Origin of the sequence: Providencia sp. M-27 (genome assembly GCF_011077905.1) — a bacterium.
GTDB lineage: Bacteria > Pseudomonadota > Gammaproteobacteria > Enterobacterales > Enterobacteriaceae > Providencia > Providencia huaxiensis.
This window is the reverse complement of sequence record NZ_JAALBT010000010.1, coordinates 115,343-160,573: the sequence shown is the minus strand read 5'-3', so window position 1 is coordinate 160,573 and position 45,231 is coordinate 115,343. Positions and strand designations below refer to the sequence as shown.

The window sequence follows — 45,231 nt, the reverse complement described above, 5'->3', positions numbered from 1 at the left end:
CGTGTTAGTCACTCTTCAAGACTTAAAATCAAATATTTTTTTGATAGTGTCCTGTGAGTGCCCACACAGATTGTCTGATAAATTGTTAAAGAGCGTTGCGACTAAATCTTTTGATTTTCGACTTCAAGGTCGTTGTCGCGAGGTGTCGTATATTACGTTTTTTATTTAGAAAGTCAAGCGTTTATTTTCAACTTTTTTCTTTCTCACCTCTGTTATCACTGGGTTATGAAGTTTTCTTCTAACCGGTTTGTCGTGACAACGGATGCGCATTATAGGGAGTCGAAAAATTCTCGCAAGTGTTTTTTTGATTTATTTCACCAAGCGATGATTTATTAAACAAAAAACACAAAATAACTACATTTTGTTGAAATTAAGACCTATAAACCATCAAATTCAGTTGCGAATTCGGCAACCTTTTCCCAGTTAGTATACTCAATCTCTGTTTTTGGGTCGGTTGGGCCATCTGTCATTTTCATAATTAGGCGGATCATCATTCTATCAAACCATTTATAACGCGGATAAAACAGCGCTCCGGCAAAAACAGACTTCAATGTTGGCTTCCAAGGACACGCTTCTAAAAACTTTCGCGTATATGCGTTAGTTTCAACCGTATTCTTACCTTCTTTCCTTGCCGTTAAATTTACAGCAAAAAAACCGGTCTTCATTGAATTCAATTGATTTTGATGGGAGGTCACAAAGCGTTGTAGTTTTTTATTGAAATGCCCGTAACGAATAGATGCCCCTACTAATACTTTATCGTAGCCTGATAAATTAAGCTGTTGGTCAGTATTTAAATCACGAATATCACATTCACGACCTAAGCCTCTCAGCTGTTCCGCCATTTTTAAAATAATTTTTTTTGTTTGCCCATCCGTACTGGAGTGTAAAAGTAAATAGCTCATTATTGTTCCTAGATTATTATCATTTCTATATAGATAGTCTTATATATAGATTGCATTCAATTATTCACGCCAGAAAGTTGGAGTCAGTAGCACTAATAAAGTAAACACTTCCAAACGCCCAAATAGCATCGTCACCACTAGAATCCATTTACCGGCTGGATTCATTGACGTAAAGTTATCTGCAACAGTCCCAAGACCTGGCCCCAAGTTATTGAGTGTGGTCGCTATTGCTGAGAATGCAGAAAACTCATCAACACCTGTTGCGATCAGCAATAATAAGCTGACGACAAAAACAAGTGCATAGGCAGAGAAGAACCCCCAGACCGCTTCGATGATCCTTTCAGGCAATGCACGCTGCCCCAGTTTGATTGTGTAGACCGCATTTGGGTGAACTAAGCGCTTTAATTCACGCGAGCCTTGCAAGAAAAGCAATAAGATACGAATAACTTTTAATCCGCCCCCTGTTGAACCTGCACATCCACCAACAAATGCAGCACATAATAGAAGCATTGGTAAGAAAAGAGGCCAACCAGAAAAACTGTCTGTCGTAAATCCTGCCGTTGTCGCCATTGACACAACTTGGAAGAATGCCTGATCAAGCGTTTGCCCGAAGCTGCCATAAACCGAATGGTACATAAGTATTAAAGTACAAATCACCACTAAGACAAATTGGAAGCTGATGAACATTCTAAATTCGGGATCGCGCCAATAAATCCCTAAACTACGTCCAGTTAGTACTGCAAAGTGTAAACCGAAGTTACAACCAGAGATAATCAGGAAAATACCTATGATAGTGTTAATCGCAGGACTATTGAAATAACCAATACTGGCATCATGAGTTGAAAACCCGCCAATAGCGATAGTCGAAAAGCTGTGGGAAATAGCATCAAAAACATCCATTCCTGCTATCCATAAAGCAACTGCACAAGCAATTGTGAGCAGTACATAGATTAGCCATAATGTTTTTGCCGTTTCTGCAATGCGAGGCCGCATTTTATTGTCTTTCAAAGGACCCGGCATTTCTGCGCGGTATAACTGCATTCCCCCAACACCCAAAAGCGGTAAGATTGCAACAGCGAGCACAATTATCCCCATCCCCCCAAGCCATTGAAGCATCTGCCGATAAAACAAAATAGCTTTGGGCAAGGAATCAAGCCCTGTCAGCGTTGTCGCACCAGTGGTAGTCAAGCCTGAAAACGATTCAAAAAAAGCATCTGTAACCGAAAGGTTAGGCCTTTCAGAAAAAATAAAAGGTAATGCCCCAACGCTTCCCAGCACTGTCCAAAATAAAACAACAATAAGGAAACCTTCTTTTGCTTTAAGTTCGTGCCGGCTATTGCGGGTTGGTAGCCACAGAAAAAGGCCAATTAGCAAAGCAGTAACAAAAGTCTGGCTAAAAGCTCGACCTGCACCATCACGATAAATTAGCGCAACAATACCAGGAATAACCATGGTAAAAGAAAAGATAATGACAAGCAGCCCGACTATGCGGGTTATTGCACGAAAATGCATTCGGCAGGTTCCTTGATAAAACTGTTTACTATTCCGATTCTGGCGTGAGCGCTAAGGCCCCACGACTTATATCGCGTAATTTATCATTGACCTCCTGCTCAAGAGTAGCAGGAATTGCAATTTGTAAAGAGACAGTTTCATTATAATCACTGTGCAAAACCGTGCCATTCACCTGAGCAAGGAGTTGTTCAATCGCATTAATCAACGAATAGTCACACACTAAATTAAAGATTTTTTGTGGTACTTTTGTCTTTGTCGGTAATATTCTTAATGCTTGCTGGACACCATTTCCATAGGCTTTAACGAGCCCACCCGTTCCCAGTTTTATCCCACCAAAATAACGCACAACAACACAGGTAACCTCCCCTAGGTTGCTACCTAATAGTTGCGCCATAATGGGTTTTCCTGCTGTTCCAGTTGGTTCTCCGTCATCAGAGAACCCCAACTTTTGTGAATCATCAGGCCGACCAGCGACAAATGCCCAGCAATGGTGCCGGGCATCTGGGTATTGAGCTTTAATTGATTGAATATAATCTTTTGCCGCGTCAATACCATCTGTATGAGCTAAATACGTAATAAATTGGCTTTTTTTGATCTCTTCTGTAAAAGAAATAGTTTCAGCCGGTATTAAATAAGGTTTCATTAACGTAAATGTAAGTCTCGAGTCATATTTTCAATACGATTTGCGTGGATCACGATATTGTCTTCAATACGGATCCCACCGTAAGGTTTGAAAAACTCAATTTTATCCCAATTAAAATACTGGCTAAACTCCCCATTTCGCCACTCAGATAATAGAGATTCGATGAAGTAGAGCCCAGGTTCAATAGTTAACACCATTTTAGGTTCTAAAACACGAGTACATCGTAAGAATGGATACATTTTAGGAGCCGCAAGATGTGTACCGCTGTCATCTTGCATAAAGCCAGCAGCATCATGAACTTGTAACCCAAGCGGGTGCCCTAAACCATGAGGCAAAAATGGCGTTGTTAAGCCACTTTCCACCATTGACTCTTCGCTAATACCTTTAATAATATCATGTTTAATCAGTATTTTAGCAATCCTATGATGCATATCTACATGATAGTCTGTATAGCGTACACCCGCCTTGATTGTATCAATTAAAGCGAGCTGTTCTGTATTGACATCCGCAACTAATTCAGCAAATTCATCCTTCCCTTTTGCCGCATAAGTTCTCGTAATATCAGCAGCATAACCGTTATATTCAGCTCCTGCATCAATAAGGAAGCTACGCAATTCATTCGGCACAGTTTGCTGTAGCTTAGTGTAATGCAATACCGCTGCGTTTTCGTTCAGCGCAACAATGTTACCATAAGGGACATTGGTATCTCGATGCCCAGTTGATTGTAAATAACTAATATTAATATCAAACTCACTCATACCTGCACGGAATGCTTCGAGAGCGGCAAGGTGCCCATTTACTGCCATTTTTTGCGCTTCACGCATGCAGTAAAGTTCATAATCGGTTTTATAAGAACGATGATAATGATAGTAATCTAAAACAGGTTTGGGATTGATATTATGTAGCGAAATCCCTAACGACTCAGCTTTTGCAGTTGCCGAACCAATATAAGCCACATTTTCTTTCGGTAGACTTGTTAGGAAGGTTTTAATGTCATCCGCATTTTTTAAATGAATTAATTCAATATCTTTAGTCCAAAAACTGTTCGGAAGTGGCTCAACACTATGCCAATAGTCAACAGGGGAATAAAACCATAGTTTAGGTTTATTTACGCCATCAACTAATAGCCATGAATGTGGAACATCGGTGACAGGTACCCACGCTTTAAAATGAGGGTTAACTTTAAACGGATAGTCGCTATCATCAAGAAAGATGCGTAGGGGTTCACCTGAATGAATCAATATGGCATCTAATTTGCTGCGCTGTAAAACTTGCTGAGTTCTGTTTTGTAACGTTTTAATATGTTCAGCGTAGAGTGCAGTCAGTTTTTCCATTTCCTTCAACCTTTCAGCATTAATTAGAAAAATTAAGCTTACCACGTTCTGTTATTAACGGATATGCGCTCTGTTGCAAACCTGCACTAATTAATTGATATATAGTTAATTTATCATTTAAAACATTAATTATTTCACTTAATTGCTGTGACCAATCTTCCATTTTTGTTATTAAAAGTTTGCAATTAATTAACATTCTAGTCACACTCAACTCATCTGGTCGTACCAGATAACACTACCACGTAGAGGAGAGCAGAATGCTTTATCAAAGTGACACTATCTATATTCAATGGTTGAAACAAGGGATTGCAGAACTGGTTTTTAACTCACCAGGGCCAATTAACAAATTGGATACCCACACCGTTGCTTCACTTGATGAAGCCGTGTCTGTTCTTGAGCAACAAACCGAGCTGCAAGGTGTAATTTTCCGCTCTGATAAATCCGCTTTTATTGTTGGTGCTGATATCAAAGAGTTTCTTTCACTCTTTGAAGCATCAAAAGAAACGCTAAGTGATTGGTTGCACTACGCTAACAGTATTTTTAATCGCATTGAAGACCTGCCTGTTCCAACGATTTGTGCCATTAATGGCTATGCATTAGGTGGTGGCTGTGAATGTGTTTTATCCACTGATTTTCGCATCGCTTCACCTGATGCTCGAATTGGGCTTCCTGAAACAAAACTTGGGATCATGCCTGGATTTGGTGGGTCTGTTCGTCTACCTCGATTAATTGGTTTAGATAGCGCATTAGAAATTATTACTGCAGGTAAAGATGTCGATGCCTCTCAAGCTTTAAAACTTGGCCTTATTGACGCGATTGTTAGTACAGAAGCTCTCGCACACTCAGCGCTGCAAGTTATTGAATCTGCAATCACCGGGGCCTTCAATTGGCAGAAGAAACGCCAACCTAAACTTAATCCTCTACAATTGAAACCTATTGAGCAAACGATGAGTTTCAATGTCGCTAAGGGGATGGTGTACAAGGTTGCTGGCAAACACTATCCAGCCCCTATGGCTGCTGTGAATACGATAGAAAAAGCAGCAAACTGCACTCGTGATGAGGCATTGAAGCATGAAACAGCTGCATTTGTTCCTCTAGCGCATAGTGATGTTGCACGTGCTTTAGTGAATATTTTTCTAAATGACCAACAAGTTAAATCAAACAGTAAAAAAGTCGCACAACATGTTGATATTCCAACACATGCTACAGTATTAGGTGCAGGGATTATGGGCGGTGGCATTGCTTATCAATCAGCCAGTAAAGGCGTGCCAGTCTTAATGAAGGATATTAATGTTAAGTCATTAGACTTAGGGATTGAAGAAGCGCAAAAGCTATTAAATAATCAGTTTGAGCGTGGAAAAATTACAGCTGCGAAAATGGCAGCAACCTTATCATCAATTCATCCCTCATTATCTTACAACGGGGTGGAAAATAGCCAAATCGTCGTAGAAGCCGTTGTTGAGAACCCGAAAGTCAAAGCTGCTGTATTATCTGAAGTTGAATCCTTAGTAACAACAGAAACCATACTGGCTTCAAATACTTCAACGATTCCAATTTCAACCCTCGCAAAATCACTAAAACGCCCAGAAAATTTCTGCGGCATGCACTTTTTTAACCCAGTGCATCGGATGCCATTAGTCGAAATTATCCGAGGAGAACAAACTTCTGATAACACGGTTGCTAAGGTTGTTGCCTACGCCAATAAAATGGGTAAAACCCCTATTGTTGTCAATGATTGCCCTGGCTTCTTTGTTAACCGAGTACTTTTTCCTTATTTTGCAGGCTTTAATTTGCTGCTACAAGATGGAGCTGACTTTAGAGAAATAGATCAAGTCATGGAAAAAGAGTTTGGCTGGCCAATGGGGCCAGCTTATCTCCTTGATGTCGTTGGTATTGATACCGCTTTTCATGCGGAACAAGTTATGGCCCAAGGTTTTCCTGAAAGGATGGGGAAAAACGGAAAAAATGCCATCGATGTAATGTATGAACAACAACGATTTGGCCAAAAGAATGGCCAAGGGTTTTATCAATATGAAAAAGATAAAAAAGGGAAACCGAAAAAAATTGATGACCCTCGGACTGATGAATTACTTGCTACTATTTGCCCAACAAAGCGCACTTTCACCAAAGAAGAAATTATTGCTCGAATGATGGCTCCCATGATTAACGAAGTTGTTCGTTGCTTAGAGGAAGGTATCATTCAAAGCCCTTCAGATGCAGATATTGCTTTAGTTTATGGTTTAGGTTTTCCACCATTTAGAGGGGGAGTGTTCTGCTATTTAGATACCTTAGGTAGCCAGTCTTACTTGAAAACGACGGAATCTTTGCAGCACTTAAGCCCGCTATATCACGCGCCTAGTGGCTTAAAAGAAAAAGCGGCTACCAATGCAAGATATTACCCACAGCCACCTGTCGTGGCGATTGATGTCAAAAAAGTTGCGAGAGGTTAATTTTATGGAAAATGTCGTCATTATTGATGGAATACGTACACCAATGGGCCGTTCAAAAGGTGGGGTATTTCGCCATGTTAGAGCTGAAGACCTTTCTGCACACCTCATGAATGCAATTTTTGAACGTAATCCAAACGCAAGTAAAAAAGAATTGGATGACATTATCTGGGGTTGTGTTCAGCAAACACTGGAACAAGGGTTTAATATTGCTAAAAATGCAGCATTGCTCACGGATATTCCTCATACAGTTCCAGCAGTTACAGTAAATCGCCTTTGTGGTTCATCAATGCAAGCAATACATGATGCGAGCAGGTTAATTATGACGGGTGATGCAAAATCTGTACTCATTGGTGGAGTGGAGCATATGGGCCACGTACCAATGACTCATGGTATAGATTTCAACCCTAAGCTGACTTTACACGTTGCTAAAGCCGCAGGCGCTATGGGTCTAACCGCTGAAATGCTTGCCAAAATGTATAAGATTAGCCGAGAAGAGCAAGATGCGTTTGCGTTACGGTCTCACCAACTTGCTGCCTTAGCGACGGAAAAAGGGAAGTTCAATAACGAAATCGTCCCAATTAGTGGCCATGATGCCACAGGTAACCTCATTTCAGTCAATTATGATGAAGTGATTCGTTTTGACGCAAATCTCCAAGGTTTAGCCGCTCTTCGCCCCGCTTTTGACCCTGTTAGTGGAACGGTAACCGCAGGTAATTCATCTGCTCTGTCTGATGGTGCTTCTGCGATGTTACTGACTAGCGAAAGTTATGCCACGCAGCAAGGAATTAAGCCACGAGCCAAAATACGCGCAATGGCCGTTGTTGGCTGTGACCCATCAATCATGGGATTTGGGCCTGTGCCAGCAAGTGAACTCGCTTTGAAACGCGCAGGACTAACTTTAAATGATATTGATATTATTGAATTAAACGAAGCTTTTGCGGCGCAATCTATTGCCTGTCTAAAAGGCTTGAAGCTATCAGAAAACCAATTAGATGATAAAGTAAATCTCAGCGGAGGGGCTATTGCACTTGGCCATCCGTTGGGGTGTTCAGGAGCAAGAATTTCAACAGCTTTGCTTAATCATTTAGAACAAAACGATAAACAATTTGGTTTAGCCACCATGTGCATCGGGTTCGGCCAAGGTATAGCCACAATTATTGAACGAGTTTAACAATTTAGTTTTAGTTTTAGTTTTAGTTTTCGCAAACATTGTATTTTGTCGATGTTCCCGCCTAGTCAGGGGCGGGTTTTTTTTGCCTTTTTTTGCCCAAATAACCACAACAAACTTAACCCTCATAGTTCGGGTTATCGGTAGGCGGCAAGCAAATGAGACCCTAGGAGCATACAAAAGTATGTAACTAGAGCGAATGAGTGAAGCCACCCCCCTACAATTTGAAATATGACGGGTTAAATGAATTCGTAAGCATCACCGAATAACTGCTCCGATTTAGCTCCGCGCTCATTACAAAACCGTTCTCTCGCTATTTTCGCCATTTCAAAACGACCTGCAATATAGATATCATGACTGGACAAATCGCCAAAATCTTCTAATACTGCGCTCAGGACTGTTCCTGTTCTACCTCGCCATAGTTCGTCTGGTTGCTCAACAACAGGGGTGATCTTTAAATTAGGATAGTTTTCACTGAGGGCCTGCAATTCACCAAGATCGTATAAGTGCTCCAATTGACGACCGCCCCAATAGAAAGTTATGTCACGATTTGGGTTTTCAGCTAACGCCGCAAGCAATACTGAGTGGGTATAGGAAAAACCTGTTCCACCTGCAATTAAAATCATTGCGTTACTGCTATTTTCCCGAAACCAAGCTTTACCGTGAGGAATGTCAATATTTATACGTTTCTGATCCAGAATTCGATCCATTACAGCCATTGCGTATAAATTAATCTCAGAAGCACCAATATGTAATTCGATAGTTTCTTTATTATTTGGAGTAGAAGCCATTGAAAATGGTCGTTTGTCACGCTCATCCATCACGACCATTAAATATTGGCCTGCTTTAAAATGAAAAGGACCATCTGGCAACAAAATCACCCGATAAACCGTATCCGTGATAGATTCAACAGATGTTACTTTACAGCTTAAAGTTGCCATGGTTTCCCTCTTATTTTTTATCAAAAATATTTAATTGTTCCCAAATATCATCAATGCGAGATTTAACGCTCTCTGTCATTACGATAGGACGCCCCCACTCACGATCTGTCTCACCAGGCCATTTATTGGTAGCATCAAGTCCCATTTTTGAACCTAACCCTGAGACAGGAGAAGCGAAGTCGAGATAATCTATTGGTGTGTTTTCCATCATCACTGTGTCACGGGCAGGGTCCATCCGAGTTGTAATTGCCCAGATAACATCTTTCCAGTCCCGTGCATTAATATCATCATCACAAACAATAACAAATTTAGTGTACATGAATTGGCGCAGGTATGACCAGACCCCCATCATGACCCTTTTGGTATGTCCTGCATATTGTTTTTTCATTGTCACAACGGCAAGACGATACGAGCACCCTTCTGGAGGAAGATAAAAATCAACAATTTCAGGGAATTGCTTTTGAAGAATAGGGACAAGGACCTCGTTTAACGCCTCCCCTAATACTGCAGGCTCATCGGGTGGCCTTCCTGTATAGGTTGAGTGATAAATTGCATCGCGACGCTGAGTCACATGAGTCACGGTAAATACAGGGAAATTATCGATTTCATTATAATAACCTGTATGATCACCATAAGGGCCTTCAGGGGCCATTTCGCCCGGCTCAATATACCCTTCTAAAATAATTTCAGCGCCAGCGGGAACTTCAAGGTCATTCGATATGCATTTAACAACCTCGGTTTTATTGCCACGCAATAACCCCGCAAAAGCATATTCAGATAATGTGTCAGGGACTGGTGTTACCGCACCTAAAATAGTTGCCGGATCTGCGCCAAGAGCGACTGCAACAGGAAATTTTTCGCCTGGATGAGCTTGGCACCACTCTTGAAAATCCAAAGCGCCACCGCGATGAGATAGCCAACGCATAATGACTTTATTTTTTCCAAGAACTTGCTGGCGATAAATACCTAAATTTTGCCTTTCTTTATGTGGGCCCTTAGTGACTGTCAACCCCCATGTGATTAAAGGTGCGGCATCTTCTGGCCAACAATGCATAACTGGAATTTTTGTCAGATCAACGTCTTCACCAGCCCAAATTTGTTCCTGACAAGGAGCAGAACTTAGCCGTTTTGCAGGCATGTTCAGCACTTGCTTGAATTTTGGTAGTTTATCGAAAAGGTCACGAAAGCCTTTCGGAGGATCGGGCTCTTTCAGAAAAGCGAGTAATTTGCCTACATCATGTAAAGCTTTTATGTCCTCTTGCCCCATTCCCATCGCAACGCGTTTAGTTGTGCCAAACAGGTTACACAAGACAGGCATGTTGTAGCCTTTGGGATTTTCAAATAATAGGGCCGGTCCCCCTGCTCTTAGTGTGCGATCTGCAATTTCGGTCATTTCCAAATAGGGATCGACTTCCATTGTAATACGTTTTAACTCGCCTTGTTTTTCAAGTTGCGAGATGAAATCTCTAAGGTCACGGTATTTCATTATCTTCTTTTACTGTTACAGAGGGAGTCTCATTATAAGACGTCCGGCCAAGGTTACAAGTTACAGCCTATCTCCTTAATCCTTCAAGTTACAGCGCTTTTCGTTGAAGTATAAGTGACTACTCTCAGCTAGCCGAGTCACATAGTTTATCTATGTGCCCCGCCAATCTTCCTTTATCACCTACCTGTAGCTCGAATTATTTGGAGTATAAAACACTTTAAAATCAATCTTTTTCTGGCTTAGTATACCATTTTACTGGCAATCAAAAGGGACTAATTTTTCTAATAGTAATGTATTAAATTGTTCTGAGAATGTTTTATTATGCTGAAATAGTTTAAAACCTTCATCTTTTCCGCTGAAATAATGAAGTTCATTACCTTTAATTTGTAACCCACTTCCCTCCCTGAGCGCAACAACAACTTCGTGCGGGTTAATCACACAAAACTCTTGTAATCGCTCATCACGAGTTTCTCCCATATGACCAGAGATGTGAGCATCAATATAGTGAGGATTAATTTGTAATGGAAATAGCCCCAGAGATGGCATAATTACGGCGTTACTAACAGGCATATCATTCGTAGTACGAATACTTGGCGTCGCTACATTACATCCCGCACTCCAGCCGATATATGGTACACCACGCTCACGAACCGCACGTTGAATAGCAACGATCAACCCATTCTCATGTAGGCATTTATTCAGCCACCAAGTATTACCACCACTGACAAGAATACATTCAGCCTGCTCAATCGCTTCTACAGGGCTAGAAAAGTGCTCAATTGTCGTAACTTTTATTCCCAACGCTTCCGAAAGTTGTTCAGCTCTTTCATCATGTGAACCTCGAAGAACCGCATAAGGAACCAAAACTGCTGACTTTATGTTCTTACGAGCAATCATTTCTTTGATTCGAGGTAAGGCGTAGCTAAGCCATACAGGGTTGCCTGGTAGCTTACCATTACTCAACAAAAAGATATCCATTATGTCTCCTACTGATTTAGTTTTTGCACTACAGTTATCATAAGAATATATTCGGTTAATATAGACCTAAGCATATCAATAATATGGTGCTGTTCTTCATTAGTCACATTGTTATGTCGTAATTTGTTATCATAAACATAGTTTTGTCAGATGGAATTCAAAAAAATGGAAAAATGGTATTTGCTTTATTGCAAACGCGGCCAAATTGAACGGGCTATGGAGCATTTAAACCGACAGAATGTTGTTTGTATGACGCCCATGACTGAAATGGAAAAGGTGGTTAGAGGGAAAAGGACGACAGTGCAAGAAGCCTTGTTTCCAAACTACTTATTTGTGAAATTTGATCATAATGAAATTCATACGACAACTATCCAATCAACAAGAGGGGTTAGCCATTTTATTCGTTTTGGCCAATTTCCGACGGAAGTCCCCGAAGAAATTATTGAGCTATTACAACAAACCCCCATTAGTTATTCCGTCGCACCAGATATACCAAAACATGGCGACCAAGTGACAATTACCGAAGGTATTTTCGCGGGAGTACAAGCTATTTTTGATGAGCCTAATGGAGAGTATCGTTCTATTCTCTTACTGAATATTTTAAATAAAAGTGTACCTAAAGTGGTTGATAATACGCAATTTAAAAAAAATACAGATTGAATGTTTCAAGCAATAAAAAGCCCTCTTTAGAGGGCTTTTTTGTCATTGTACATAACAAATAACAGCTATTTGATGCAAATCAGGACTCTTCTTTTTCTTCTTCCTCTGCCCCTTCTTGTCGATTTCTGCCTTTGCCAACATAGAAATTGGATAGCAAGACACCGAGTTCAAAAAGCAAATACATTGGAACAGCAAGTAAAGTTTGAGAGAGTACATCTGGCGGTGTTAAAAACATCCCAACAATAAATGCCCCGACTAAAATATAAGGACGTTTACGTTTCAGTGATTCCGGTGTAGTCACACCAGTCCAACACAGTAAAATAATTGCAATAGGTACTTCAAATGCTGCACCGAAAGCCATGAATAATGTCATGACAAAGCTAAGGTATTTACTGATATCAGGAATAAAGTTGACGCTATCCGGGGTCGTTTTAACAAAGAAACCAAATGCGAGCGGAAAAACAACGAAGTAGGCAAATGCCATTCCCAAATAAAACAAGAAGCTACTTGAAACAAGCAAAGGCAACATGAGTTTGCGTTCATGCTTGTATAAGGCGGGCGCAATAAAAGCCCAAATTTGATAGAGAATAACTGGGATCGATACAAAAACCGATACCATCATTGTCAATTTAATTGGGGTAAAGAATGTGGACGCCACATCCGTCGCACTCATTTGCGAACCTACTGGCAGCTTATCAATCAAAGGGGCTGCTACCAGCCGATAGATATCATTTGAAAAATAAGCAAGGGCAGCAAAAACAATTAAAACTGTAATTAAACAGTTTAGCAGCCGTTTGCGAAGTTCAATGAGGTGGCTAATAAGTGGTTGTGTATCATTTACAGCCATGTGTTATTTTTCACTTTCAGTTTGATTAGAGTTTTTTACGTTAGCTTCGAGTGATCCTACTGTTTTTACAGCTGTTGAATCTTCCGGTTTTTCATCCTCAACAACGGCAGCCATTTTCGCTGCATGTTCAGGGTTTGGATCAGACTCCTCAGGTTGCTGAGTATTATCTTTCGCTTCCTTTACAGCACTATCGTAACTGTCAGTGATCTCTTTTGCTTTGTTTAACTCTGTTTCAATATCATTGGTTGTCTCTTGGTAGCCGCTTTTAAGCGATTGTGCAGCTGTACGCAATTCTTCCATGGACTGCTTAAGTTCAGGAGAAAGTGCTTCTAAATTAGCCTTTTCTTCAACCTTTTTCAGCGTGTCCTGTAGTTCCTGCAATTTTAACTCTTGCGTTAACTCATTTTGTACATTTGCAGCCATAGAACGCATCGCACGGATCCACCCAGCGACAGTTCTCACTGCCACTGGTAATCGCTCAGGGCCTAATACAACGAGACCAATAACTGCAATAAGCAACAGTTCACTAAAACCTATGTCAAACACGGTTTAACCCTGCTCTTTATTTTTGCTCTCAACTGGGCTTTCTTTCTTCTCAGCAGCCTGTTGTTCCGTAATATTTTTAGGTGCGAAGTCAGCATCTTGCTTTTCTTGTTCTGCTTTTGCTTTTTCATCATCGCTCATCGCTTTTTTAAAGCCTTTGAGTGATTCACCTAAATCAGAACCTAAAGAACGTAATTTCTTGGTGCCGAAAATCAAAATAATAAGTAAAGCAATGATAATGAGTTGCCAAGGACTACCGAAAGCAGCCATTGCAAAAGTTGATTCCATTGTTAATACCTCTATATAGTTTTGGGATCAATGTTATGAGATCTATTATATACAACCAACACAAAATACGGAAATGTTCACAGCCTTATAAACTTGTCGCAAAACAAAGTTTACTTAATTTTCGTCTGTTTTACACCAACCAAACAGCCAAGACAAGGCGCCTGCGGCCATAAATACCACAGCTAGCTGCTTTAAGTCAGAAATAAAAAATAAGCTACCGCATAAGACAAATGTCGCCCCGATCCCTAGGAGGTATTGCGACTTACGCTGTTTATTACGCTGATTTTTCAATTGCTGTGTTAATTGGTCAATATTCGACTGTAAGTATTTATGCTGCCTCAAAGCACCATATATCAAATCAGGAATTTCAGGCATTTTTTCTGCCCAATAAGGCGCCTTTTCTTTTAATGCTTGAGTGATTGCAGGTATCCCTACTTGGCTATGAACCCAATCCTCAAGGAATGGTTTTGCTGTTTTCCATAGGTCAAGCTGAGGGTAAAGCTGCCGTCCTAGCCCTTCTACATACAGCAGTGTTTTTTGTAATAAGACTAACTGTGGCTGAACTTCCATGTTGAAACGGCGTGCTGTATTAAATAAATTTAATAATACTTGCCCAAATGAAATTTCAGCCAATGGTTTTTCAAAAATAGGTTCACATACAGTACGAATAGCAAACTCAAAGTCTTCCACATTTGTGTCTGAAGGAACCCAGCCCGAGTCAACGTGCAATTCTGCAACTTTGCGGTAATCACGATTAAAAAAAGCAATGAAGTTTTCTGCCAAATAGCGTTTATCTTCTTTGTTTAATGAACCGACTATTCCACAGTCTATCCCTATGTATTGAGGATCTTCTGGATGATCGTAACTAACAAAGATATTGCCTGGATGCATATCTGCATGGAAAAAACTGTCACGGAAAACCTGTGTGAAGAAGACTTTAACACCACGTTCTGCCAGCAGTTTCATATTGGTTCCCTGCGCTTTAAGCGCAGCAATATCAGAAACTGGGATCCCGTAGATACGTTCCATGACCATCACGTTTTCACGACAATAATCTGGATAGACCTCTGGCACATACAGCATGGCGCTGTTTTCAAAATTACGACGAAGCTGAATGGCATTTGCTGATTCACGGAGTAAATTCAGCTCATCAATCAATGTTTTTTCGTATTCACGCACGACTTCTTTTGGCCTTAATCGCCGCCCATCTGGCAACAAAGGAACCCAATTTGCAATGCGGTACATTAATTTAATGTCAGCTTTAATAATTGGCAAAATATCAGGGCGGATCACCTTGATGACAACATCTTTGCCATTTTCTTTTAATGTTGCGGTATGAACCTGAGCGATGGACGCAGACGCTAAAGCTTGCTCATCAAAATCATCAAACCACTGTTCTAGTGGCCCTTCGAGAGACTCTTCAATATAGCTTCGTGCCAGTTTGCCATCAAAACTCGCGACTTTGTCTTGCAATAACGAAAGTTGATCTGCGATTGCTGGAGGGAAAAGATCTCGACGAGTCGATAGCATTTGGCCAAATTTGATCCAAACGGGCCCAAGTTCTTGTAGGGCGAGACGAAGCCTTTCACCCAATGCTTTGTCTTTATGCTTATTTCTGATCCAAAAGAAACCTAAGCGACCAATTCTTAATGGTAACGTTAGTTTAATTTTGGGGATTAACTCATCTAATCCGTAAGAGAGAAAAACCCGAATAATGAAGTAAAGTCGTTTTATTTCACCGGGTGTCATTCTTCTCCTCCAACTGGCTTAACCGTTGTTCAAGCGCACTCAATGAATTTTCTATTTGCTCAACTCCATCACTAAAATGAGCTAGCTCAAGTTGGCTAGGAGCCATTTTCCATTCTTCAACTATTGCGTCTTTGATATACGTTTTTTGCCGTTTTACTAAATGAGATGCAAGGCACGCGCCTTTATTCAGTAGCTTACTAAGACCCTCGGCTGCAACATCACCAATATAAGGTGATAAATAGTGAGCAGGATTCCAAATTGCTAAATCAAGCAAAGAAGACCAGTGCTGCACAATTTGCATATCCCCTTCAATCACGATATCACCGCGATTGATAAGTTGAGCTAATTGCTGTTTGTCTTTCAATTTAACAAGCGTAAAGATGGATGTTTTAATGGTACAGTCCGCAGGCTCAACCCACTGGCTTAACACATCAACATGGTTTTCAGCAAAAACAAGTGTTAACGTTTTATTCAGTTCTTTAAGTTCAATCGCCATAACTTTACCAGCCAAACGCATTCTAGCAGGCTGTAGAACTTTTTCTTTAAACAACATGTGGTTAAGAGAGGTTTCCATCAATGCTGTTATCAAAGAATACAAAACTGTATTTTGATTTTCGGTATGTGTTGATGGTGCTTCCATCTTAGAATTTAAACCCTTTGTGCAATGCGACAATTCCACCTGTCATATTGGTGTACGACACTTGTTCAAAACCTGCATTTTCCATCATACCTTTTAGTGTTTCTTGGTTTGGATGCATGCGGATTGACTCAGCTAAATAACGATAGCTATCGGGATCATTAACGATCGCCTGACCAATACGAGGGAGTATATGGAATGAATAGGCGTCATAAGCTTTATTCAAAGGTTCAATAATTGGTTTTGAGAACTCTAATACCAATAAACGCCCACCTGGTTTTAGCACTCGGAACATAGAGCGTAGCGCTTTGTCTTTGTCGGTGACATTACGCAGACCAAAAGAGATAGTAATGCAGTCAAAATAGTTATCAGGGAATGGCAGCTCTTCCGCATTGGCTTGCACATAATTAACATTACCGACAATACCAAGGTCACGTAATTTCTCACGCCCCATTTTTAGCATTGAGTCATTAATGTCTGCGAGTATGACTTCGCCTTTTTCACCTACTAAACGTGAAAATTTAGCAGTTAAGTCACCTGTTCCACCTGCAAGGTCAAGTACTCGCTGATTACGACGTACTCCGCTCGCTTCAATGGTAAAACGCTTCCAAATACGATGGATACCAAATGACATTAAATCATTCATTAAGTCATATTTTGATGCTACTGAGTGAAAAACATTCGCTACTAGGCCAGCTTTATCTTCTTTGCCGACAGTACGGAAACCGAAATCAATGGTTTCTTTAGTTGGTTCAGTCATTTCTCTTATGCCTGCTTATCATTCAAACTTTTGTAGGAAGTGTAACAGTCTTTGAGCCAAAACCCTATCAGAAGTCTAAGATTCCGCACAATTAGGCGTATCAGACCGCTCAACTAATTGAGGCGCTATAGGTTGCTTAATTTCGACTCCGAGCTCTTTAAAACTTTCCGCTTGGCTAATTAAATTTCCACGTCCTTGAGCAAGGCGCTTCATTGCCGATAGGTAAGTATTATTCGCTTTATCAAGACTGGCGCCTAAAACTTGCATATCATCAACAAACAAACGCAGCTTGTCATACATTTTCGCTGCTCTGTTTGCTATCTCTTGAGCATTTTGCCCTTGGCGTTCATACCGCCATATATTATTAATCGTTCTTACTGCGACTAACAATGTTGAAGGACAAACTAACATAATATTCTGTTTAATTCCTTCATCAAGTAACTCGGGAGCCTCTTTCAAAGCAAGTAAATAAGCAGGCTCAATAGGGATAAACATTAAAACGTAATCCAATGAGCGAATTCCCGGTAACTGGTGGTAATCTTTACGACTCAACATACGCATATGATTGCGGATAGAAGCCACATGGTTTTTCAATGCTTGTTGCTGTTCATGTGGGTCTTCGCTATTGAAGTAATGTTCATAAGAAACTAGCGACATTTTGGCATCAACGACCACATCTTTACCTTCAGGAAGATGGATAATCACATCCGGTTGATAACGGCTATTATAACTTGTATTGATGCTAACTTGAGTTTCAAATTCACTTCCTTCACGTAAACCTGAGACTTCGAGAATTCTGGTAAGAATGGTTTCGCCCCAGTTCCCTTGAATTTTGTTATCCCCTTTCAGAGCTCGTGTCAGGTTAACCGCTTCTTTGGTCATTTGATTATTGAGCTGCTGTAATTGCCGAATTTCATAGGCTAAAGTGTGGCGCTCTTTGGCTTCTTCACCAAAACTTTGCTGAACTTGCTGACGAAACCCCTCTAATTGCTCACGAAAAGGTGACAACATCGCCAATAGGCTTTTCTGTTGTTGCTCTGATGCACGGCGCTCATTTTGTTCAAAAATACGATTTGCTAAGTTTTCGAATTGTGCTGTCAGCCGTTGTTCACTATTTTGTAAAATTCGCTGTTTTTCTTCGTTTGCTAGCTGGTTTTGCTCAAAACGGGTGATGACCTCGCGAAGTTCTGCTTCTTGTTCTCGGTTGATATCCCTTTGAGTACGCAGTTCTTGATCTAGCCTGTCATATTCTTCTTTCCATTGCGCAAGGTGAATATTTTTTTCGTCACTTGCTGCAAGTTGACGGTTGAGTTGCTGCAGTTCCTGATCTTTTTGCGCAATTTTTTGGGCAATAGAGAACCAAGTGGCTAAACCACCAACTAAAACGCCACTCAACGCCCCAATAACAGCATATAAAAGAGAGGTATCCACGGTTAAATCCTTACTTTACAAAGTCTAGTGTAAGGTAATGGGATACTGTATAAGTGTCCAGAGGTAATTTAGCTATCAAAGAAAATTTTGCGAAGCGCTTCGCAAGCTTAGCCAATCCAACTTGCGAACCACTTTAGGCCCAGTGCCCCTGGCGCTAAAATACCAAATGCCCAAATCATCGCAGAAGCGATATTGGCGAGTTGGAAATGCCGTTGTGGCATTGCGCAAATCCCAGCAACCAAGGGAACAATGGCTCGTAAAGGCCCAAAGAAGCGCCCAAAGAAAATGCCCCAGATACCCCAGCGGTCAAAGAAACGCTGCCCTTTATCAATCATTTGTGGGTTACGAGAAATCGGCCACATATGACGTACATTTTCTTTGTAATGATAACCAATCCAATAAGAGAGCCAGTCCCCAAAGAAAGCACCGAGTGCGGCCGCTAACCATATTGGCCAGAAAGCAATATTACTTTCGCCAATCAAAGCACCAAGTGCGAGTAAAATCACCGTGGCGGGTAACAAAAGTGATAAAAATGCCAGAGATTCCCCAAACGCCAAAAAGAAAATAATAGGAAGCGCCCATACTTCATGTTCGCGTGTAAAGTCCGTCACAATGGTGACAATTTCATGGAGTGTCACGGTCAGTTCCTTTCATAAGGGGATAATCAGAATACTGTAGCGAAAAAGTGGTAAATCAAAGTTAAACAAAGCAAAAACACCTTTGGAAAAACCGAGTTGTGGATACAGAAAAATGGATCATCCACAACTCATCTTACAGTTAGTGAAACTTAGTCCAAAAACTGACTTTGCAGTGCTTCTCGTTGTTGCCTTCCTAAGCCAAAATCTTTTTCTAGCCATTGGTCAACATTGCCATAATGGCTTTCAATGCTGTTTAGGGCCGTTCTCAAGAAGTCTTCACGTACTGAATAGACATACTCAAATTTTTTCACAATGCTTTCGTCCATCGTTTTTGCATGCTCTTCGAGTAAATGCTTGCGGTATGGCGCAAGTGTTTCATTAGTCAGTAAGTAATCTTCCATTACTGTGTCTAAATCTGCCCCTAACGCAAATAATACGAGTGCAGACCCGACCCCAGTACGGTCTTTTCCTACCGCACAGTGTTGCACGATCCCGCCTTTTTCTGGCTGCTTGAGTAAATTGACCAATTGGTGATAAGCAGAGTTGTTCAGCGGTAATAATTCATATAAACGAAACATGAAGGCTTGTGGATCAAACTGTTCCAATATTTCTGGTGTGAGTTTATCTAAATTCGCGGTGACTTCTTTAGCTAATGGATTTGCTGGAGCATGAACATAATGCGCTCCTTGCCAAATAACATCAGGCTTATCTAAGATTTCAGCTTCATCACGATAATCAATGATTTGGAAAAGATTTTGTGAACGTAAAACCGCTTCGTCTTCCTGTGTTAATCGGTCTAACGCACCGGAACGGAACAGGACTCCAGGCTTGATTTTTCCACCATTAGCGAGTTTTTTACCACCGAGATCGCGGAAGTTAATACCGCCTTTTAAAGGCAAAACAGAAGGATGAAGATAAGGTGTTGTTGACATAATAATTCCTTTTCGCCCTACAGCTTTTATTCCAGTTAACAACAAAACAAATGTAACCTGAATAATTTAAGGGCACATAATATTGATAATTGTTTTTATGACAATAACAGATCTAGCGAATAAGAGGATCAGAATATTTCCTGTAAATTAATTAACAATTGTAATATTTATAAAGGAAATAAAGAGAAATAAGGGATATATAAGAGGACTAAGCCCGCTTACTTTTTGTCCACAACCGAGTGAAAGCCAAGTAAGCGAGCCAGTAAATCACGGACTACAGTAAGCGGCGTGCAGCTTCAACCACAATACTTAATACGTTACCTTCCGTTTTCTTCAGTAACGCTTCATTTGGAATTTCTTGTTGGGTACGATTTACGATAACCCCCGCAACCATACCAGCACGTAACCCTTTACTGCTAGAACACATAGTCAGCAATGTGGCTGATTCCATTTCATAGTTCATTACGCCCATGTCTTGCCACTCTTTCATCGAACCTCTGAAATGACGCATTACACGGCCGGTATAGGTATCATAACGCTCTTGACCGGGGTAGAAGGTATCTGATGACGCGGTGACACCGACATGAACGGTTGCGCCCGCATCTTTCGCTGCGGCATAAAGCGCATTGGTACAGTTAAAATCAGCAACAGCAGGGTATTCTAATGGTGCAAAGTGTTGGCTAGCGCCATCTAAACGTACAGCCCCCGTTGTGACTAACACATCACCGACATTAATATCTTCTTGAATTGCACCTGTTGTACCAATACGTAAGAAAGTACGGATACCAAGTTGTGCCAGTTCTTCTACGGCAATCGATGTTGATGGACCACCAATACCCGTTGAGCAAACAATGACGGCTTTTCCGTCAAGTTCACCACGCCAAGAGGTATATTCACGTAATGACGCAAGGTGTACAGGGTTATCCATCAGACGTGCAATTTTTTCAACACGGTTAGGATCCCCAGGAACAATCGCTACGGTCGCACCCTGTAAGTCACTTTTCTTTAAACCTAAGTGGAAAACGTCGGACATTTCAAACTCCTTTACACAATGGCATCATTAAATCAGTCGATACTGATTAATCGTTATTTGTAATATAACGAGAAAATGATAAATTTTTAGTGATGAACATCACCTTTAATGAAAACAATAAAAGTTTGATTTCATTATTTAGTGATTTACATCACATATGTTCATTGATTTTATTTCTCTTTAACACCCATTGCCATCAGTATAGATGAAAGTTTGACATAACGACAAAAACGCCCCTGATTACTGGGCGCTTTGATTATTTGGCAGAACTAAAAATAGTAACGCTATACTAGAGAATTACATCAAGAACGAGGACTCCAACTAGACCTATCGCCCACGCAATGGTGGTCGGAATAGACCAAACAATGATTTGTTGTTTAACGTCCTTAATTCCCATCATTCTGTTCACCACCCAATACAGGCTATCGTTGAAGTAACCGAAGAACAGAGACCCCATGGTTGCCGCTTGCGCCGCGACCAATAAGTTAATATCAGGTATTTGGCTAATGATTGGAGCAGAAATAGATGCTGCGGTAATCATTGCTACTGTACCCGAGCCTTGAATCAAACGAACCAAGGTCGCAATAATAAACGGAATCAATACAGGTGTAATTGGCAGATTTGCTACATGTTCAGCAAGAATATTTCCTGTGCCACTATCACGCAGTACCGCACCTAATGCACCACCAGCCCCCGTAACAAGCAGAATAATACCGGCTGCTTGTAAGCCTTCTTCCATACGGTCGATGACTTCTTCTTTTGTTGCTTTGGGCATTAATGTGTAAACAGAGATCAACACACTAATTGATAATGCGATAATTGGTGCGCCTAAAAATTCAAACGTTTGGAAGTACCAATTGCTTTCCATGCCTTGGAAAGATTCTGTTTTTAGAATTAACCCATTGATTGCATTTATGAAAATCAACAAAATAGGTGTGATAATTGGTAAAAGCGATAAGAATAGGCTGGGTAATGGTTTATTCGCTTTTTCTTCCATATAACGAGCGTGAACTTCTTTCAGGTCTTCGCTGCCCGTTTCATCTGGCATAAATTCAGGGTACTTAGTCCCTAACCATTTTGCATACAAAACAATACCGATAACACAAGGAATAGCGAGGCTCATACCCGCGAGGATCATCGCGCCAACATCGACACCAAAAATCCCTGCAACGCCTAAAGGCCCCGGAGTCGGTGGAACAGTATGGTGTGTCACCACCAACCCACCAGCGAGTGCAACGCCTAGAGTCAGTATGCTACGTTTACCATTTTTGGCTAATGCTTTTGCCAATGGATATAAAATCACAAAAGCAGAGTCAACGAAGATAGGAATACTGACAATATAACCGGTAATTGCTAACGCCCATTCTTCGCGTTTTTTACCTAGCCATTTGATAAAGCTATAAGCTATCTGTTCAGCAGCGCCTGAAACTTCCAGCACCCTTCCCATCATTACCCCGAGTCCAATAACAATACCGATGCTACCGAGTGTTGACCCAAAGCCTTTTGTGATGACTGTCACCGTCTCTGCCGCGGTCAAACCACCGGATATACCCGCGATTGCCGCAGCAATTAGCATTGCTAATAACGCATGAACACGCGTTCGTAATACTAAAAAGATCAGGACAAATATGGCCACTGCGAGGCCAATAATAGGAATATAGGACATAGGCTATCTCCTACTTAGACGAACCGTGGTTGGTGATAAACGAACGGATCGCATCACCAAACGAGCCATCGGCACGGAAACCGAGACCCAATGCACGGCTGATATCAAATTTGCCCGGCCAGCTCGCCACAATACGGTTAATGGCTTCGTCAGGTTCAAAGCGAATCAGATCTACCGCTTCTTGGCCTGCAACATCACGTAACGCATCAATCATACCTTGGACGGTAACGGTGATACCTGGCAGGTTCACAGTGCGTGATTTACCGAATTTCTCAGCAGGGATACTCACTGCATGAATAAAGTTGTTAATCACAGTTTCAGGGCTCGATAACCATAGCGCGAGGTCAGGGGAGACAGGACAAACACTTTCAATCCCATTTAATGGCTCACGAATAATGCCACTTGCGAATGAAGAGGCCGCTTTATTTGGCACACCCGGACGAATACTAATGGTTGGCAAACGCATCACACGGCCATCAACAAAGCCTTTACGTGAATAGTCATTGACCATCAATTCACACATGGCTTTTTGAGCGCCATAGGACGACTGTGGGTTAACGACGCACAAGTCTGTGATGACATCAGGTAGCTCACCACCAAACACAGCGAGAGAGCTGGTGAACATAAATTTGATTGCAGGGTTCTTGGCACGAGCGACTTCCAATAATTGGCGAGTGGCTTCAAAGTTAACCTTCATTCCCAAGTCAAAATCACTTTCAGCGTGGCTACTTACGATAGCTGCAAGGTGGAAAACCACATCGGTTTGTGCATCAATCAGTTTATCAGCTGCCCCTGCTTGCGTTAAATCTAACGCAACACAACTGACTCTGGCATCTTCAACCGGTGATGTAGGGCATTGAATATCGGCTAAAACAAGGTGGTCAAATTTTAAACCCTGGCGATTTTTAAGCAAAGCAGCGGCTAGCTGCTGGCCCAGAAAGCCTGCGCCACCAGTAATAATAACTTTCATTGTAATTCTCCTTGCTATAGCCTTTTAACTGGCTATGCAGTTTTAGGTAAGATTATTTATGTTTTATGTCTTGATTAAATGAAGTTTTATGTTTTGTTCTGTTATCCGCTGCACCACATCAGTTGGCAATTGGTCATCACAAATGATGTCGTGCAATTGATTCAATGGGCAAACACGAAACATGCCATATTTGCCGAACTTACTACTGTCTGAAACCAGCACACAACGGCGAGCAACATCCAATAGCGTTTGTTTTATCTGAACTTTTTCCTCATGTGGAGTAGAAACCCCATGCTGCAAATCCCATGAACTGGTGCTGATAAAAGCAATATCAACATTGAGCGTTTTCAGCATCATCGCAGCCGTATTTCCGACACTAGAATGGTTACGTTTATCCACTAATCCCCCGGTGTGGTATAGGTTTAGCTGCGATTTATTCATTAAGTACTGCATAATGGAAAAATCATTGGTGACAATCGTTAAATTAAAACGCTCGCCAAGTACGCGTGCTATCTCAAAGGTGGTTGTTCCCGCATCGAGATAGACCACTTGCCCATCTTCAACTAATGAGCTGGCAAACTGGCCAATTTCACGCTTATGGCGATGATGCAACCGTGCCTTTTCACTCCAAGGTAGCTCTTGGCGCAATACATCATTTAACTTAACGCCACCACTGATACTGAGCACCTTCCCTTCTTCTTCTAACATCCGAATATCACGTCGCACTGTCATATGAGAGACATTCATTAGCTCAACCAAGTCACTGATCGATACGGTTTGATGTTCATGCACGTAACGGTAAATAAAATCACGACGCTCAGAAGGGAGCATAGGTTCTCCTAATTATGAATTTGCTTGTTTAAGCCAGCCTAATCCATCTTCGGTACGGCCTGCTGGATGATATTCACATCCTAACCAGCCTTCATACCCCATTTCATCTAATTGCTTAAAAATCCATGGGTAATTGACTTCACCGCTATCCGGTTCATGACGATAAGGGACTGACGCTATCTGAATGTGACTAAATTTACCCCATAAACGTTCAATTGTTTTCAATAAATCACCTTCCATAATTTGGCAGTGATATAAATCCAACTGGATAAAGACATTTTCACGATTAATTTCAGGCAGTAATGCTTCAGCTTGTTTTTGTGTGGTCAAAAAGTATCCGGGCATATCACGGGTATTGATGGGTTCGATAAGCACACGAATACCGTGCTCAGCCATCACATCGGCCGCATATTGAATGTTTTTGATATAACACGCAGTTTGCTGTTCAAGTGTATAGTTATCATTCACTTTTCCTGCCATCGCATGAACTTGTTTACAACCTAACGCTTTCGCATATTTCAATGCGGTCTGTACGCCTTCGGCAAATTCGTTCTCACGACCTGGGATCGACGCCATTCCGCGCTCACCTTGTGCCCAATTTCCTGCTGGCATATTAAACAGAGCCTGAGTTAAATGGTGTTTACTCAGCTCACCAGCAATGACATCGGCATCTTCTTCATAAGGAAAAAGATATTCAACACCTTTGAACCCTGCATTTGCAGCTCGCTCAAAGCGCTGTATAAAAGGCACTTCGGTAAACATCATGCTTAGATTTGCAGCAAATTTAGCCATTTTCGCCTCGCTACTTTTGTGGATAACGACTTTCGAGCTGTTCAACTTGCTCTTGCGTTAATGTTGTAAAGCCATGTGGGCGTAATGTGATATATAAGCGAGCGGTATCTTCTAACTCTTCTGCATTGAAGAAAGCTTGTCTTAATGTTTTACCACCCACGACCGGGCCATGATTCGATAGCAATACCGCATTATGTGTCGGTGCTAATTTTGCAATTTCCTCACCAATTCGGTCATCCCCCGGTGGCAAGTATTCAATCAATGGCAGTTTCCCCACTCGCATCACATAATACGGTGTGATTGGAGGCAAACAATTTTTTGTATCTAACTCCGGCAAGCAAGACAACGCCGTTAACCAAGGTGAGTGAAGATGAACAACCGCTTGGCAATCAGGGCGTTGCAGATACATCGCCATATGCATAGAAACTTCTTTTGTCGGTTTATCTCCCCCAATCCAATTGCCTTGTGCATCGAGCTTACTCAGTTTGTTAGGGTCTAAATCACCAAAACTGGAGTTTGTCGGTGTCACGATAATCGAACCATCAGGTAACCGAGCACTAATATTTCCTGCGCCACCGCTACTGTAGCCGCGGTTAAACATTGATTTAGCCCAATCGACTAACTCTTGGCGCAGCGCCTTTTCATCACTCATTAAACATCTCCTGTGCAAACTGGAAGAAATTTTCTTGGCCGAAATTACCTGATTTCAGCGCCAACCAGTTACCGCTTGCTAAGTCCTGTACCCATGGCACACCAGGGGCGATTGGTGAACCAATACTTAATTGTTCTGTCCCAAGGCTTTGAACCACTTTTCCAGAGGTTTCGCCGCCAGCAATAATAAAGGTGTCATACCCTTGCGCTTTCAACAGTACGACAACTTCACCAAATACCTTCTCGACCGCGGAACTTGATTCCGCTGCGCCATATTTTTCTTGTGTCTGTTTCAATAATTCAGGTGATTGAGTGGCATAAAGCATTGGTGCTAAACCAGTTAGTTGCTGTGCTTGCACCCAATCTGCCAATGTTTTGGCATACTCAGGGTTATTTAAACACTCACCCACATCCAACATTTTTGCAGGGGCAACTTGCTGATAAGCCAGCACTTGTTTGTTAGTCATTACCGAGCAACTGCCTGATAAAACAACTGTTTTCCTGTTTTTACCTGTCGGTTTTTCACCTCGTTGCGTTGTGCCGCCCCATGGACATTGGCTATCCACATTGGCCAGTGCAGCACCGAGGCCGGAACCCCCAGTTAACAATGGCATCGCTTTAACCGCTTGTGCGATAGGAAGCAAATCATCCATCGTCAAGCCATCAACGACCGCGTAACTCACACCTTGTTGAGCTAATTCGGCAAGTTTTTGGCTAACAACGTCACTGCCTTTTTGAATATCATCAAGTCTGACTAAACCTGCTTTGCCTTTTGATTGCTTTTCCATCACACGCAATAAATTTGCGTCGGTCATTGGGGTTACAGGGTGATGCTGCATGCCACTTTCATTAAGTAGCTGGCCATTCACAAATAAATGACCGTGAATAACCGTTCTGCCGTTCACAGGTAACGCTGGGCAAACTAATGCTAAATCTGTTCCCAGTTGTGCCATTAATGCATCTGTAACGGGGCCAATATTGCCTTTTTCAGTTGAGTCAAACGTCGAGCAATATTTAAAGAAAATTTGCTGACAATTCGCTTTTTGTTTCAGCCAATTGCACGCATTGGTCGATGCACTGACAGCTTCATCGACAGGACAAGAGCGGCTTTTTAAACTAATGACTATGGCATCAACATCTTGTGGTACCGGTGTGTTTTCATCGGGTTCATTCAATAATTGGACGACCTTCCAACCGTTTTGCACCATAAAGCCTGCGATATCAGTCGCACCGGTAAAATCATCCGCTATTACGCCTAACTTCACTGTCATGCTTTTTTCTCCGGTAAAGTAATACCTTTAAATGTTTTGATCACCGCGCTGTCATCCTGCAAACCAAAACCTTCATTGCTCGCTGAAATAAACATTTGATGGGCGGTTGAAGCTAGTGGGAGCGGGAAATTTAATGCTTTCCCTGTTTCCATCACTAGCCCTAAATCTTTGACAAAAATATCGACTGACGATTTTGGGGTGTAATCACCATCTAGAACATGTTGCATGCGGTTTTCAAACATCCATGAATTTCCAGCTGCATGGGTAACAATGTCATACATCACATCAAGGTTAATACCCGCTTTGGCGGCTAAAGCCATACTTTCTGCAGCAACAGCAATATGCACCCCAGCTAATAACTGGTGAATCGTTTTGACGGTTGAGCCTAAGCCAACGTCATCCCCTACACGATATAAGCGCTCAGAAATAGCGTCAAATACGGGTGAAAGCCGCTCAAATAAAGCAGGCTCACCTGAAGCCATTATGGTCAACTTCCCTTCAGCGGCTTTAATTGAACCGCCTGAAATAGGCGCATCTACAAGCGGTAATTGATATGAGGCAAGGCGCTGAGCGATATTTTTTGTTTGCTCAGCGGAGAGTGTGCTATGCAGTACAATAACTGTACCGGGGCGTAATTGCTCAACAAGAGGCTGTTCACCCGAAAATAAAATCGCTTCAACTTGACGACCATTGACGACCACTAACAATAAAGCGTCAATCTCATGGGCGAATTCCGCTGCATTTTGCCCCACTGCAACAGCTCCACCACGAAGTAGGCTTTCGCAAGCACCTTGGTTTAAATCAAATCCATAGGTAGGAATGTTATTTTTTATAAGAGATTGTGCGATCCCCATCCCCATAGAACCTAGGCCAATCACGCCAACTTTATTAACGAAATTTCCCATAATGACCCCTGATGTTGTTAATCTTCGTGACTGTTGTGAATTTTCACACAATAAAATTCACAAACACATGACTAACATCACATTTAAGATAATATAAAAAACCAACAAATAAAACGTAATCAATTGAATTAAAACAAATTAAATAAACAAAACCCTCAACGCTCCCTTCACAAGATAATGTGATAAAAAATGTGATGCCCATTGCGTTTACTCACATTTAATTCACAAATGAAAAACCGTTATTTTTCTACTGCACTATATTCAATGCATCATTTCTATTGACCTAAAACTCAAATTGCTGAAAATAGCCGACTACAATTTTTTGAATAATGCTCCATACTATGGATGAGAGCATAAATTGGCTGATTGCCTAGGAGATAACATGGGGTTATTTGAGCAAATGATGGGTATGGTTGCAGGCGACAAAATGCAACAATTTCAATCAGTAATAAACTGGGTTGAGGAGCAAGGTGGCCTTCAAGGTGTTATCGAAAAATTTAACGAACAAGGCTTAGGTGGTGTTATTGCATCGTGGATCAGTGAAGGTAATAATTTACCTATCGATGCTAGCCAATTAATGCAAGTCTTTGGAAATGCCAATATCCAAGAGTTAGCTCAACAGGTTGGCTTAGAGCCTCAAGCAACCTCAGAAATGATTGCTAAATATCTTCCTCAATTAGTTGATAGTGCCACACCAAATGGCGAAGTTCCTGAAAGCCTCGATCTTGCTTCTATCGGTATGAACTTACTGAAATCTAAATTATTTGGTTAATATTTTCAAAAAGGCAGGTTTCCCCTGCCTTTTTGACACACTAGCTGATCACCATTTTACTGCTCATTTCTAAGCTGTTTCGCTGCCTCAACCATGTTGGCTAATGCTTGGCGAGTTTCTGGCCAGCCGCGAGTTTTTAAGCCACAATCTGGGTTAACCCATAAACGTTCCACCGGGACACGCTTCGCCGCCTTTCTTAATAATGCAACAATCCATTCCACATTAGGTACATTTGGTGAGTGAATATCATAGACACCGGGACCAATTTCATTTGGATAATCAAAATCTTCGAATGCGTCTAACAGATCCATATCTGAACGTGATGTTTCAATCGTGATCACGTCGGCATCCAGAGCCGCAATAGAATCCATGATGTCATTAAACTCGCAATAGCACATATGAGTGTGAATTTGCGTGTCATCATCAGCAATCGCAGCACTAAGCTTGAAGGCGTCAACTGCCCATTTGAGGTAAGCCGCCCACTCATCTCTGCGCAATGGTAACCCTTCACGCAGTGCAGGCTCATCGATTTGAATAATACCGATCCCCGCTTTTTGTAAGTCATCGACTTCATCACGTAACGCTAGCGCAATCTGTTTAGCAATCGTTTCACGGCTAACATCTTCACGTGGGAATGACCAACACAGAATAGTGACAGGGCCAGTTAACATCCCTTTGACCGGTTTCTCCGTTAAGGACTGAGCGTATTTTGCCCACTCCACGGTTATCGCTTCTGGGCGACTAATATCACCAATAATCACTGGGGGCTTAACGCAACGTGAGCCATAGCTTTGAACCCAACCATTTTGGGTAAATACATAACCATCAAAGTGCTCACCAAAGTATTCCACCATGTCATTACGTTCAGCTTCGCCATGCACAAGGACATCGATATCTAAAATTTCTTGTTCTTTAATAGCTTGCTTAATATGTTCACTAATATTGGTGCGATAGTAGGTTTTATCCACATTTCCTTTTTTGAAATCTAAACGTAGCGTTCTAATTTCACTGGTTTGTGGGAAAGAACCAATCGTGGTGGTCGGCCATAATGGTAAGTTAAAGCGTTGACGTTGGCGCGCTGCCCGCTGTGGATATGGGCTATAACGCTCGGTATCCCCTTCACTGATTGCAGCCAGACGCTGAGCCACTGATGCATTATTCACTCGAGTTGATGTTTTACGCGCTCGAATAGGCGCACTGTATGTCTCTAATTCAGCAATGTGACTGTCTGTTGGCTGATTTAACGCTTTAGTTAACAGAGCAAGTTCTTCGCATTTTTGGATAGCAAAAGCGAACCAGCTTTTTACTTCGGTATCTAAACGCGTCTCATCATTTAAGTCGATTGGGCTATGCAGTAATGAACATGACGTTCCTACCCATATATCACGCTGACCTAAGAGCGGTTTCACCTGTAAAAATTTTTCACCTAAGTCCGCCTTCCATACATTACGACCATTAATAATTCCTAGTGATAATACCCAATCTGCTGGCAGCACTTGGTGTAGTTTTTCAATATCATCAGCGCCTGCGACCACATCAACATGTAAACCTTGCACTGGCAATTGCTTAATCAAGTCTAAATGGTGGCTCACACCATCAAAATAGGTGGTTAACAACAGCTTTATATGACCTGACAGCGCTTGATATGCGTGCTGATAAGCTTGCTGCCATTGCTCTGGCAAATCTAACACTAATGCAGGCTCATCAATTTGTACCCACTCAAGACCTTTTCCTGCTAAGCGGGACAAGATCTCCTGATATACAGGTAATAATTCATTCAATAATGATAAGCGGTCGAACGGTTCACCTTTCACTTTACCTAACCAAAGGTAGGTTATAGGGCCAATGATAACGGGTTTTACCTTGTGACCTAATGCTAATGCCTCATCGACTTCATCAAACAGTTGTGTCCAAGACAGGGAAAATTGTTGCCCTTTTTGAAATTCAGGCACGATGTAGTGGTAGTTCGTATTAAACCACTTCGTCATCTCACCTGCGGGAGCGGGTTTGCCCGTTGGTGCGCGACCGCGAGCAACACGAAATAAGGTATCTAAATCAATCGAACCATCTTCATTTTGATGGCGTGGCGGTACATTGCCCAATAGCAAACTGGTTGTCAGCACTTGGTCATACCAAGCGAAATCACCAACGGGTAATAGCTCAACACCTGCACTTTTTTGTTGTTGCCAATGGCGCGCACGTAACTGATAACCGGTTTCTAATAGCGCGGCTTGGTCAATCTTGCCTGCCCAATAATCTTCTTGTGCACGTTTTAGCTCTCTTTTTAGACCGACACGTGGAAAACCAAGTGTATGATTTATAACAGACATATTGACCCCTTAAAATATTTAGCCGTCTAGATGTTTACACATCCATAATCAACAGGTACTGTATAAAGCACAAGCGCAAATTTTTCATTGTCACCGTGAAGGTTTCTCATGATCGAACTAAAACATTTAAAAACATTGCAAGCGCTCAGCCAATACGGTTCATTAGCGGCAACAGCAACACACTTGCACCAGACACAGTCTGCTTTATCACACCAATTTAGTGATTTAGAGCATCGGCTAGGTTTCCGGTTATTTATTCGTAAAAGCCAACCTTTGCGCTTTACGCCACAAGGGGAAGTCTTATTACAGTTGGCACAACAAGTCTTGCCATTAGTGAAAGATGCTATTCGAGTATGTAATGAGCCTGGGGTTTGTGCGTTACGCATCGCGATTGAATGCCATAGCTGTATTCAGTGGTTGACCCCTGCACTACAGCAATTCAGACAAACTTGGCCACAAGTTAGTGTGGATTTTAAATCTGGGGTGGCCTTCGACCCACAACCTGAATTGCTCTCAAGGGAATTGGATATTGTGATGACTTCTGACATCTTGCCAGATCAAGGGATCCACTATACGCCAATGTTTGATTATGAAGTGAAGTTGATTGTGGCGAACGACCACCCTCTAGCCAAGAAACCACATATTGACCCCCATGACTTGGCAGATGAAACGTTGCTTATCTACCCAGTACAACGGGATCGCTTCGATGTGTGGCGCCATTTTCTGCAACCTGCGGGTGTGTCACCTAACGTAAAAAATGTCGATAACACATTAATTTTAATCCAAATGGTCGCTGCTAAAATGGGTATCGCTGCACTTCCTCACTGGGCGGTTGATTCATTTGAAAAACAAGGGCTAATAAAAACCAAAACCTTGGGTAGCGGTTTGTGGAGCCGGCTGTATGCGGCCTGCCGTGAAGGAGAACAGCGCCAGCCAGCTATTGAAGCATTTACTGAGGCGACGACGGATCACGCTGTGGAGTACTTGTCTTATGTGAAGGCCGCGAAAGGATCCAACGCTTATGCACCCAAAGAGAAGCAACTATTAGGCTCGATCCTATGGTAAAACTCAGCCAATCCGGGTGTTGTTGCCAGATAGCAAAATTCACTAATAACCCCGCTGGGACCATCATGTTATTCATAATAGCAAGGGTTCCGGCATCCACTTTGGTTGCGCCATAGTTCCACATAAAGTAGCCAATGCCTGAAGCTGCAATACCCAGCCACAATAAGACGCCCCACTGGAGAGTCGTTGTCGGCATCATCGATTTATTACCAAATAGCAACCATCCAAGCAATGCAACTAGCGTTGCACCAAGGTAAAACCATGAGAAAGCCTGATGTTGAGGGATCGGATGTATCTCCATCAGACGTTTATACCCCACCTGTCCAATCGCAAAAAAGATATTTGCCAACTGCACAAAAAGTAAACCTAACCAAAAAGATTCACTCAAGTGGTCATAACGAATAATTGCCGCACCAATCACCGCTAATAATGAGCTAAACAGGTAGCCTTTACGCAGCTTCTGCCGTTCTAATAAGTCATAAATTAACGTGACGTATAGCGGTGTTAACACTGTAAAAAGCAAAAATTCAGCAACAGTAAGGTATTGATAAGCATGGAATACAAACAGGTACATGATGCCAAGTTGGCAAGCGCCCACTAGCATATAGAGCGAAATCACTTTAGCGCTAAACTGGCGCCAACGTAGGAAAGGTAAAAAAACCAGCGAAGCCAGTGCAACCCGCACTAATACTGAGAACCAACTATCTACTTGGCCCGCAAGGTATTCGCCGATAAGACTAAACGACGCTGCCCAAAGCAGCGTCGTGATAACAAGTAACCACATAATGCTGTATTTCGCCCCAAACTTAAGAATGTTGGCTAGAATACTCGCTTTTTGGTTTTAATGCTCTTTTTCGATCAAGACGGCTTCTAATAAGTCCAGATCGACCAACAGCGTTTGTAGCGTCTCATTACTGATTTTCTTGGTGGCGCGCAAGTGATAAAGCTCACCACGCTCTGCACGTAAAGCCGTTAAACGAAAACGTCGTTCAAGGTCTTCTATCAGCAAATTATGGTCAATTTCATCTTGCCCTGCCGTACGTCGTCTTAAATAACCCGTCACACGGGAAGCAACTTCACTGATATCTTCTGAGTCGAGTTTTTCATCAACGTCAGCAGATAAACGTTCCTGCATCTTATTTAAGCTGACAATCGCCACTTCAGCCATTGCGGCTTTTGCCATGCGGATTTCATTGGCATCGGCTTCTTTGTCGCCCACTTTAAAATTACGCAGCAGAAGCGGTAAAGCGACCACACCTGCAAAAATGGAAAATAAGATAACCCCCGCGGCAATAAATACTAACTGGTAACGCGCAGGGAATGGCGAGCCATCCGTTAAAAATAACGGGATAGAGAGCACACCCGCTAAGGTGATCGCCCCGCGTACCCCTGCAAAAGAGGCAAGCCAAAGCTCACGCACGGTATAGTTCGCAAACTGCAGTGGCCTTTTCTTTAAGAACAAACGGCTAAACCTTTTCATCAGCCATAGCCAACAAAAACGCAATAGCAGTAAAGCAAAATAGATAATTGCCACCGCGGCAAATAGCATCCACGTTTCTACGCTTGGGTCGAGATCCGCTTGGATAACGGACGTTTCCCAAATACCGGGCAACTGGAGCCCTAACATGATAAAAACCAAGCCGTTAAAGACGAATTCAAGCATCGACCAAACGCTATCAGCACGTAGCCTCATCGCTAATGGAGCGTTACGGATAACCCCCGATTTTGTAATGGTCATACCCGCCGCAACGGCAGCTAAAATACCTGAAAAACCAATATGTTCCGCAATCATGTATGATGCAAATGGCAGCAATAGCATAAATACAATTTGGGTTGCAGGGTCATCACCGCTCCAGCGGCTCATTAGACGTAATGATTTACTGTATAGCCAAGTCACGATGATACCTGCGAGTAGCCCGCCAACCGCAACTTTGAAAAATTCAATGGTAACGCCAGAGGCGCTAAACACCATGGTTCCCATGGCAATTGCTACCGCAAATTTTAATGCAACCAGACCAGAGGCATCATTCATCAATGCCTCTCCTTCTAGCACACTCATCATCCGTTTAGGAATACGCCCTTTTCCAACAATGGAAGATAATGCAACGGCATCGGTGGGCGATAATACAGCCGCTAGAGCAAACGCAGCAATCAATGGAATACCGGGCATCAACCAGTAAATTAAATAACCTATCCCAATAACCGTAACCAATACGAGAACCAACACTAAAATAAAAATTTCTCGACCGTTTTGAAAGAACTCACGGGTTGGCGTTTTCCATCCATCAACAAACAGCAAAGGTGGGATTAACAGAACCATAAAAAGTTCTGGGTCAAAGGTGACATGTAGGCCAAATTGTGGCCAAGCCAATAGCGCACCAATAGCGATTTGAATGAGAGGAAGAGGAATACGAATAGGAAGAATTTTAGCGGCCACCCCTGAAACAGAGACAGCTAAAATCAAAATAAGAATAGTAAAGAAAATTTCCATGTTGCCCTTACTGAATTAACCTAGCGACTAGAACCAAGAATTGCCTGCCGCCGCATAGTAAGAGATAGCACCGTCCAGACCATGATAATTGAGACCAAGCCAGCCACCAGTGGAAGTCATACACAGCCACTTGATTAACTGCCTTCTCTCTATTTTATCCCTAGCCATCCATTTTCGGGGAAAAAATTAAGACTTTACGATTAATTAATACAATAAGTTAAAAAGGTGGCAACATTGGCCACCTTCTTGAAGCAATTCACTTTAGATTGCTAATCCTGAAGCGTAAAATGCCACTAAAAGTACCGCAATAATGACAGTACCAATATTCAATTTGCGCCATTCACCTGCACAAACACGGCCGATAACCAAAGCGGCAAAGCCCAACATGATACCTGTGACAATATTACAAGTCAGAACAATGAACACCGCACATAATAAGCCAGACATTGAATCCACAAAATCATCAAAATCAAGCTTAGAAACATTACTGAGCATTAAAAGCCCAACATACATCAATGCAGGAGCCGTTGCATAGGCAGGCACCAAATAAGAGAGTGGCGATAAAAAGAGAATCAATAAGAATAGTACGCCAACCACCACTGCGGTTAAACCGGTACGACCACCCGCAGCGGTACCTGCCGCAGATTCAATATATACCGCCGCAGGTGATGCACCAATCGCCCCCGCAAAAATACTGCTCACGGAGTCTGCTGTTAATGCTTTACCACCATCAATAATTTGGCCGTCTTTATCCAATAAATTCGCTTGTCCCGCCACTGCGCGGATAGTACCTGTCGCATCAAAAACTGCCGTCATCACTAATGCAAGCAAGCTTGGCAATACCATTGGCTGTAATGCACCCATGATATCCATATTAAAAACCAATGAGAGCCCGTCATCACCCAATGAAGGCAACTTAAAGAAGCCCTGATATTTCACAGCAGGATCAAAAATTAAACCAATAATTGAAATCGCAATAATAACAAGGAGCACACCACCCGGAACGCGACGTTTTTCTAAACCAAAAATGACCGCTAACCCAATGAGTGACATCAAGACAGGGAAAGACGTAAATTCACCCAGAGCAACAGGCAGGCCTGCATTTGGGTTTTTGATCACTAAACCCACCCCATTAGCAGCGATTAACAGTAAAAATAAACCGATACCAATACCTGTACCATGTGCAATACCCATTGGCATATTGCGTAAAATCCAACTACGAATACCTGTAACAGAAATGATGGTGAACAAACACCCCATTAAAAATACAGCGCCTAGTGCCACAGGAATACTAATTTGCTGCCCTAACACCAGACTGAATGCAGTAAATGCAGTGAGTGAAATCGCACAACCAATCGCCATCGGTAAATTGGCCCATAACCCCATTAATAAAGAGCCAAAGCCAGCCACTAAGCAGGTTGCAATAAATACCGCAGTTGGAGGGAACCCTGCTTGCCCTAACATGCCAGGTACAACGATGACAGAATAAACCATCGCTAAGAATGTGGTTAACCCTGCAATGATTTCACGGCGAACTGAAGAGCCGCGCGCTGTTATCTTGAAAAATGAATCCAATTTGCAACTGGATGAAGCCTGTTGGCCTGACATGGTATACCTCTGCTGTTAATGGAAAACGAAAGCACTCAAGTACTGCTAACAACTAATCTATATATCGACGTAAACGATTACGTTTTTCAGAAAAAACAAACTAACTGGGAAAAAATCCCAATAAAAACAGCTACGCAATCGTTTGGCTTTAAAACTAGAATAAAACATGTTGTGAGGGGAGCAATTATCATTCTAAACAGGGGGAATGATCAAGTATTTTTAGCATTTCTTACCCACTAACTGTTTTTTAACATCTAAATACCCAGGTTCTTATGTAATGAACATTATTTTCAAATAACAATTCTTTTTAGTTACATTTACCTTACGTAAAAATAGCTAAATACCTTTCATATAGTGTCTGTTTAAAAAGTACGGTTATTTTTTTGATACAATCCTAGAATATTTTCTTACAAAACGAATAGCTGAAAATTTATTTATTGGTGGTAATATGCGTTATTTAAAAACGTACCTAAAAATACGTTCCCTATTGTTTTTTATAAAAAAATAACCATCACTCACTGAGTAAATATATATTTAAGTATATAATCTCAATTATTATCAACTGCAGTTATAGTTTCAATTTAATCCAGTAAAAACACATTAAAATGCCAAATAAAAATGCACCATTAATCATATTACAGCGGAGTATTTTATTACTTTTCATTAGTTTTCTTGCTATGTATTTATTACCAGGAATATATAGTCATAGCCCTTGGAAGCAAGATGAAAATTATAGTTTTGGTATTATTCAAACTATGTATGAAACAGGTAAATGGTTAGTCCCCACAAATGCGGGCGAGCCGTTTATGGAAAAACCTCCGCTTTATTATTGGGTTGCAGCAATTACCTCTCATTTGTTTTCAAGTTTTATCCCACTTTATGATGCCGCCCGTAGTGCAAGCTTATTTTTTTCGGTGATCAATTTTTCATTTTTTATTCTTTTGGCGCGCCGTTTTTTCCATGCCAAAGACTTCACCGATACCCGTATTTGGGTCGCTTTTGCACTGTATGCTTGTGCCCCCGGTGTTATCAGGCATAGCCATGATATGTTTACCGATGTTGCGCTGATGGCAGGGACGACTATTGGCTTGTATGGGTTATTAGGGCTGATACAACAACAAAAAATGCACATGTCTGCACTTTGGTTATCCCTTGGAACCATCGTCACCATGTTGTCAAAAGGTGTTTTTATCCCTGGTGTTCTCTGGATCTGCCTATTTTTATCGCCAATTTTTCTCGCTCAATGCCGAACTAAGCAATTTTGGTTATACAGCTTAACTGCAGGGTTAATTGCCTTTATCGCGATTTTACCTTGGCCTATCCAACTGTACCTTCAACACCCTGATTTGTTTATCGTGTGGTTTTGGGAAAATAATATCGGCCGCTTCTTTGGTTTTTCGGTTGAAAAATTAGGGGCAAAAGCTAATTTAACCCGGATCCCTGCGGCAGTTTCCTTATTTGCCTTTCCTTCTGGTTTACTGGCTGTTGCTTATTTTCTAAGGCATCCGGTTAAGCGTTTATTTAATTCTAACGAGTTTCTATTGGCGCTATTTCCTTTATTAGGTATCGTTTTTTTACAGATTTCAGCTTCTGGTCGGGCGTTATATTTACTGCCTTTTATTGCCCCCATGGCCATATTAGGAAGCCAGACACTATTTTGTTTCCCAGAAAAGCTCCTCAATAATATTGCCCGCTTTGCAGCTGTTTTGTGGTCTGTACTTATTCTTTTTTTATGGGTCTGCTATTTCATCTCTTTGGCTGGCTATCAACAAGAATGGCTAGCTCCATTTGGCCGCTGGCTCCCTATGAGCTACCAAATGGCATTTTCTCCCGTTGTATTCATCTGTGCTCTGTTGATTACATTGGTATGGTTTTTACGCAATAAAATTATTCCAAACTTCATGCCACCTGCTTTTCATATGATGAAAAACTGGTTATTAGGCTTATGTGCTGTTTGGGGGGTAATTTTAACCTTATTTTTGGGGTGGATAGACTATGCAAAAGGTTTCGAAGGGGTTTTTGTCGATTTAAACCAACATTTATCTGGCCAATTTACAGAAAATGATTGTATGGCATCTGATAATATTGGTGAATCTGAAGCACCGATGCTCTACTACTACGCGGGGGTATTACACCAACGCCAAGATCGGTTTGAAAAACCGGAACAATGCCGCTGGCTAATTGTACTCTCAAAAACGATTAAACCTGCACCGCAAGGCATGGAATTATTCTGGCACAATCATCGGCCGGATGAATTCAGAGAAAACCTCGTTGTGTATAAAGTTATTGAGTAATTTATTTGCGGTGCTCGCTGGCTGAGTAGAGCACCGCAAATGAGCTTATTGGGTAACTTGCTCAACTTTTTGGGCACTGTATTTTTCTCGTGTGAACCATAAAAATACAGTCACAGACAGAACCAATAACACCGGTAAGCCTACAGGTGAGATTGAAGTCGCAATTCCCGCAAGTAGTGGCCCTGATAAATTACCAATTCCCCACAGCATGGCAGCCGCAGCATTAGCAATGATCAACTCGTTCCCTTTGAAATATTGGCCGATTTGCACCAACGCAATAGTATAAATTGCCCCTGCTGTCGCCCCTAAGACAAACAGTAATACCCAAATCAGATAAGGTTGAGTTATAAGGAAAGGCAATAATAGACTGGCTGCAAGTGTGATAATGCCACAGATTCGGTACAATTTTTCTCTATTCATATGGTCTGCTAGCCAGCCGAAAGGAAGTTGCATAATGGCATCCCCAGCAAGAATAGCGCTGATCATTAATGCGGCAACCGCTTCTGTATGACCCATTCCCATGCCATAGATTGGGAATATCGATAAAATGGTTCCATCAAAAAAGGCAAAAAATAAAATTCCGCCACAAATACCCGGTGCAATTTTCACAAATTGAACAATTGAAAAATTAGATTTTTCGGCATTTTCGGCTAAACGGTCACCGACTTTTTGGTCCATTAAAATAAATAGTGCCACAGAGATTAAATGGATCAACGTACAAATCAATAAAGGGGATTTATCTTCCACACCATAATAAGCAATAAAGGAAGGCCCGAGTAGTTGGCTTACTGTGAATACAGTGGTGTAAATTGCCAAAATACGGCCCCGTTTATTTTCAGGCGATAATTCGTTAATCCACGTTTCACCCAAGCAAATCAGCACACCGCTCGCCAAGCCTGTTACTAGCCGTAACGGAAATAATAACCAAAGAGGTAATGTGCTCAATAATGGTAATAAGCTAATGGCAGAAACAATCGTTGCCAATAGCATTGCTTTTCGCTTACCTGACCAACGCACAATACGTTGAACGACAGGTGCAATTAAAAACATGCCTAATGCAGGTGCCGCTGAAATAATGCCAATATACAACTCATTGATACCATAATTATTTAGCCTAAGCGCTACCATTGGAATACTTAGCCCAATAACGATACCAATGACAGCAATACTCATTGTAATGGTAAAAATAGCAAAGGATGGGGAACGACGAAAATGTTGTAAACGCTGATTATCAGAGCTCATGTTGAAATTAATCTGTTTCTTTTTAACAAAATAACAGACTTTAACTCCATAAAATAGATTGTTATGAGAAATAAAAAACCACATCATTATTAGTAAAACCAATAATGTTCGCGATGATTGTAACACGACCTATATATTCTGCTATTTATCTTTATAAAACTATTTTTAATATTCTAAATACTTAAAGGACGAAGAAATATCGATAAAGCAGAGCAATACCTGATAATAAAATAATGACATTAATAAATTTTAAAAAACTTTCACGTGAAATTTTTAATGTTATATGCCGCCCAACCCACGTACCGATTAACATAGCAGGAGAAAACGCTAAGGCAATCAATAAAATATCCAGATTGAGATACACTCCCATCACCAAAAATATCACCACTCGAGTTAGCGTGCTAAACCCAATTAACGTCATTTGAGTGAGTCGAAAACGTTGTTTATCTTCAATTCGGCTCGATAAATACATGGCATAGATAAAACCACCACTACCAAATAAAGCACTAAAAACACCGCCCACTAAACTAAATGGGACAACCAATGCCTTTGAAAAGGGTAATTTTGATTTTTTAGAAAAGAATGCATGTAATACATAACCAACAACAAATAACCCAAGTAATAATACGAGTATATCGGGACGTGTTTTTAATAAAATCGCAGCGCCAACTAAACTCCCTACTATCATTAATGGAATTATCCATTTAATTTCCTGATAATCCGCATTTTTGCCATCTTTAAATAAGTTCAAAACTGCGGCGGTTAGATCAATTAGCGCAAGAATTGGAACAATCATATTTAATGGCAAATACATGGCTAGCACAGGGGTTGCTATGAGGGCCGAACCAAACCCCGCCATACCAAAAACCAAATAAGCAAAAAGTAGCGTTGAGAAACAAATCGCCATTTCTAATGATAATAATTCAAACGGCATGACCTTAACTCCAGACGTTTTTTAACGTCCTCACTATAGGTTCTTTCAAATACAGAAAATAGTTTTATTTTTGTAGGGTTTTAAATTTCAAATCTATATCAAAAAACAAAATAGCCACTTTAAATACAATATACAACTAAGAGTGTATAATTTGCTTCACTGAGTGATACAGAACTAGCACAATAAATTAAAATTCAGGTAAAGACACATTGTGGATAAAAAAATTAATTTAAAAATCGGGCAGAAAATTCGTTTACTTAGGCAAGCAAGAGATCTTTCACTAAACGAGCTATCTCGTCTATCGGGGATCTCGAAAGCGGCTTTATCCAAGTTGGAATCTGGCGATTCAAACCCACGCATTGATACATTAGAGTCGATTGCCATTGCCCTGCGCTTTCCACTAAGCGATCTGTTTACACGGCAACATGAGGCCTATCCCTATTTTCTCAAAGCCACTCCCAATGAAAAAGAGTATTCACAACAGTTTAAGTTTCGCATTAGCATGGGAAATATCTCTGAAATTTGGCAATTAACCATGAAGAGAGGCGCTATCATTAATAGCCCCGCCCATATGAGTGGAACCCACGAACACATTATGGTGAATTCTGGCTCACTCATGTTACGGCTACATGACGACCAAAATATCGTCTTAGAAGCGGGAGATTTTTATGCTTTCAGTGGTGATTTCCCACATAGTTATCTCTGTATGGAGGGAGAGCTGCAAGCAACCGTCGTCATGACTTACTCTCACCTTAGTGATAGCGTTTAAATTGCGGCATGTTGTGCATCATAACTAATGCGCAACGTCCCCTTTTTAAATTTCATCGACTTAATTGAAAAATGCTGAATGTTATCTAGCGAAGAAACATGTGTTCCACCACAAGGCATTTCTTCAGTTTGGTCGATATAGCTGATCCGCAAATCTCCCTTTTGCTTTATTGCAACGGCTCGCCCACTATGAAGGCTTTGGTTAACAATATCTTCAATGTATTGGCTATCTAGCTCTTCAAAAGGCGTGACATCCCCTTCCATCATGCTAAATTCCACCCGTGATTCATCAGGAAAGTGATGGCCTTTTTGTGCAAGCCAACCAAAGCGACGTAATTCCCAATTCAGCAAGTGACCAGCAGTATGTAGCGCCGCATAACGCTGACGTTTTTCCTTATCGACCCTTGCAACCACATTGCTATCTTGGCTCAAAATGACATGTTCTGGTAAGTATGCCACAATCAAGCCACCCAATTGTTTCTTAATGCGAACAGCAATATCATTCACCCAAGCTGTGTCCATGGGTTGCCCACCACCTTGTGGGTGGAAAATATTATCTTTTAAAGCAACCCAATGCCCCTCATCATCTTCCCCTTGCGCCAGTAAGGAAGTTTCGATTTCATACTGATAAGTGTTCGATAAATAGATGTTATTTTGCATAGATTTATACCTGTTTGTTATTCAATTTACCAAATAGAAACCCACAATACATTCGAAAAATTATTGTTCAGCAACTGAATTTATATCATTTTCGTTCGCTTTAGGAAACCCTATTTATCACTATGATTAAATATCAAACAAAAATAGCCCACACAGTTGAATGGGCTATTCGGTCATAAACTTAATCTCAGAATTACTGCAAATAACTTTCCATTGTTTCGAAGAGGCGCAAATCATCACTAAAGCGTACTTCTCGAACATCTTCTAGTTTTTCAACTTGGTTAATCATTTGCGACAAGCGCTCATCTTTTTGTACTAATAGCCATATACGGCTTTCATCTTTATCTTTAATCGGCATACAGAGAATGCCATCAACGTTAAATGCTCTACGGGCAAATAAACCACAAATATGTGACATTACACCTGGGTGGTTACGAACAATTAGCTCTAAAGCAATCGGATGATGTTCAAATACCATAATTACGCTCCAATCATATCAATGTTAGCTGCACCCGGTGGAACCATTGGATATACCTTCTGATTAACATCAATCAAGGCATGGATCAAACATGGACCTTTGGTATTCATTATCGCTTCTAACGCCATTTCAGGGTCTGCTTCATTATTTAAATCGCAAGTTTGCAAACCAAACCCTGCCGCAATTTTGATAAAGTCAGTTTGGTACGGATAAGCTGCAGCAAATATGCGGTTTTCAAAAAATAAATCTTGTTGTTGATGAACCATTCCTAATGCTTGGTTATTCATTAAAATGATTTTGATATTTAACTGATGTTCCGCTGCGGTTGCCAGTTCTTGAATATTCATCATCAAACTGCCATCACCAGAAAAGCACACTATCGTTTTTTCAGGTTTTGCTAACGCCGCGCCTATCGCAGCAGGCAGACCAAACCCCATGGTACCTAACCCTCCTGATGTCAGCCATTGACGTGGACGAGACAGAGGATAAGCTTGAGCTGCCCACATTTGATGCTGACCAACATCCGTTGTCACAATTGCATCTTCACCTGCCGCACGTGCTGTAGACAAAACTAAGCCATAGTGATTCAGCGGGTTATCCGCATCACTGAAATTCAGTGGATATTTCTCTTTTAATTGATTTACTTGCGCCATCCAATCAGCGCGCTCATTACGTTCAACCAAAGGCAATAACAGCTCCAATATTTGCCCCGCATCTGCATGAATAGCGATATCTGGGCGCTTAATTTTGCTGATTTCTGCTTTATCGATATCCACATGGATGATTTTCGCGTTAGGACAAAATTTCTCTGCCTTGCCTATCGCCCTATCATCAAAGCGTGCACCAATAACAATCAATAGATCCGATTCTTCCATTATCATGTTAGTACTTGCCGCAGCGTGCATACCTAACATACCTAAATATAACGGATGCCTCATCGGGATAGTACCAAGTGCCATTAAGGTCATGGTTGTTGGTAATGAGGCTTTTTCCGCAAATGCGATTGCCGTTTCTGTAGAATCGGAGCTAATCACCCCACCACCAAAATACAATACTGGACGTTTCGCGTTATTAATCATTTCAGCCGCTTGCAGAACTTTTTCCATGTCAAAAGCAGGAGCTTTATCTTTCGGTAATACTTCTGGTATTTCAGTTAGTTCAATTGTGGCAGTTTGAACATCTTTTGGAATATCAATCCAAACAGGTCCAGGGCGGCCTGACTCTGCAATACGAAAAGCATCACAAATCACTTGTGGCAATTCATTGATATTACGAACCAAATAATTATGTTTCGTCACTGGAATCGAAATGCCATAGGTATCAACCTCTTGGAAAGCATCTGTGCCAATCATTGACGAAGAAACTTGAGCCGTAATACAAACCAGCGGGATAGAATCCAGTTTTGCATCGGCAATAGCAGTCACTAAGTTTGTTGCCCCAGGCCCACTTGAAGAGATACAAACTGCGGCTTTTCCTGTGGTACGCGCAATTCCCTGAGCAATAAAACCTGCTCCTTGCTCATGGCGAGCCAGTATATGACGGATTTTCTGGCTTTGCCCTAATGCATCATAAAAAGGCAAAGCCGCTCCCCCAGGAATGCCAGAAACGATGGTAATACCGTGTTTTTCCAGTAAATGTACGATTAATTCTGCACCCGTAAAGCGGGTTTTATGTGGTGTTGTGGTGCCCGATTCGCTCATCATAATTATCCTTTGCTAGCCTGCGGACTCGAGCGAGAAGTGATAAAAAACCCCGCTCGGTTTGCGCCGGCGGGGTTTCTAAATCTACGTTGATTTGTACCCGTTACGGCGCTAAGCCCACGACCACCACCACACGCACGACCACCGCGGCACGTGGCGCGGTTAGTAGTAGGTTGGAATGATGAATAGTCATGTTCACGGGTTCTTCCTGTTTAGTCTGTCTAATTTATTGATTATTATTTTTCAGTTTCTTTTCTTAAGAAAACATAAATTTCGTAGCATGACAATCATTTTTTCTTGTTTTATTCCAAAGGAATGGTAATTGCGACATTCATCACACCCCATTCCAGTAGAGATATTATCTAGAAAAATAAAAAAATATAGAATTAATCACCATTCAAAATCCCAGCAAAAACCTTGACTTAAAGTTAACTTTAAGTTGTATCCTTTACTCCAACTCAAGGGGGTTTGCCCTTGATGGAAACATTAACTAATTGATTTTTAATTAATAAACAGAGGGATATATGCCAAAATCCGTTTGGTGGTTAACCATCACACTTGCATTATTTATCACAGGAAATGCTATTGTCCTTTCTGTAGCAGTGGTTATTGGCGAAAAACTGGCTATCAACCCAACGTATGCGACAATTCCACTGGTAAGCCAATACGTTGGCTTAATCTTAGCAACTATTCCGATCGCGTTTTTAATGCAAAAGTACTCGAGAAGAGTAGGCTTTATTATTGGTAATATCGGTGGGTTAATCGGCGCAGGCTTTTCTATTCTGGGCGTGATAGAAAGCCATTTAGTTTATTTTTCCATCGGGTTATTTTTCACTGGTATTGCTATTGGTACTGCACAACAATTCCGTTT

At 41.4% G+C, this 45,231-nt stretch carries 42 protein-coding genes (1 of these 42 running past the window's edge); 8 read left to right on the top strand and 34 right to left on the bottom strand.

What is annotated here, in order from left to right; genetic code table 11:
* Positions 1-377: 377 nt before the first annotated feature.
* From hemG to pepQ, 4 genes are read right to left on the bottom strand one after another with little or no spacing between them, the layout of a single operon-like run.
* Entirely contained in the window at positions 378-902 is a 525-nt protein-coding gene (hemG, locus tag G6Q48_RS15200) for a menaquinone-dependent protoporphyrinogen IX dehydrogenase (RefSeq protein ID WP_166267370.1), read from the bottom strand.
* 60 nt (positions 903-962) lie between these two features.
* On the bottom strand, positions 963-2,414 hold the full coding sequence (gene trkH / locus G6Q48_RS15195; RefSeq protein ID WP_166267368.1) for a Trk system potassium transporter TrkH: 1,452 nt from the start codon (positions 2,412-2,414) through the stop codon (positions 963-965).
* 28 nt (positions 2,415-2,442) lie between these two features.
* Entirely contained in the window at positions 2,443-3,057 is a 615-nt protein-coding gene (locus G6Q48_RS15190; protein WP_102139071.1) for an IMPACT family protein, read from the bottom strand.
* Positions 3,057-4,391 (bottom strand): Xaa-Pro dipeptidase, encoded by a 1,335-nt coding sequence (pepQ, locus tag G6Q48_RS15185; RefSeq protein WP_102139072.1) that lies wholly within the window; start codon positions 4,389-4,391, stop codon positions 3,057-3,059. The genes G6Q48_RS15190 and pepQ overlap by 1 nt, the downstream gene beginning before the upstream one ends.
* Positions 4,392-4,648: 257 nt before the next feature.
* Between pepQ and fadB the strand changes: the two genes are divergently transcribed.
* Complete coding sequence (gene fadB / locus G6Q48_RS15180) at positions 4,649-6,841, top strand: fatty acid oxidation complex subunit alpha FadB (RefSeq protein WP_166267366.1); 2,193 nt, start codon at positions 4,649-4,651, stop codon at positions 6,839-6,841.
* Positions 6,842-6,845: 4 nt separating this feature from the next.
* The gene (gene fadA, locus G6Q48_RS15175) at positions 6,846-8,012 is read left to right on the top strand and encodes an acetyl-CoA C-acyltransferase FadA (protein ID WP_166267363.1); all 1,167 of its coding nucleotides are present in this window, start codon (positions 6,846-6,848) and stop codon (positions 8,010-8,012) included.
* Between the two features lie 236 nt (positions 8,013-8,248).
* Here fadA and fre read toward each other — a convergent pair whose 3' ends face one another.
* The 3 genes from fre to pepE form a co-directional block, all read right to left on the bottom strand.
* A complete protein-coding gene (fre, locus tag G6Q48_RS15170) occupies positions 8,249-8,950 on the bottom strand; it encodes an NAD(P)H-flavin reductase (protein WP_166267361.1) in 702 nt (233 codons plus the stop codon).
* 10 nt (positions 8,951-8,960) lie between these two features.
* Positions 8,961-10,436: a 4-hydroxy-3-polyprenylbenzoate decarboxylase gene (gene ubiD / locus G6Q48_RS15165; protein WP_166267359.1), complete on the bottom strand. Its 1,476-nt coding sequence runs from the start codon at positions 10,434-10,436 to the stop codon at positions 8,961-8,963.
* A 252-nt stretch (positions 10,437-10,688) separates the two neighbouring features.
* Positions 10,689-11,414: a dipeptidase PepE gene (gene pepE / locus G6Q48_RS15160; protein ID WP_166267357.1), complete on the bottom strand. Its 726-nt coding sequence runs from the start codon at positions 11,412-11,414 to the stop codon at positions 10,689-10,691.
* Positions 11,415-11,579: 165 nt separating this feature from the next.
* Between pepE and rfaH the strand changes: the two genes are divergently transcribed.
* Positions 11,580-12,074 (top strand): transcription/translation regulatory transformer protein RfaH, encoded by a 495-nt coding sequence (gene rfaH / locus G6Q48_RS15155; protein ID WP_166267355.1) that lies wholly within the window; start codon positions 11,580-11,582, stop codon positions 12,072-12,074.
* Positions 12,075-12,153: 79 nt separating this feature from the next.
* Here rfaH and tatC read toward each other — a convergent pair whose 3' ends face one another.
* From tatC to ltnD, 17 genes are all read right to left on the bottom strand, one after another.
* Complete coding sequence (gene tatC, locus G6Q48_RS15150) at positions 12,154-12,921, bottom strand: Sec-independent protein translocase subunit TatC (protein WP_004260806.1); 768 nt, start codon at positions 12,919-12,921, stop codon at positions 12,154-12,156.
* A gap of 3 nt (positions 12,922-12,924) precedes the next feature.
* Entirely contained in the window at positions 12,925-13,467 is a 543-nt protein-coding gene (gene tatB, locus G6Q48_RS15145) for a Sec-independent protein translocase protein TatB (RefSeq protein ID WP_102139079.1), read from the bottom strand.
* Between the two features lie 3 nt (positions 13,468-13,470).
* Entirely contained in the window at positions 13,471-13,752 is a 282-nt protein-coding gene (gene tatA, locus G6Q48_RS15140; RefSeq protein WP_102139080.1) for a twin-arginine translocase TatA/TatE family subunit, read from the bottom strand.
* A gap of 114 nt (positions 13,753-13,866) precedes the next feature.
* Complete coding sequence (gene ubiB, locus G6Q48_RS15135; RefSeq protein WP_166267353.1) at positions 13,867-15,501, bottom strand: ubiquinone biosynthesis regulatory protein kinase UbiB; 1,635 nt, start codon at positions 15,499-15,501, stop codon at positions 13,867-13,869.
* Positions 15,488-16,141 (bottom strand): ubiquinone biosynthesis accessory factor UbiJ, encoded by a 654-nt coding sequence (locus G6Q48_RS15130; RefSeq protein WP_102139082.1) that lies wholly within the window; start codon positions 16,139-16,141, stop codon positions 15,488-15,490. The genes ubiB and G6Q48_RS15130 overlap by 14 nt, the downstream gene beginning before the upstream one ends.
* Position 16,142: 1 nt before the next feature.
* On the bottom strand, positions 16,143-16,898 hold the full coding sequence (gene ubiE, locus G6Q48_RS15125; RefSeq protein WP_102139083.1) for a bifunctional demethylmenaquinone methyltransferase/2-methoxy-6-polyprenyl-1,4-benzoquinol methylase UbiE: 756 nt from the start codon (positions 16,896-16,898) through the stop codon (positions 16,143-16,145).
* 75 nt (positions 16,899-16,973) lie between these two features.
* Positions 16,974-18,329, bottom strand: coding sequence for a DNA recombination protein RmuC (gene rmuC, locus G6Q48_RS15120; RefSeq protein WP_102139084.1), 1,356 nt, complete (start codon positions 18,327-18,329; stop codon positions 16,974-16,976).
* A gap of 107 nt (positions 18,330-18,436) precedes the next feature.
* The gene (locus G6Q48_RS15115; protein ID WP_102139085.1) at positions 18,437-18,967 is read right to left on the bottom strand and encodes a DedA family protein; all 531 of its coding nucleotides are present in this window, start codon (positions 18,965-18,967) and stop codon (positions 18,437-18,439) included.
* Between the two features lie 149 nt (positions 18,968-19,116).
* Positions 19,117-19,899 (bottom strand): tyrosine-protein phosphatase, encoded by a 783-nt coding sequence (locus G6Q48_RS15110; protein WP_166267351.1) that lies wholly within the window; start codon positions 19,897-19,899, stop codon positions 19,117-19,119.
* A gap of 274 nt (positions 19,900-20,173) precedes the next feature.
* Positions 20,174-20,932, bottom strand: a complete 759-nt coding sequence (gene udp / locus G6Q48_RS15105; RefSeq protein WP_042848832.1) for a uridine phosphorylase — start codon at positions 20,930-20,932, stop codon at positions 20,174-20,176.
* A gap of 289 nt (positions 20,933-21,221) precedes the next feature.
* Positions 21,222-22,598 carry a GntP family permease gene (locus G6Q48_RS15100; protein ID WP_094961394.1) on the bottom strand — a complete coding sequence of 459 codons (1,377 nt, stop codon included), beginning with the start codon at positions 22,596-22,598 and terminating at the stop codon, positions 21,222-21,224.
* Between the two features lie 10 nt (positions 22,599-22,608).
* On the bottom strand, positions 22,609-23,568 hold the full coding sequence (gene denD, locus G6Q48_RS15095; RefSeq protein ID WP_166267349.1) for a D-erythronate dehydrogenase: 960 nt from the start codon (positions 23,566-23,568) through the stop codon (positions 22,609-22,611).
* 63 nt (positions 23,569-23,631) lie between these two features.
* Positions 23,632-24,399, bottom strand: a complete 768-nt coding sequence (locus tag G6Q48_RS15090) for a DeoR/GlpR family DNA-binding transcription regulator (protein ID WP_004260836.1) — start codon at positions 24,397-24,399, stop codon at positions 23,632-23,634.
* A gap of 12 nt (positions 24,400-24,411) precedes the next feature.
* Positions 24,412-25,191: a 2-oxo-tetronate isomerase gene (otnI, locus tag G6Q48_RS15085; RefSeq protein ID WP_102139087.1), complete on the bottom strand. Its 780-nt coding sequence runs from the start codon at positions 25,189-25,191 to the stop codon at positions 24,412-24,414.
* A gap of 10 nt (positions 25,192-25,201) precedes the next feature.
* Entirely contained in the window at positions 25,202-25,843 is a 642-nt protein-coding gene (gene otnC / locus G6Q48_RS15080) for a 3-oxo-tetronate 4-phosphate decarboxylase (RefSeq protein WP_166267347.1), read from the bottom strand.
* The gene (gene otnK, locus G6Q48_RS15075) at positions 25,836-27,113 is read right to left on the bottom strand and encodes a 3-oxo-tetronate kinase (RefSeq protein ID WP_166267345.1); all 1,278 of its coding nucleotides are present in this window, start codon (positions 27,111-27,113) and stop codon (positions 25,836-25,838) included. The genes otnC and otnK overlap by 8 nt, the downstream gene beginning before the upstream one ends.
* Positions 27,110-28,018 carry an L-threonate dehydrogenase gene (gene ltnD, locus G6Q48_RS15070; RefSeq protein ID WP_102139089.1) on the bottom strand — a complete coding sequence of 303 codons (909 nt, stop codon included), beginning with the start codon at positions 28,016-28,018 and terminating at the stop codon, positions 27,110-27,112. The genes otnK and ltnD overlap by 4 nt, the downstream gene beginning before the upstream one ends.
* Before the next feature lie 382 nt (positions 28,019-28,400).
* Between ltnD and G6Q48_RS15065 the strand changes: the two genes are divergently transcribed.
* Complete coding sequence (locus G6Q48_RS15065) at positions 28,401-28,790, top strand: YidB family protein (RefSeq protein ID WP_102139090.1); 390 nt, start codon at positions 28,401-28,403, stop codon at positions 28,788-28,790.
* A 56-nt stretch (positions 28,791-28,846) separates the two neighbouring features.
* Here the strand turns inward: G6Q48_RS15065 and metE are convergent, their stop codons facing one another.
* Positions 28,847-31,120, bottom strand: coding sequence for a 5-methyltetrahydropteroyltriglutamate--homocysteine S-methyltransferase (gene metE, locus G6Q48_RS15060; RefSeq protein ID WP_166267343.1), 2,274 nt, complete (start codon positions 31,118-31,120; stop codon positions 28,847-28,849).
* A 108-nt stretch (positions 31,121-31,228) separates the two neighbouring features.
* Here metE and metR point away from each other — a divergent pair, with 108 nt between their 5' ends.
* Entirely contained in the window at positions 31,229-32,185 is a 957-nt protein-coding gene (metR, locus tag G6Q48_RS15055; RefSeq protein WP_166267341.1) for an HTH-type transcriptional regulator MetR, read from the top strand.
* On the opposite strand, the gene G6Q48_RS15050 is transcribed toward metR, so the two are convergent.
* The 3 genes from G6Q48_RS15050 to G6Q48_RS15040 form a co-directional block, all read right to left on the bottom strand.
* Entirely contained in the window at positions 32,070-32,969 is a 900-nt protein-coding gene (locus G6Q48_RS15050; RefSeq protein ID WP_116068790.1) for a carboxylate/amino acid/amine transporter, read from the bottom strand. The two genes, metR and G6Q48_RS15050, sit on opposite strands and share 116 nt — an antisense overlap.
* 57 nt (positions 32,970-33,026) lie before the next feature.
* Positions 33,027-34,676: a Na+/H+ antiporter gene (locus G6Q48_RS15045; protein ID WP_102139093.1), complete on the bottom strand. Its 1,650-nt coding sequence runs from the start codon at positions 34,674-34,676 to the stop codon at positions 33,027-33,029.
* 261 nt (positions 34,677-34,937) lie between these two features.
* Positions 34,938-36,284, bottom strand: coding sequence for an NCS2 family permease (locus G6Q48_RS15040; protein ID WP_166267339.1), 1,347 nt, complete (start codon positions 36,282-36,284; stop codon positions 34,938-34,940).
* Positions 36,285-36,889: 605 nt separating this feature from the next.
* On the opposite strand from G6Q48_RS15040, the gene G6Q48_RS15035 reads away from it, so the two are divergent.
* Positions 36,890-38,578 carry an ArnT family glycosyltransferase gene (locus tag G6Q48_RS15035; protein ID WP_166267337.1) on the top strand — a complete coding sequence of 563 codons (1,689 nt, stop codon included), beginning with the start codon at positions 36,890-36,892 and terminating at the stop codon, positions 38,576-38,578.
* 45 nt (positions 38,579-38,623) lie between these two features.
* Here the strand turns inward: G6Q48_RS15035 and G6Q48_RS15030 are convergent, their stop codons facing one another.
* Complete coding sequence (locus G6Q48_RS15030) at positions 38,624-39,907, bottom strand: MFS transporter (protein WP_331001562.1); 1,284 nt, start codon at positions 39,905-39,907, stop codon at positions 38,624-38,626.
* A 94-nt stretch (positions 39,908-40,001) separates the two neighbouring features.
* Complete coding sequence (locus tag G6Q48_RS15025) at positions 40,002-40,754, bottom strand: sulfite exporter TauE/SafE family protein (protein WP_102139097.1); 753 nt, start codon at positions 40,752-40,754, stop codon at positions 40,002-40,004.
* A gap of 211 nt (positions 40,755-40,965) precedes the next feature.
* Here G6Q48_RS15025 and G6Q48_RS15020 point away from each other — a divergent pair, with 211 nt between their 5' ends.
* Positions 40,966-41,523, top strand: coding sequence for a helix-turn-helix domain-containing protein (locus G6Q48_RS15020; protein WP_102139098.1), 558 nt, complete (start codon positions 40,966-40,968; stop codon positions 41,521-41,523).
* Here the strand turns inward: G6Q48_RS15020 and G6Q48_RS15015 are convergent.
* The 4 genes from G6Q48_RS15015 to ivbL all read right to left on the bottom strand — a co-directional run bounded on the left by G6Q48_RS15015 (position 41,520) and on the right by ivbL (position 44,553).
* Positions 41,520-42,182 carry a hypothetical protein gene (locus G6Q48_RS15015; RefSeq protein ID WP_166267333.1) on the bottom strand — a complete coding sequence of 221 codons (663 nt, stop codon included), beginning with the start codon at positions 42,180-42,182 and terminating at the stop codon, positions 41,520-41,522. The genes G6Q48_RS15020 and G6Q48_RS15015 overlap by 4 nt on opposite strands.
* Positions 42,183-42,375: 193 nt before the next feature.
* A complete protein-coding gene (gene ilvN / locus G6Q48_RS15010; RefSeq protein ID WP_102139100.1) occupies positions 42,376-42,660 on the bottom strand; it encodes an acetolactate synthase small subunit in 285 nt (94 codons plus the stop codon).
* Between the two features lie 2 nt (positions 42,661-42,662).
* Entirely contained in the window at positions 42,663-44,360 is a 1,698-nt protein-coding gene (gene ilvB, locus G6Q48_RS15005) for an acetolactate synthase large subunit (protein WP_102139101.1), read from the bottom strand.
* A 103-nt stretch (positions 44,361-44,463) separates the two neighbouring features.
* Positions 44,464-44,553 carry an ilvB operon leader peptide IvbL gene (ivbL, locus tag G6Q48_RS15000; RefSeq protein WP_241098802.1) on the bottom strand — a complete coding sequence of 30 codons (90 nt, stop codon included), beginning with the start codon at positions 44,551-44,553 and terminating at the stop codon, positions 44,464-44,466.
* Between the two features lie 331 nt (positions 44,554-44,884).
* Here ivbL and G6Q48_RS14995 point away from each other — a divergent pair, with 331 nt between their 5' ends.
* On the top strand, positions 44,885-45,231 hold the 5' end (the start) of the coding sequence (locus G6Q48_RS14995; protein ID WP_166267331.1) for an MFS transporter. Its footprint extends 826 nt past the window's final position; the window shows 347 of its 1,173 coding nt (coding positions 1-347); the start codon lies at positions 44,885-44,887; the stop codon falls past the right edge of the window.

Coding starts and splice junctions, on each gene's coding strand:
- G6Q48_RS15040 (WP_166267339.1), bottom strand. CDS start 36,284: ATGTCAGGCCAACAGGCTTCATCCAGTTGCAAATTGGATTCATTTTTC.
- G6Q48_RS15030 (WP_331001562.1), bottom strand. CDS start 39,907: ATGATGTGGTTTTTTATTTCTCATAACAATCTATTTTATGGAGTTAAA.
- G6Q48_RS15035 (WP_166267337.1), top strand. CDS start 36,890: ATGCCAAATAAAAATGCACCATTAATCATATTACAGCGGAGTATTTTA.
- rfaH (WP_166267355.1), top strand. CDS start 11,580: ATGGAAAAATGGTATTTGCTTTATTGCAAACGCGGCCAAATTGAACGG.
- otnI (WP_102139087.1), bottom strand. CDS start 25,191: ATGGCTAAATTTGCTGCAAATCTAAGCATGATGTTTACCGAAGTGCCT.
- fadB (WP_166267366.1), top strand. CDS start 4,649: ATGCTTTATCAAAGTGACACTATCTATATTCAATGGTTGAAACAAGGG.
- G6Q48_RS15130 (WP_102139082.1), bottom strand. CDS start 16,141: ATGGAAGCACCATCAACACATACCGAAAATCAAAATACAGTTTTGTAT.
- udp (WP_042848832.1), bottom strand. CDS start 20,932: ATGTCCGACGTTTTCCACTTAGGTTTAAAGAAAAGTGACTTACAGGGT.
- denD (WP_166267349.1), bottom strand. CDS start 23,568: ATGAAAGTTATTATTACTGGTGGCGCAGGCTTTCTGGGCCAGCAGCTA.
- G6Q48_RS15045 (WP_102139093.1), bottom strand. CDS start 34,676: ATGGAAATTTTCTTTACTATTCTTATTTTGATTTTAGCTGTCTCTGTT.
- ilvN (WP_102139100.1), bottom strand. CDS start 42,660: ATGGTATTTGAACATCATCCGATTGCTTTAGAGCTAATTGTTCGTAAC.
- ubiD (WP_166267359.1), bottom strand. CDS start 10,436: ATGAAATACCGTGACCTTAGAGATTTCATCTCGCAACTTGAAAAACAA.
- tatC (WP_004260806.1), bottom strand. CDS start 12,921: ATGGCTGTAAATGATACACAACCACTTATTAGCCACCTCATTGAACTT.
- G6Q48_RS15015 (WP_166267333.1), bottom strand. CDS start 42,182: ATGCAAAATAACATCTATTTATCGAACACTTATCAGTATGAAATCGAA.
- ivbL (WP_241098802.1), bottom strand. CDS start 44,553: ATGACTATTCATCATTCCAACCTACTACTAACCGCGCCACGTGCCGCG.
- G6Q48_RS15025 (WP_102139097.1), bottom strand. CDS start 40,754: ATGCCGTTTGAATTATTATCATTAGAAATGGCGATTTGTTTCTCAACG.
- metR (WP_166267341.1), top strand. CDS start 31,229: ATGATCGAACTAAAACATTTAAAAACATTGCAAGCGCTCAGCCAATAC.
- G6Q48_RS15050 (WP_116068790.1), bottom strand. CDS start 32,969: ATGTGGTTACTTGTTATCACGACGCTGCTTTGGGCAGCGTCGTTTAGT.
- G6Q48_RS15065 (WP_102139090.1), top strand. CDS start 28,401: ATGGGGTTATTTGAGCAAATGATGGGTATGGTTGCAGGCGACAAAATG.
- trkH (WP_166267368.1), bottom strand. CDS start 2,414: ATGCATTTTCGTGCAATAACCCGCATAGTCGGGCTGCTTGTCATTATC.
- ubiE (WP_102139083.1), bottom strand. CDS start 16,898: ATGACTGAACCAACTAAAGAAACCATTGATTTCGGTTTCCGTACTGTC.
- hemG (WP_166267370.1), bottom strand. CDS start 902: ATGAGCTATTTACTTTTACACTCCAGTACGGATGGGCAAACAAAAAAA.
- G6Q48_RS15190 (WP_102139071.1), bottom strand. CDS start 3,057: ATGAAACCTTATTTAATACCGGCTGAAACTATTTCTTTTACAGAAGAG.
- tatA (WP_102139080.1), bottom strand. CDS start 13,752: ATGGAATCAACTTTTGCAATGGCTGCTTTCGGTAGTCCTTGGCAACTC.
- otnC (WP_166267347.1), bottom strand. CDS start 25,843: ATGAGTGATGAAAAGGCGCTGCGCCAAGAGTTAGTCGATTGGGCTAAA.
- fadA (WP_166267363.1), top strand. CDS start 6,846: ATGGAAAATGTCGTCATTATTGATGGAATACGTACACCAATGGGCCGT.
- otnK (WP_166267345.1), bottom strand. CDS start 27,113: ATGACAGTGAAGTTAGGCGTAATAGCGGATGATTTTACCGGTGCGACT.
- G6Q48_RS15100 (WP_094961394.1), bottom strand. CDS start 22,598: ATGTCCTATATTCCTATTATTGGCCTCGCAGTGGCCATATTTGTCCTG.
- pepE (WP_166267357.1), bottom strand. CDS start 11,414: ATGGATATCTTTTTGTTGAGTAATGGTAAGCTACCAGGCAACCCTGTA.
- G6Q48_RS15110 (WP_166267351.1), bottom strand. CDS start 19,899: ATGTCAACAACACCTTATCTTCATCCTTCTGTTTTGCCTTTAAAAGGC.
- pepQ (WP_102139072.1), bottom strand. CDS start 4,391: ATGGAAAAACTGACTGCACTCTACGCTGAACATATTAAAACGTTACAA.
- ltnD (WP_102139089.1), bottom strand. CDS start 28,018: ATGGGAAATTTCGTTAATAAAGTTGGCGTGATTGGCCTAGGTTCTATG.
- ubiB (WP_166267353.1), bottom strand. CDS start 15,501: ATGACACCCGGTGAAATAAAACGACTTTACTTCATTATTCGGGTTTTT.
- ilvB (WP_102139101.1), bottom strand. CDS start 44,360: ATGAGCGAATCGGGCACCACAACACCACATAAAACCCGCTTTACGGGT.
- G6Q48_RS15090 (WP_004260836.1), bottom strand. CDS start 24,399: ATGCTCCCTTCTGAGCGTCGTGATTTTATTTACCGTTACGTGCATGAA.
- metE (WP_166267343.1), bottom strand. CDS start 31,120: ATGTCTGTTATAAATCATACACTTGGTTTTCCACGTGTCGGTCTAAAA.
- fre (WP_166267361.1), bottom strand. CDS start 8,950: ATGGCAACTTTAAGCTGTAAAGTAACATCTGTTGAATCTATCACGGAT.